This is a genomic window from Streptomyces sp. NPDC017202 (genome assembly GCF_044331705.1).
GTDB lineage: Bacteria > Actinomycetota > Actinomycetes > Streptomycetales > Streptomycetaceae > Streptomyces.
This window is the reverse complement of the sequence record NZ_JBIRNP010000005.1, coordinates 113,737-170,056: the sequence shown is the minus strand read 5'-3', so window position 1 is coordinate 170,056 and position 56,320 is coordinate 113,737. Positions and strand designations below refer to the sequence as shown.

General features: G+C 71.6%; 52 protein-coding genes (2 of these 52 running past the window's edge). 25 read left to right on the top strand and 27 right to left on the bottom strand.

Annotated elements, in window-relative coordinates; translation table 11 throughout:
- Both ACH4N1_RS13385 and ACH4N1_RS13380 read right to left on the bottom strand, forming a co-directional pair.
- On the bottom strand, positions 1-716 hold the 5' portion of the coding sequence (locus ACH4N1_RS13385) for a bifunctional class I SAM-dependent methyltransferase/NUDIX hydrolase (protein ID WP_398096913.1). It extends 505 nt beyond the left edge of the window; 716 of the gene's 1,221 nt are visible here — the first part of the coding sequence; it begins with the start codon at positions 714-716; its stop codon lies off the left edge, out of view.
- 295 nt (positions 717-1,011) lie between these two features.
- Positions 1,012-2,607, bottom strand: coding sequence for an MFS transporter (locus ACH4N1_RS13380; RefSeq protein WP_398096911.1), 1,596 nt, complete (start codon positions 2,605-2,607; stop codon positions 1,012-1,014).
- 56 nt (positions 2,608-2,663) lie between these two features.
- Here ACH4N1_RS13380 and ACH4N1_RS13375 point away from each other — a divergent pair, with 56 nt between their 5' ends.
- Complete coding sequence (locus ACH4N1_RS13375) at positions 2,664-3,170, top strand: winged helix-turn-helix transcriptional regulator (RefSeq protein WP_398096909.1); 507 nt, start codon at positions 2,664-2,666, stop codon at positions 3,168-3,170.
- A 229-nt stretch (positions 3,171-3,399) separates the two neighbouring features.
- Here ACH4N1_RS13375 and mctP read toward each other — a convergent pair whose 3' ends face one another.
- From mctP to ACH4N1_RS13360, 3 genes are all read right to left on the bottom strand, one after another.
- Positions 3,400-5,034 carry a monocarboxylate uptake permease MctP gene (mctP, locus tag ACH4N1_RS13370; protein WP_398096907.1) on the bottom strand — a complete coding sequence of 545 codons (1,635 nt, stop codon included), beginning with the start codon at positions 5,032-5,034 and terminating at the stop codon, positions 3,400-3,402.
- Complete coding sequence (locus ACH4N1_RS13365; protein WP_398096905.1) at positions 5,031-5,297, bottom strand: DUF3311 domain-containing protein; 267 nt, start codon at positions 5,295-5,297, stop codon at positions 5,031-5,033. The genes mctP and ACH4N1_RS13365 overlap by 4 nt, the downstream gene beginning before the upstream one ends.
- 201 nt (positions 5,298-5,498) lie before the next feature.
- On the bottom strand, positions 5,499-6,263 hold the full coding sequence (locus tag ACH4N1_RS13360; RefSeq protein WP_398096903.1) for a GntR family transcriptional regulator: 765 nt from the start codon (positions 6,261-6,263) through the stop codon (positions 5,499-5,501).
- 422 nt (positions 6,264-6,685) lie between these two features.
- Here ACH4N1_RS13360 and ACH4N1_RS13355 point away from each other — a divergent pair, with 422 nt between their 5' ends.
- The 4 genes from ACH4N1_RS13355 (at position 6,686) to ACH4N1_RS13340 (ending at position 11,645) form a co-directional block, all read left to right on the top strand.
- On the top strand, positions 6,686-7,969 hold the full coding sequence (locus tag ACH4N1_RS13355) for an extracellular solute-binding protein (RefSeq protein WP_398096901.1): 1,284 nt from the start codon (positions 6,686-6,688) through the stop codon (positions 7,967-7,969).
- A gap of 322 nt (positions 7,970-8,291) precedes the next feature.
- Positions 8,292-9,281: a carbohydrate ABC transporter permease gene (locus tag ACH4N1_RS13350; RefSeq protein WP_398096899.1), complete on the top strand. Its 990-nt coding sequence runs from the start codon at positions 8,292-8,294 to the stop codon at positions 9,279-9,281.
- The gene (locus tag ACH4N1_RS13345; protein ID WP_398096897.1) at positions 9,278-10,144 is read left to right on the top strand and encodes a carbohydrate ABC transporter permease; all 867 of its coding nucleotides are present in this window, start codon (positions 9,278-9,280) and stop codon (positions 10,142-10,144) included. Before ACH4N1_RS13350 ends, ACH4N1_RS13345 begins: the two co-directional genes overlap by 4 nt.
- Positions 10,145-10,151: 7 nt before the next feature.
- Positions 10,152-11,645 (top strand): glycoside hydrolase family 3 protein, encoded by a 1,494-nt coding sequence (locus ACH4N1_RS13340; protein ID WP_398096895.1) that lies wholly within the window; start codon positions 10,152-10,154, stop codon positions 11,643-11,645.
- An 86-nt stretch (positions 11,646-11,731) separates the two neighbouring features.
- Here ACH4N1_RS13340 and nagB read toward each other — a convergent pair whose 3' ends face one another.
- A complete protein-coding gene (gene nagB, locus ACH4N1_RS13335) occupies positions 11,732-12,517 on the bottom strand; it encodes a glucosamine-6-phosphate deaminase (protein WP_398096893.1) in 786 nt (261 codons plus the stop codon).
- A gap of 615 nt (positions 12,518-13,132) precedes the next feature.
- Between nagB and ACH4N1_RS13330 the strand changes: the two genes are divergently transcribed.
- A complete protein-coding gene (locus ACH4N1_RS13330; protein WP_398097113.1) occupies positions 13,133-14,599 on the top strand; it encodes a sensor histidine kinase in 1,467 nt (488 codons plus the stop codon).
- Between the two features lie 169 nt (positions 14,600-14,768).
- Here ACH4N1_RS13330 and ACH4N1_RS13325 read toward each other — a convergent pair whose 3' ends face one another.
- Together ACH4N1_RS13325 and ACH4N1_RS13320 are read right to left on the bottom strand one after the other, a co-directional pair.
- Entirely contained in the window at positions 14,769-15,026 is a 258-nt protein-coding gene (locus tag ACH4N1_RS13325; RefSeq protein WP_006142322.1) for a WhiB family transcriptional regulator, read from the bottom strand.
- Positions 15,027-15,345: 319 nt separating this feature from the next.
- Positions 15,346-16,314, bottom strand: coding sequence for a diacylglycerol/lipid kinase family protein (locus ACH4N1_RS13320; protein WP_398096891.1), 969 nt, complete (start codon positions 16,312-16,314; stop codon positions 15,346-15,348).
- Positions 16,315-16,461: 147 nt separating this feature from the next.
- On the opposite strand from ACH4N1_RS13320, the gene ACH4N1_RS13315 reads away from it, so the two are divergent.
- Positions 16,462-16,959, top strand: a complete 498-nt coding sequence (locus ACH4N1_RS13315) for a hypothetical protein (protein WP_398096889.1) — start codon at positions 16,462-16,464, stop codon at positions 16,957-16,959.
- A 30-nt stretch (positions 16,960-16,989) separates the two neighbouring features.
- Here ACH4N1_RS13315 and ACH4N1_RS13310 read toward each other — a convergent pair whose 3' ends face one another.
- From ACH4N1_RS13310 to ACH4N1_RS13300, 3 genes are all read right to left on the bottom strand, one after another.
- Positions 16,990-18,123: a SigB/SigF/SigG family RNA polymerase sigma factor gene (locus tag ACH4N1_RS13310; protein WP_398097112.1), complete on the bottom strand. Its 1,134-nt coding sequence runs from the start codon at positions 18,121-18,123 to the stop codon at positions 16,990-16,992.
- A 17-nt stretch (positions 18,124-18,140) separates the two neighbouring features.
- Entirely contained in the window at positions 18,141-18,554 is a 414-nt protein-coding gene (locus ACH4N1_RS13305) for an anti-sigma regulatory factor (protein ID WP_366057168.1), read from the bottom strand.
- Positions 18,555-18,825: 271 nt separating this feature from the next.
- Complete coding sequence (locus tag ACH4N1_RS13300) at positions 18,826-19,086, bottom strand: UBP-type zinc finger domain-containing protein (protein ID WP_366057167.1); 261 nt, start codon at positions 19,084-19,086, stop codon at positions 18,826-18,828.
- Positions 19,087-19,146: 60 nt separating this feature from the next.
- Between ACH4N1_RS13300 and ACH4N1_RS13295 the strand changes: the two genes are divergently transcribed.
- On the top strand, positions 19,147-20,745 hold the full coding sequence (locus ACH4N1_RS13295; RefSeq protein WP_398096886.1) for a Na+/H+ antiporter: 1,599 nt from the start codon (positions 19,147-19,149) through the stop codon (positions 20,743-20,745).
- A gap of 40 nt (positions 20,746-20,785) precedes the next feature.
- Here the strand turns inward: ACH4N1_RS13295 and ACH4N1_RS13290 are convergent, their stop codons facing one another.
- Positions 20,786-21,697, bottom strand: coding sequence for a 1-aminocyclopropane-1-carboxylate deaminase/D-cysteine desulfhydrase (locus ACH4N1_RS13290; protein WP_398096884.1), 912 nt, complete (start codon positions 21,695-21,697; stop codon positions 20,786-20,788).
- Between the two features lie 174 nt (positions 21,698-21,871).
- On the opposite strand from ACH4N1_RS13290, the gene ACH4N1_RS13285 reads away from it, so the two are divergent.
- The 4 genes from ACH4N1_RS13285 (at position 21,872) to ACH4N1_RS13270 (ending at position 25,688) form a co-directional block, all read left to right on the top strand.
- On the top strand, positions 21,872-23,278 hold the full coding sequence (locus tag ACH4N1_RS13285; RefSeq protein ID WP_382783855.1) for a family 2B encapsulin nanocompartment shell protein: 1,407 nt from the start codon (positions 21,872-21,874) through the stop codon (positions 23,276-23,278).
- Positions 23,279-23,387: 109 nt separating this feature from the next.
- Positions 23,388-24,512, top strand: coding sequence for a family 2 encapsulin nanocompartment cargo protein polyprenyl transferase (locus ACH4N1_RS13280; RefSeq protein ID WP_398096882.1), 1,125 nt, complete (start codon positions 23,388-23,390; stop codon positions 24,510-24,512).
- Between the two features lie 297 nt (positions 24,513-24,809).
- On the top strand, positions 24,810-25,394 hold the full coding sequence (locus ACH4N1_RS13275; protein ID WP_398096880.1) for a dihydrofolate reductase family protein: 585 nt from the start codon (positions 24,810-24,812) through the stop codon (positions 25,392-25,394).
- An 18-nt stretch (positions 25,395-25,412) separates the two neighbouring features.
- Positions 25,413-25,688, top strand: coding sequence for a hypothetical protein (locus tag ACH4N1_RS13270; RefSeq protein ID WP_398096878.1), 276 nt, complete (start codon positions 25,413-25,415; stop codon positions 25,686-25,688).
- Positions 25,689-25,766: 78 nt separating this feature from the next.
- On the opposite strand, the gene ACH4N1_RS13265 is transcribed toward ACH4N1_RS13270, so the two are convergent.
- Both ACH4N1_RS13265 and sodN read right to left on the bottom strand, forming a co-directional pair.
- The gene (locus ACH4N1_RS13265) at positions 25,767-26,519 is read right to left on the bottom strand and encodes a VOC family protein (RefSeq protein WP_398096876.1); all 753 of its coding nucleotides are present in this window, start codon (positions 26,517-26,519) and stop codon (positions 25,767-25,769) included.
- Between the two features lie 179 nt (positions 26,520-26,698).
- Positions 26,699-27,094 (bottom strand): superoxide dismutase, Ni, encoded by a 396-nt coding sequence (gene sodN / locus ACH4N1_RS13260; protein WP_356566376.1) that lies wholly within the window; start codon positions 27,092-27,094, stop codon positions 26,699-26,701.
- A 146-nt stretch (positions 27,095-27,240) separates the two neighbouring features.
- Here sodN and sodX point away from each other — a divergent pair, with 146 nt between their 5' ends.
- A complete protein-coding gene (gene sodX, locus ACH4N1_RS13255) occupies positions 27,241-27,675 on the top strand; it encodes a nickel-type superoxide dismutase maturation protease (protein ID WP_398096874.1) in 435 nt (144 codons plus the stop codon).
- Here the strand turns inward: sodX and ACH4N1_RS13250 are convergent.
- From ACH4N1_RS13250 to ACH4N1_RS13235, 4 genes are all read right to left on the bottom strand, one after another.
- Entirely contained in the window at positions 27,579-28,208 is a 630-nt protein-coding gene (locus ACH4N1_RS13250; protein ID WP_382795109.1) for a CGNR zinc finger domain-containing protein, read from the bottom strand. The genes sodX and ACH4N1_RS13250 overlap by 97 nt on opposite strands.
- A 210-nt stretch (positions 28,209-28,418) precedes the next feature.
- The gene (locus tag ACH4N1_RS13245; protein ID WP_398096871.1) at positions 28,419-29,192 is read right to left on the bottom strand and encodes an amino acid ABC transporter ATP-binding protein; all 774 of its coding nucleotides are present in this window, start codon (positions 29,190-29,192) and stop codon (positions 28,419-28,421) included.
- Complete coding sequence (locus ACH4N1_RS13240) at positions 29,189-30,127, bottom strand: amino acid ABC transporter permease (protein WP_366057155.1); 939 nt, start codon at positions 30,125-30,127, stop codon at positions 29,189-29,191. Before ACH4N1_RS13240 ends, ACH4N1_RS13245 begins: the two co-directional genes overlap by 4 nt.
- A 38-nt stretch (positions 30,128-30,165) precedes the next feature.
- Positions 30,166-31,134 (bottom strand): ABC transporter substrate-binding protein, encoded by a 969-nt coding sequence (locus ACH4N1_RS13235; RefSeq protein ID WP_398096868.1) that lies wholly within the window; start codon positions 31,132-31,134, stop codon positions 30,166-30,168.
- Between the two features lie 602 nt (positions 31,135-31,736).
- Between ACH4N1_RS13235 and ACH4N1_RS13230 the strand changes: the two genes are divergently transcribed.
- The 4 genes from ACH4N1_RS13230 to ACH4N1_RS13215 all read left to right on the top strand — a co-directional run bounded on the left by ACH4N1_RS13230 (position 31,737) and on the right by ACH4N1_RS13215 (position 35,148).
- Positions 31,737-32,969: an NADP-dependent malic enzyme gene (locus ACH4N1_RS13230; RefSeq protein WP_398096866.1), complete on the top strand. Its 1,233-nt coding sequence runs from the start codon at positions 31,737-31,739 to the stop codon at positions 32,967-32,969.
- Positions 32,970-33,248: 279 nt separating this feature from the next.
- Entirely contained in the window at positions 33,249-34,214 is a 966-nt protein-coding gene (locus tag ACH4N1_RS13225; RefSeq protein WP_398096865.1) for a zinc-binding dehydrogenase, read from the top strand.
- Between the two features lie 128 nt (positions 34,215-34,342).
- Positions 34,343-34,552, top strand: coding sequence for a helix-turn-helix domain-containing protein (locus tag ACH4N1_RS13220; protein WP_382793163.1), 210 nt, complete (start codon positions 34,343-34,345; stop codon positions 34,550-34,552).
- Positions 34,552-35,148, top strand: a complete 597-nt coding sequence (locus tag ACH4N1_RS13215; RefSeq protein WP_398096862.1) for a Clp protease N-terminal domain-containing protein — start codon at positions 34,552-34,554, stop codon at positions 35,146-35,148. Before ACH4N1_RS13220 ends, ACH4N1_RS13215 begins: the two co-directional genes overlap by 1 nt.
- Before the next feature lie 128 nt (positions 35,149-35,276).
- Here the strand turns inward: ACH4N1_RS13215 and ACH4N1_RS13210 are convergent, their stop codons facing one another.
- From ACH4N1_RS13210 to ACH4N1_RS13180, 7 genes are all read right to left on the bottom strand, one after another.
- Positions 35,277-36,407 carry a helix-turn-helix transcriptional regulator gene (locus ACH4N1_RS13210; RefSeq protein WP_398096860.1) on the bottom strand — a complete coding sequence of 377 codons (1,131 nt, stop codon included), beginning with the start codon at positions 36,405-36,407 and terminating at the stop codon, positions 35,277-35,279.
- A 1-nt stretch (position 36,408) separates the two neighbouring features.
- A complete protein-coding gene (locus ACH4N1_RS13205) occupies positions 36,409-37,344 on the bottom strand; it encodes a DUF4097 family beta strand repeat-containing protein (RefSeq protein WP_398096859.1) in 936 nt (311 codons plus the stop codon).
- 182 nt (positions 37,345-37,526) lie between these two features.
- A complete protein-coding gene (locus tag ACH4N1_RS13200) occupies positions 37,527-37,706 on the bottom strand; it encodes a DUF6104 family protein (RefSeq protein WP_073491365.1) in 180 nt (59 codons plus the stop codon).
- 244 nt (positions 37,707-37,950) lie between these two features.
- Positions 37,951-41,751: a multifunctional oxoglutarate decarboxylase/oxoglutarate dehydrogenase thiamine pyrophosphate-binding subunit/dihydrolipoyllysine-residue succinyltransferase subunit gene (locus tag ACH4N1_RS13195; RefSeq protein WP_398096858.1), complete on the bottom strand. Its 3,801-nt coding sequence runs from the start codon at positions 41,749-41,751 to the stop codon at positions 37,951-37,953.
- A gap of 312 nt (positions 41,752-42,063) precedes the next feature.
- Positions 42,064-43,167 carry a sensor histidine kinase gene (locus ACH4N1_RS13190; protein WP_398096856.1) on the bottom strand — a complete coding sequence of 368 codons (1,104 nt, stop codon included), beginning with the start codon at positions 43,165-43,167 and terminating at the stop codon, positions 42,064-42,066.
- A complete protein-coding gene (locus ACH4N1_RS13185) occupies positions 43,164-43,904 on the bottom strand; it encodes a response regulator transcription factor (RefSeq protein ID WP_398096855.1) in 741 nt (246 codons plus the stop codon). The genes ACH4N1_RS13190 and ACH4N1_RS13185 overlap by 4 nt, the downstream gene beginning before the upstream one ends.
- A 123-nt stretch (positions 43,905-44,027) precedes the next feature.
- Entirely contained in the window at positions 44,028-44,705 is a 678-nt protein-coding gene (locus tag ACH4N1_RS13180; protein ID WP_398096853.1) for a spermidine synthase, read from the bottom strand.
- 212 nt (positions 44,706-44,917) lie between these two features.
- Here ACH4N1_RS13180 and ACH4N1_RS13175 point away from each other — a divergent pair, with 212 nt between their 5' ends.
- Complete coding sequence (locus tag ACH4N1_RS13175; RefSeq protein WP_398096852.1) at positions 44,918-45,763, top strand: rhomboid-like protein; 846 nt, start codon at positions 44,918-44,920, stop codon at positions 45,761-45,763.
- A gap of 4 nt (positions 45,764-45,767) precedes the next feature.
- Here ACH4N1_RS13175 and ACH4N1_RS13170 read toward each other — a convergent pair whose 3' ends face one another.
- Positions 45,768-46,430, bottom strand: a complete 663-nt coding sequence (locus tag ACH4N1_RS13170; protein ID WP_398096850.1) for a GNAT family N-acetyltransferase — start codon at positions 46,428-46,430, stop codon at positions 45,768-45,770.
- A 176-nt stretch (positions 46,431-46,606) separates the two neighbouring features.
- Between ACH4N1_RS13170 and lon the strand changes: the two genes are divergently transcribed.
- Positions 46,607-49,030: an endopeptidase La gene (lon, locus tag ACH4N1_RS13165; RefSeq protein ID WP_398096848.1), complete on the top strand. Its 2,424-nt coding sequence runs from the start codon at positions 46,607-46,609 to the stop codon at positions 49,028-49,030.
- A gap of 376 nt (positions 49,031-49,406) precedes the next feature.
- Entirely contained in the window at positions 49,407-49,946 is a 540-nt protein-coding gene (locus ACH4N1_RS13160; RefSeq protein WP_398096847.1) for a MarR family winged helix-turn-helix transcriptional regulator, read from the top strand.
- A gap of 56 nt (positions 49,947-50,002) precedes the next feature.
- Here ACH4N1_RS13160 and ACH4N1_RS13155 read toward each other — a convergent pair whose 3' ends face one another.
- Complete coding sequence (locus ACH4N1_RS13155) at positions 50,003-50,788, bottom strand: protein phosphatase 2C domain-containing protein (protein ID WP_398096845.1); 786 nt, start codon at positions 50,786-50,788, stop codon at positions 50,003-50,005.
- A gap of 368 nt (positions 50,789-51,156) precedes the next feature.
- Between ACH4N1_RS13155 and ACH4N1_RS13150 the strand changes: the two genes are divergently transcribed.
- The 5 genes in view from ACH4N1_RS13150 to ACH4N1_RS13130 are tightly spaced (at most 13 nt apart) and all read left to right on the top strand, a layout consistent with a single transcriptional unit that may run on beyond the window.
- Complete coding sequence (locus ACH4N1_RS13150; protein ID WP_398096843.1) at positions 51,157-53,934, top strand: nitrate- and nitrite sensing domain-containing protein; 2,778 nt, start codon at positions 51,157-51,159, stop codon at positions 53,932-53,934.
- Positions 53,931-54,434, top strand: a complete 504-nt coding sequence (locus ACH4N1_RS13145) for a roadblock/LC7 domain-containing protein (RefSeq protein WP_398096841.1) — start codon at positions 53,931-53,933, stop codon at positions 54,432-54,434. The genes ACH4N1_RS13150 and ACH4N1_RS13145 overlap by 4 nt, the downstream gene beginning before the upstream one ends.
- Entirely contained in the window at positions 54,431-54,862 is a 432-nt protein-coding gene (locus ACH4N1_RS13140) for a DUF742 domain-containing protein (protein WP_382785603.1), read from the top strand. Before ACH4N1_RS13145 ends, ACH4N1_RS13140 begins: the two co-directional genes overlap by 4 nt.
- Positions 54,843-55,490, top strand: a complete 648-nt coding sequence (locus ACH4N1_RS13135) for an ATP/GTP-binding protein (protein ID WP_363090986.1) — start codon at positions 54,843-54,845, stop codon at positions 55,488-55,490. Before ACH4N1_RS13140 ends, ACH4N1_RS13135 begins: the two co-directional genes overlap by 20 nt.
- A 13-nt stretch (positions 55,491-55,503) precedes the next feature.
- Positions 55,504-56,320 carry the 5' portion of a styrene monooxygenase/indole monooxygenase family protein gene (locus ACH4N1_RS13130; RefSeq protein WP_398096839.1) on the top strand. Its footprint extends 437 nt past the window's final position, so the window shows 817 of its 1,254 coding nt (coding positions 1-817); its start codon is at positions 55,504-55,506; its stop codon lies beyond the right edge, outside the window.

The following is a 56,320-nucleotide window of genomic DNA, read 5'->3' as shown; positions in this document are numbered from 1 at the left end:
ATCCGGGCCGGCCTGCGGACCTGGAACAGCCGGTAGGAGGCCTGGTTTTCCTCCTCGGGCGCGTCCAGCACGGTGACCTCCTCGGTGCGCAGCCCGTGCCGCGCGAGCAGGTCCGTCCACAGTTGTGGGGTGAGCACCCACATGTGCCCGGTCAGTTCGCCGCCGCCGGCCAGGCGCAGGATCTCCGGGCGGGGCTCCACCTGCGAAGAAGGGCCGTTCCCGGACGAGTTGGTGTGCAGCACGGTGAAGTACAGCCGTCCGCCCGGCCGCAGGGCCGCCGCCAGGGCGGGCAGCAGCCGGTGCGGGTCGATGAAGTGGACGGCGGACAGGGAGCAGATCACGTCGTACGGCGCCGAAGCGCGCAGATGCCCGACGGCGTCGGCCTGGATCAACCGCAGGCCCGGCAGGTCGCCGTAACGCGCCCGTGCGCGGTCGATCTGAGTCGGGGAGAGGTCGACGGCGTCCACGACGGCGTGACGGGTACGGGCGAGGTGGGCGGCGTGCCGGCCCGGGCCGCAGCCCAGGTCGAGCACCCGCAGGCCCCTCAGGTCGCCGAGGACAGCGTCCCCCGGCCCTGTTCCCGCCGGGCCCCAGGCGATCTCGTCCACCTCGGGCAGGGGCGTGGCCCGGTCGAGGTGGTGCGCTCCGTAGGCGTGCCACATCGCGGCGTTGACCTGCTCGGCCTCGGCCGTACCGGGTGCGTCGGGTGCCGTCATCGCGTCCCCTCCTCGGGTCCTCGGGCTCGTCGCCGAGCCGCCTCGTCACGTCGTCCCGCTCGCCGCCGGGCGCCGTTTCGCTCTCCTGCCTGCTGCCGAGCGCCGATCTCCTTCTGCTCTCTACCCCGCCCGAGGACCTGGCGGTCACCGACGAGCCGGGTCGGCCCCCCCCGGCACTGCTCGGGCCGGCGTGTGCGCGTGGTCGGACACCGCAGCCGGCGGGCGTGGACTGATCACACCTGCCGGGCGGGCTTGCCGCGAGCCCGGTGTCGTTGCTCAGCGCGCCTTGGCCGCGTCAGGGGGTTGCCGTGTTGCGGTGCCGTACGAAGACCGCGGTGGGTACCGCGATGACGAGCAGGGTGATGCCTGCGATGAGCAGTCCGAGGTGGACGGCGTCGGTGAAGGCGCGGGCGGCGGAGTCGGTGACGGTGTGGACGAGCTGGGCGGGCAGTTCGTCCGTGCCGTCGCCGTGGACGGCGCCGGCGGTGATGCGGGCGGCGTCCGGGGCCGGCACGCCTGCGGAGACCAGCCGGTCTTCGAGGTAGCGGGGGAAGCGGGTGGTGACGATGGTGCCGAGGATGCTGGGGCCGAGGACGGAGCCGATCTGACGGAACATGTTGACCGTGGCGCTGGCCATGCCGGCCTGCAGTCGCGGAACGCTGTTGACCGCGGCGGCGGTCGAGGGCGCGGTCAACAGCGCGGATCCGATTCCCGCGATCAGCAGGCCGGGCCACAGGGCGCTGTAACCGGTGAAGGGACCGACGGCCAGCAGGGCGAGGGCTCCGGCGCCCAGGACGACGAGGCCCGCGGTCAGCATGAGGGTGAAGCCGACCTTGTGGACGAGGCGTCCGGCGAGCGCGCTGACCACGATGTAGGTGGCGAACATGGCCAGCAGGCGGACGCCGGTGGCCAGTGCGGACAGCTGCTGGACGCGTTCCATGTACAGGACGGCGAGCAACGAGATGCCGACGAAACCGAACATGGAGGCCGCGGCGACGCCCATCACCGCCGTGTACGAGGGGTTGCGGAACAGGCGCAGGTCCAGCATGGGGTCGTGGTGGCGCGCCTCGGCGGTCAGGAACAGCACGAGGGAGACGGCGAAGACGACGTATATGACGATGATGCGGCCGGAGGTGTAGCCGGAGGAGCCGCCCTCGATGATCGCGTAGGTCGCCGAGGCGGTCGCGACGGTGCCCAGGACGACTCCGGGGAGGTCCAGCCGGCGGGTCGGGTGCTTGGACTCGGTCACCAGGAACGGCGTGAGGATCACGGTGAGCGCGCCGATGACGACGTTGATCAGGTACACCGCATGCCACGTGAAGTGGCCCAGGAGCAGGCCGGCGCCGAGCGGGCCGACGGCGAGGCCGAGACCGGAGCAGCCGGCCCAGGCGCCGATCGCTTTGGTCCGCTCGTGCGGGTCGGTGAAGGAGTGGCTGACGATCGACAGGCTGGCGGGCAGGACGGCCGCGCCGCCCAGGCCCATGACCGCCTGCGCGGTGATCAGCGGCCCGGTGCTGTCGGCGACGAAGGCGAGGATGCTGCCGACGGTGAAGACCACTGCTCCGCCGAGGAAGACCGTGCGGCGGCCGATCAGGTCGGCGAGTGTGCCGGCGGACATCACCAGGCCGGCGACGGCCAGGGAGTAGGCGCTGGTCACCCAGACCAGCGTGCTCGCCGAGGGGTGCAGGTCCTGCTGGATGGCGCCGAGCGCGCCGATCGTGGACGAGACGTTGACGAACGCCATCATCACGCCGAGGCACACGGTGAGCACGCCCCGCCAGGGACGGGCGGGTATGCCGCTGTGTTCGGCGGAAGACGCGACGGGCGCCGGGGTGGCCCGGACGGGCGGGCGCGCGACACCCGCCGAGGACGGCTGACTGCTGTTTGGCATAGCCAGGAAAGTAGCACTCTGACTGCTGGAAAAACTAGTCAGACTAGAATGGAGTCATGGAACGCGTTGACCTGCAGGGCGAAGACACGGTGTTCACGCGCACGGGCGAGTTCGCCGACCGGGACGCCTTCACGGTGGCCGGCTGGTGCGCCATGGAGCGCTCTCTGGAGGTGATCGGCACCCGCTCCGCGATGATGCTGGTCAGGGAGGCGTTCTACGGCGGACGCCGCTTCGACGACCTGGTGCGGCGCACCGGCCTCGCCGAGACAGTGGCCGCCAAGCGGCTGCGCCAGCTGGTGGCCGACGGGCTCATGGAGCGAAGCCCTTATCGCGAACCTGGCGCACGCACCCGCTACGAGTACGTGCTGACCGACCGGGGCCGGGCCCTGTTTCCGCTGTTCGTCTCACTGATGCGATGGGGGCGGACCACAGAGGAAGGCGTGCACGGCGGGGTCGAACTCGCGCACGCCGGCTGCGGCGCCCCGCTCGTGCCCGCGGTGCGATGTGAGGCCGGACATGACGTGCCCATCGGGGAGACCGAGGCGCGCCTCGCCCCCCGTTAGGGCCTGTCCGGCGGATCATGCCGGAGACGCGGGGTCTGGCACGCCCTCCCCCGGAGGGGGTGCCCCCAGCGGCGTTGTCGTCGGTTGCCGACGTCCCCCGGCCTTCGGCCGGGAGGTGCCCCCACCGCGTCGACGCCCTCCTCCGCCTTGCAGCCGCACGCACCAGCCCCCGCTCACCTCGGCTGCAAGGCGCCGCCGGTTTCCTCCGACTTGACCCGCCGGACAGGCCCTAGTGCCCCGCTCCCGCCCCCGCCGTCGCCGGCGGCAGCTCCACCTGGACGCCCGGGTCGCCTGCGTCCGCCGTGTAGTCCGACGGGGACGTCTCGTCGACGCCCTCCGGGGCCTTGAGCGCCTTCAGGACGAAGGTCAGCACCACCGTCACCACCACGTTCAGCACGAACGCCGTCAGACCGATGTAGCCGATCTCGCCGATGCCGGGGATCTCCTTCGACGAGCCGCCGAAGTGCTCCTGCGTCGGGGAGGCGACGCCGTACGCCGCGAGCGTGCCGTAGACCATGCCGACGGCCCAGCCGGCCAGCAGGGCCCAGCGGTGGAACCAGCGGGTGAACAGGCCGCCCACCAGGGCCGGGAAGGTCTGGAGGATCCAGATGCCGCCCAGCAGCTGGAAGTTGATGGCGACCGTCTTGTCCATGGTGAGGACGAAGACCAGCGCGCCCACCTTCACCAGCAGCGAGACCAGCTTGGAGACACGGGTCTCCTCCTTGGGCGTGGCGTCCGGCTTGATGAAGTCCTTGTAGATGTTGCGGGTGAAGAGGTTCGCGGCCGCGATGGACATGATGGCGGCCGGCACCAGCGCGCCGATGCCGATCGCCGCGAAGGCCACACCGGCGAACCACGCCGGGAACATGTCCTCGAAGAGCTGCGGGATCGCCAACTGGCCGTTGGTGACCTTCACTCCGGCGGCGATCGCCATGAAGCCCAGCAGGGCGAGCAGGCCGAGCATGAGGGAGTACAGCGGCAGGATCGTGGTGTTGCGGCGGATCACCTCACGGCTGCGCGAGGACAGCGTCGCGGTGATCGAGTGCGGGTACATGAACAGTGCCAGTGCGGAGCCCAGAGCCAGCGTGGCGTACGTCCACTGGCCCGCCTCGGCCGGGGCGAGCGCACCGCGCGGCTTGCCGGTCGCCGGGTTGGTCTGCGCGAAGGCGTCGCCCGCCTTGGCGAAGATGTCGTCGAACCCGCCGAGCTTGATGGGGATGTAGATGATCGCCACCGCGATGACGATGTAGATCAGCGTGTCCTTCACGAACGCGATCAGCGCGGGCGCCCGCAGCCCCGACGAGTAGGTGTACGCCGCGAGCACGCCGAAGGCGATCAGCAGCGGCAGGTCCTTGACGAACCAGTTGGTGTTCTCGCCGCCGCCGACGCCCATCACGTCGAGCACGGCCTGGATGCCGACGAGCTGGAGCGCGATGTACGGCATGGTGGCCAGGATGCCGGTGACGGCCACGGCGAGGGACAGCCCCTTGGAGCCGAACCGGCCGCGCACGAAGTCCGAGGTCGTCACGTACCCGTGCCGGTGCGACACCGACCACAGGCGCGGCAGGAACGTGAAGATCAGCGGGTAGACGAGGATCGTGTACGGCACCGCGAAGAAGCCCGCCGCGCCGGCCGCGTAGATCGCCGCCGGCACCGCCACGAACGTGTAGGCCGTGTACAGGTCGCCGCCGAGCAGGAACCAGGTGACCCAGGTGCCGAACGACCGGCCGCCCAGGCCCCATTCGTCGAGGCTGTGCTCGTCGGCGGCCCTGCGCCAGCGCGCGGCCAGGAAGCCCATGACCGTGACGGCCAGGAAGAAGAAGATGAAGACGGCGAGTGCGACGCCGTTCACGCCGTCCTTCACTTCGCCGCACCCCCGCCCCGGTGCGCGCGGCCGCGCTGGTCGAGCTGCCACAGCTTGTAGGCGGTGACCGTGAGCGCGGTGGAGAGCAGCACCCACAGCATCTGGTACCAGTAGAAGAAGGGGATGCCGATGAACGCGGGGTCGGTCTTCGCGTACGAACCGACCCACAGCATCGCCACGAAGGGCGCGAACAGACACAGGCCGATGACGACGCGCAACGGCGTCACCACCGGCCCTGTGGTCACTTCTGGGGCTTCTGACATCGGGCGGCTCCGTCCCCTAGAGATCACGTGCAACGCGCACGAAATGTAGGTGACGGATAAAGGGAAGCGGAAGACCTCGTCCGGATATCGGTCCCGTCGCTCCGCCGGATGACTCGACGGCCCTAGGGTCTTTCGTTGGCATCAGGGCGGCGAGGTGCGGTGCCAGGGCCTGCGAGCCCGGCATGATCCGAACGAGAGGCCCTAGTCCACCGGCCGCTTGAGCCGTGCGACGAACTTGTACCGGTCCCCCCGGTACACCGACCGCACCCACTCCACCGGTTGGCCCTGCTTGTCCACGGAGTGGCGGGACAGCATCAGCATCGGCAGGCCGACGTCCGTGCCGAGCAGGCCCGCCTCGCGCGGGGTGGCCAGCGAGGTCTCGATGGTCTCCTCGGCCTCGGCCAGGTGGACGTCGTAGACCTCGGCGAGCGCGGTGTAGAGGGACGTGTACTTCACCAGCGACCTGCGCAGGGCCGGGAAGCGCTTGGCCGACAGGTGGGTGGTCTCGATGGCCATCGGCTCGCCGTTGGCCATGCGCAGCCGTTCGATGCGCAGCACGCGGCCGCCCGCGGTGATGTCGAGCAGCCCGGCGAGGCGGTCGTCGGCCGTGATGTAGCCGATCTCCAGCAGCTGCGAGGTGGGTTCGAGGCCCTGGGCGCGCATGTCCTCGGTGTACGAGGTGAGTTGGAGCGCCTGGGAGACCTTCGGCTTGGCGACGAAGGTGCCCTTGCCCTGGATGCGCTCCAGCCGGCCCTCGACGACCAGTTCCTGGAGCGCCTGGCGCACGGTGGTGCGCGAGGTGTCGAACTCGGCCGCCAGCGTGCGCTCGGGCGGCACCGGGGTGCCGGGCGACTGCGTCTCGGTCATGTCGAGGAGGTGCTTCTTCAGGCGGTAGTACTTGGGCACGCGCGCGGTACGGACGGTCGCCCCACCCTCGTTCTCCGCACTGCTGACGTCGGTGCTCATGGCCTGCCTTCCCGGCTCCGGGTGCCGAACCGGCCGACGCTGACGTCGGCCGCGGCTCACATCGTGGCACGGGTTCGTGGGCGGGGTATCCAGTGCGGTGACCTCGCGCGCTCCGTGATCCCCTCTGTATACCTCCGAGGCCTTCGTTGGTCTAGTCCAGCGCGCCCTCGCGCCCGGCTGGTTCGCTCCGCCGGAGAGGGCCGATCGGCCGCCCCCGAATTGAAAAGTCCCTGCATATCGCGGTCCCGTAACGGACGACTCGACCCCGGTCGAACACCCTTGACAGCCCTATTGGTCTGAGCCAAGCTCCCGGTACTGGTCTACACCATTGGTCCAGGTCCTGGCCCCACGGACGGTACGCGTTGACGCTCGACCGCGGCGGGGAGGCAGGGGGGTTTGTGGCATCCCTGAGGAGGGTTGGCGTGAAGCGCAAGCTGATAGCCGCGATCGGTATCGCGGGCATGATGGTCTCCATCGCGGCGTGCGGGGACGACAAGGACAGCGGGGGCTCGGACAAGGGCGCCGACGCCAAGGAGCTGACGGTCTGGCTGACCGTCGACGCGCAGAACAACTGGCCCGACCTGGTGAAGGCCGCGGACGCGGCGGTGCAGAAGAAGCACCCCGGCGTCAAGATCACCCACGAGTACTACGGCTGGCCCGACAAGAACGCCAAGCTCGACGCGGTGCTCGCCACCGACAAGGCCCCCGACGTGGTCGAGATGGGCAACACCGAGATGCTCGGCTACATGGTCAAGGGCGCCTTCGCCCCCCTGGACGCCGCCGCGTTCGACAACTCCTCCGCCTGGCTGGACGGCCTCAAGGCCTCGGTGACGTACGAGGACAAGACCTACGGCGTGCCGTACTACGCGGGCGGCCGCGTCGGCAACTGGCGCAAGGACCTCTTCGCCGCCGCCGGCGTCAAGGCGGCCCCGAAGACCTACGCGGAGCTGACCGCCGCCCTGGACAAGGTCCAGAAGAAGGAGGGCGACAAGTTCAGCGCCTGGTACCAGCCCACCCGCGACTGGTACGCGGCCATGTCCTTCGTCTACGACGCCGGCGGCTCCATCGCGAAGGAGGAGGGCGGCCAGTGGAAGGGCAACCTCTCCTCGCCCGAGTCCGTCAAGGGCCTCACCGAGTTCAAGAACGTCGTCGACACGTACATGCACGGCGACAAGACCAAGGACGAGTCGGACCGCTACATCGTCTACGGCCAGGGCAAGTCCGGCATGATCTTCGGCGCCGCCTGGGAGGGCGGGACCGCCGAGGCCCCCGAGAACGACAAGAGCGGCAAGCTCAAGGGCAACCTCGAGAACTTCGTGATGCCCGGCCCGTCCGGCAAGAACCTCCCCGTCTTCCTGGGCGGCTCCGACCTCGCCGTCCCGGTCAAGTCGGACGCGCGGGAACTGGCCGCCGAGTGGATCAACGCGTTCACCGGTCCCGCCGGCCAGAAGGGCCTGATGGCCAAGGGCAACCTGCCCAACAACAAGACCGACCTCGCGACCCTGAAGAACGACCCCAAGACGGTCGTCCCGGCCACCGCGGCCGAGTCCAACTGGTTCGTCCCGATGGCGCCCGGCTGGGGCCAGGTCGAGAAGGCCCAGGTCCTCCAGACCATGCTGCAGAGCATCGGCACCGGCAAGAAGACCGTCGAGGAGGCCGCCAAGGAGGCGGACGCCGCGATCGACAAGGTCATCAACACCAAGTGACGACCCACGGGGCTCCGCCGCGGCGGAGCCCCGCCGTCCGCACGACCTGCGCGGCGTCCACCCCGCACGCCTGACGGGGCCCGGCCCCCGTGGCCCCGCGGGGGCTTTGCCGCCGTCCGGCTCACGGGCCCCGCAGCCCGTCCGGCCCGCGGGCCCTGCCCCGCCTTCGACCCGCGAGGGCCCCGCCGCCGTCCGGCCCGCGGGGCCCCGCCTCCCGTCCGACCCGCGGGGCCCCGGCCGCCGTACACCTGCGGGGGCTGGCCGCCGTACACCCACGGGGCCCGGCCTCCGTACGACCTGAGGGACCGCTGAGGAGCGCGCGATGAGTGCCGCAGACACGACCACCCCCGCCAAGGTGCCGCCACCGCGGCCCGCACCGCCGCCGCCGTCCGCGCCACGGCGGCCCCGCGTCAAGGGGACCTCCGCCGGCGCCGGCACCCCCTGGCTGCTGCTCGCCCCCTGCCTGCTGGTCCTCCTGCTGGTGATGGGCTATCCGCTCGTCCGCCTGGTCACCCTCTCCTTCCAGAAGTTCGGGCAGTCCCAGCTGTGGGGCTTCCAGCCGGCCGAGTCGGTCGGGTTCGACAACTTCACCAAGGTGCTGGGCGACGGCGAGTTCTGGGCGGTCGTCGTGCGCACGATCGTCTTCGCGGCCGGCTGCGTCGTCTTCACGATGGTCGTCGGCATGCTGATCGCGCTGCTGCTCCAGCGGGTGTCCGGCTGGGTGAAGACGCTCATCAACATCGCGCTGGTGGCCAGCTGGGGCATGCCGATCATCGTCGCCACCACGGTCTTCAAGTGGCTGTTCGACGCGGACTACGGCATCCTCAACGCGGTCCTGAGCAGGCTGCCCGGTGTCGACCTGATCGGCCACAACTGGTTCGCGAGCGGGCCGCAGGGCCTGGCCGTGATCATGCTGCTGGTGATCTGGGGAGCCGTCCCGTTCGTCGTGATCACCCTCAGCGCCGGTCTCACCCAGGTCCCCAAGGAGCTGGAGGAGGCCGCCCGCCTCGACGGCGCCGGCGCCTGGGGCGTCTTCCGGTACGTCACCCTGCCCATCCTCAAGCCGATCATCGTGATGCTCACGACCCTGTCGGTCATCTGGGACATGGGCGTCTTCCCGCAGGTCTTCGTGATGCGCAACGGCCATCCCGAGGCCGAGTTCCAGCTGCTGACGACGTACTCCTACGACCGCGCCTTCGTCGTCAACGACTACGGCCAGGGCTCGGCGATCGCCCTGATCACCGTGCTCCTGCTGCTCGGCGTGGTCGCCGTGTACATGCGCCAGATGCTGAAGATCGGAGAGGTCGAATGAGCGCCATCGCCACCGCGAAGAGCGGCTCCGGCGGCGGCCCGGGCCGCCGCCGGTCCAAGCTCGGCTGGAACCTCCTCGGCCTCCTGGTCTTCGTCGTCGCCGGCTTCCCCGTCTACTGGATGCTCAACACCGCGTTCAAGCCGGCGAAGGACGCCATCGACCCGGACCCGAGCCTGCTGCCCACCTCGCTGACCCTCTCCAACTTCGGCCGGGCGATGGACATCGCCGACTTCTGGGGCCCGGTCGCCCGCAGCCTTCTCGTCTCGCTCGCGGTCGTCGCGATCGGCGTCGTCGTCGGCATGCTGGCCGCCCTCGCCATCTCCCGGTTCGCCTTCCGCGGCCGCAAGATCGTGATCGTCGGCATCCTCGCGGTCCAGATGGTCCCGCTGGTCGCCATGATCATCCCGGTCTTCCTGCTCCTGAACGACCTGGGCCAGTACGACCGGCTGACCGGCCTGATCATCACCTACCTGACCTTCATCCTGCCCTTCACCGTGTGGACCCTGCGCGGCTTCATCGTCAACATCCCGAAGGAGCTGGAGGAGGCCGCGATGGTCGACGGCTGCTCCCGCACCGGCGCCTTCGTCCGCGTCGTCTTCCCGCTGCTCGCCCCCGGCATGGTCGCCACCTCGGTCTACGGCTTCATCCAGGCGTGGAACGAGTACCTCTACGCCCTGATGCTGCTCAGCCAGAAGAACCAGACCGCCACCGTCTGGCTGAGCAACTTCTCCACCAAGCACGGCACCGAGTACGCCCCGATGATGGCCGGCGCCACCATGATGGCCGTGCCGATCGTCGTGCTGTTCCTCCTCGTCCAGCGCAAGATGGCCGCGGGTCTCACCGCGGGCGCCGTGAAGGGATAACGCCCCGATGACGACATTCGCCAGCGGCACCGACACTCTGACGCGCGACGCCCTGACGGTCCTCCAGCCCGGCTTCGCGGGCACCAGCGCCCCCGACTGGCTGCTGCGCCGGCTCGGCGAGGGCCTGGCCGCGGTCGGCCTGTTCGGCCGCAACATCGCCTCCCCCGAACAGCTCGCCGCCCTGACCTCGCAGTTGCGTGCCGAACGCGACGACGTGCTCGTCGCGATCGACGAGGAGGGCGGCGACGTCACCCGCCTCGAGGTGCGGACCGGCTCCAGCTTCCCCGGCAACCACGCCCTGGGCGCGGTGGACGACGTGGACCTGACCAGGCAGGTCGCCTTCGAGCTGGGCCGCCGCCTCGCGGCCTGCGGGGTCGACCTCAACTGGGCCCCCTCGGCCGACGTGAACTCCAACCCGGACAACCCGGTGATCGGCGTACGGTCCTTCGGCGCCGACCCCGCCCTGGTCGCCCGGCACACCGCGGCCTACGTCACCGGCCTGCAGGCGGCCGGCGTCGCCGCCTGCACCAAGCACTTCCCCGGCCACGGGGACACGGCCGTCGACTCCCACCTCGCCCTGCCCCGCATCGACGTGGACCCGGCCGTGCTGGCCGAGCGCGAACTGGCCCCGTTCCGCGCCGCCATCGCGGCCGGCAGCCGGGCCGTGATGAGCGCGCACATCCTGGTCCCGGCCCTGGACCCGGACCACCCGGCCACCCTGTCCCGCCGCATCCTGACGGACCTGCTGCGCGGCGAACTCGGCTATGACGGCCTGATCGTCACCGACGGCATGGAGATGCGGGCGATCGCCGGCACCTACGGCATCGAGCGCGGCAGCGTCCTGGCCGTCGCGGCCGGCGCCGACGCCATCTGCGTGGGCGGCGGCCTCGCCGACGACGAGACGGTACGACGCCTGCGCGACGCCCTCGTCGCCGCGGTCCGCACGGGCGACCTCCCGGAGGAACGCCTCGCCGACGCGGCCGAACGGGTCCGCGCCCTGGCCCGCTGGACCGCCTCCGCCGCGGCCTCCCCGTCCGCCGACCGGGCCGGCGCGCACACCGACATCGGCCTCGTCGCCGCCCGCCGCGCCCTGCGCCGCACCGCCGCCGGCCCCTTCACCCCGCTCACCGACGCCCCGTACGTGGCCGCCCTCACCCCGGTCGCCAACATCGCCGTCGGCGACGAGACGCCCTGGGGCATGGCCGCGGAGCTCTCCCGGCTCCTGCCCGGCACCGAGACGGGCGGCTTCGCCGGCGAGGACGCGGGACACGCGGCACTGATCGCGGCCGGGGAGCGGCGGATCGTGGCCGTGGTCCGCGACGAGCACCGTCACCCCTGGATGACGGCGGCCCTGGACACCCTCCTCGCCGCCCGCCCCGACACGATCGTCGTCGAGATGGGCGTCCCCCAGTCCCCGGCCCGCGGCGCCCTCCACCTCGCCACCCACGGCGCGGCCCGGGTCTGCGGGCGGGCGGCGGCGGAGGTCATCGCGGGCGGATGACGGCCCCTGCGACAGAACAGGCGCCGGATCCCTTTCGGGGGATCCGGCGCCTGTGGCGTCGTGCGGGGCGCTGCGGCGACGGAGTTTCAGATTCCCTGCCACCCGGGCTTGTGGGCGTAGGTGTGACGGAAGTAGTCCGCGAGCTTCAGCTTGGAGGCGGCACCCTCGTCGACGACGACGGTCGCGTGCGGGTGCAGCTGGAGCGCCGAGGCGGGACAGACGGCCGCCACCGGCCCCTCGACGGTCGCGGCGACGGCGTCCGCCTTGCCCTCGCCCGTGGCGAGCAGCACCAGGTGCCGTGCCTCCAGGATGGTCCCGATGCCCTGCGTGATGACGTGGTGCGGGACCTGTTCGACGTCCCCGTCGAAGAACCGCGCGTTGTCGACGCGGGTCTGTTCGGTGAGCGTCTTGATCCGCGTCCGGGAGGCCAGCGAGGAACAGGGCTCGTTGAACCCGATGTGCCCGTCGGTCCCGATCCCGAGCAGCTGGAGGTCGACCCCGCCGGCCGCGGCCAGCCCCCGGTCGTAGGCCTCGCACGCGGCCTGTACGTCCTCGGCGGCGCCGTCCGGCCCGAGGAAGGCGTCCATGCCGATGCCGAGCGGCTCCAGCACCTCCCGGCGCAGCACCGAGCGGTAGGACTCGGGGTGTTCGGCGGGCAGGCCGACGTATTCGTCGAGCTGGGCGACGCGCGCCCGCGAGGTGTCGACGCCGCCGGACCGCACCCGGGCCGTCAACGCCTGGTAGACGGGCAGCGGGGTGGAACCGGTGGCCACTCCGAGCAGGGCGTCGGGCTTGCGCCGCAGCAGCTGTGCGATGGCCTCGGCGACGAGTTCGCCGCCCGACCTGGCGTCCGCAACGATGACAACTTCCACGCTGGCCTGCCGTTCTGGAGAGGGGCTCGACGGGGCCCGGAAGGGCCTATGTGGTTTAGACCAATCTAACAGAATCGGGTATCCCCGCCCAGGTGGCGGCGGGGCCGGAGGCGGCGGGAGGGGTGGCCGGGAGGGGGTGGGCACGGCGGGGCGGGGCGGTGGGAACGGCCGAGGGGGCGGTGGAGGCCGGCCGCGCCCCGGGCGGTCCGGAAACCGCCCCGTCATCCGGCTCCGCACAGGGGCCCGCACAGGCTAGGCTGCCTCATGGATGCCAGGGCGTCCGAACATCCGCCCCGGCTGACGAACCCACAGGCTCCCGCACATGGACAGTCGAAGTGGTCTAGTCCACAATGGTGGGGCTGTACAGCAGACTTCCGCCTTCCCCGCACAGGAAGGCGGACCGAGGACCCGGAGCTCTCTGCCCTGACTGCCCCGGATCCTCACCCTCGGCCGACGGGACCGCACACCCCGCGGCCGGCATTGCTCCGGGCTGCGGTGCCGGGAGGGCTGAGGGTCCCTCTCAGGCGCCGCGGCCCGCGGGTGTCTCCAGGCGTGCGCCGTCGGCGTTTTTAGGCCCCGGACATACCCCCAGGTACGCTCACAGACGTGCCCTCCATGAACGAACTCGTACGCCAGCACACCGCACTCGGCGACTCCGACCTCGAGTGGCTGCACCTGCTGGTCTCGGAGTGGCAGCTGCTCTCCGACCTGTCCTTCGCCGACCTGGTCCTGTGGGTCCCCACGCGCGACGGCACCCGCTACGTCTCCGTCGCCCAGATGCGCCCCAACACCGGACCCACCTCCTACCAGGACGACATGGTCGGCCACCTCGTCCCGCGCGGCCGCCGCCCCCTGCTGGACGCTGCCCTCGACGAGGGCCGGATCGTGCGTGAGGGCGACCCGGAATGGCGCGAGGAGGTCCCCGTCCGGGTCGAGTCCATCCCCGTGCGGCGCGAGGGCCGGGTGCTCGGCGTGATCGCCCGCAACACCAACCTGCTCACCGTGCGCACCCCGAGCCGCCTGGAGCTGACCTACCTCCAGAGCGCCTCCGACCTGGCGCAGATGATCGCGGCCGGCTCCTTCCCGTTCCCCGACCAGCAGATGGACATGGACGCGGCCCCGCGCGTCGGCGACGGCCTGATCCGCCTCGACGCCGACGGCGTCGTCCAGTACGCCTCCCCGAACGCGCTCTCGGCCTACCACCGCATGGGCCTCGCCTCCGACCTGGTCGGCCACAACCTCGGCCTGACCACCGCCGAACTCGCCCCCACCCGGGGCCCGGTGGACGAGGCGCTCGCCAAGGTCGCCAGCGGCTGGGCGCCGCGCGAGTTCGAGGTCGAGGCGCACGACGGCGTCATCCAGTTCCGGGCCATCCCGCTCAAGCCCAAGGGCACCCGCATCGGCTCGCTGGTCCTGTGCCGGGACGTCACCGAACTGCGTCGCCGCGAGCGTGAGTTGATCACCAAGGACGCGACCATCCGGGAGATCCACCACCGGGTGAAGAACAACCTCCAGACCGTGGCCGCCCTGCTCCGGCTCCAGGCCCGCCGGATCGAGTCCGAGCGGGGCAGGGAGGCCCTGGAGGAGGCGGTCCGGCGCGTCGGCTCGATCGCCATCGTCCATGAGACGCTGTCTCAGAACCTGGACGAGCGCGTGGAGTTCGACGAGATCGCCGACCGCGTCCTGGCGATGGTCGCGGAGATCTCGCCGGGCAAGGTGACCGGCCGGCGCACCGGGCGCTTCGGCATCCTCGACGCGGAGGTCGCCACCCCGCTGTCCATGGTGCTCACCGAGATCCTGCAGAACGCGCTGGAGCACGGCTTCCGGGAGGGCGACACCGGCACGGTCGAGGTCTCGGCGGTCCGCGGCGGCACCACGAAGGAGGGCCGCCTGCTGGTCACGGTCCAGGACGACGGCGTCGGCCTGCCCGAAGGATTCGACCCGCACACCTCGGGCAACCTCGGCCTCCAGATCGTACGGACGCTGGTGGAGGGGGAGTTGGGGGGATCCTTCGACATGGTTCCGGCGCCGGAGCGCGGTACGCAGGTGATCCTGGACATTCCGGTGCGGGCGCAGAAGTGACTCCCGGCCGGGCACAGCAAGAAGCCCCGGACCGTTCAAGGGTCCGGGGCTCGAATGCTCGTTGCCAGCGGGTGCTGCGCATCGGGGGTACTGCGCGCTGCGGCTCGGGGGCGGGAGATGCGTACACGCTGTACGCGCCGCCAAGCTCAGGCTTGCGGGGCGGGTGTCGTCAGGCGGAGGCCTGACGGGCCCGGTTGCGGGCGGCGCGGCGCTTCATCGCGCGGCGCTCGTCCTCGCTGAGGCCACCCCAGACGCCGGAGTCCTGACCGGACTCGAGCGCCCACTGCAGACACTGATCCATAACGGGGCAGCGACGGCAGACGGCCTTGGCTTCCTCGATCTGCAGCAGCGCAGGACCGGTGTTGCCGATGGGGAAGAAGAGCTCGGGGTCTTCCTCGCGGCAAACGGCGTTGTGACGCCAGTCCATGGCTGCTACCTCTCCTTGGTATTACATGCACGTTGCTTGTGAATGTGAACGCTTTCACGAATCCCTCAACAAGTGAAGGGCCATCAGCCAGGTTCCCTGGCGCGGTCCTGTGGATTGAAGAGGGGTTCCGGTGATCAGTGGAGGCCGGTCCTGCGGGCCGTCCCGATCGCCACGTAGAGACTCGCAAACCTCAGCGGCGGATACAACCCCTTCCGGAAAGTTTTTTTTGATTCCTCGGTGTCGACTAGGTCACAGCCGTACTTCCATGGGGTGGACCCTGGTCTAAACGTTCGAGTGAAAGGACTTCAGCCCTTTCTGCTCACACAATCACACGCAGTGCACGGCGTACGCCTGTGAACGTCACGCTGGTACGCAGCCCCAGGTGGTCACCGTCCATCTGGAGGGGCAGCGGGACCTTCGAATGCAAGGTGAACTGGTCCAGATCGTGCAAGGGCACGGCATGCTTGCCATGGGGTCCCCGCTCGGGGGACGAAGTGAGCAACTGGGTCCCATACCGGACAACCGAGGCCGTCGACAGACGACTGAGACCGAGTACGTCGAGCCCGGTATCGAACGAGGCCTTAGGTGATGCGTACACCGGGCGATTGCCCAGATAGGTCCACGGAGCCGTGTTGCACACGATGGACAGCACCAAATCGGTCACCGGGTCCGCGCCCGGCCGCTCCAGCGTGATCGAACCGTGCCGGCGCTGCGGCTCGCCGAGGAGCTGGCGCACGGCCTGGCGGACGTAGAGCGCGTGGGTGGACCTCCGGCCGCGCTCACGCTGCTGTTCGACCCGGCCGACGACCCCGGCGTCGAAACCGAGACCGGCGTTGAAGGTGAACCAGCGCGCCGGCACCGCCTCGTCCTCCGTGCCCGGCGTACCGGAGGTGAGCCCCAGTCCGACCGTGCGCTCCCTGCCCTCGCGCAGGGCGTCCAGCAGGGCGCCGGTCGCCTCGACGGGATCGTTGGGCAGGCCGAGGGCGCGGGCGAAGACATTGGTGGAACCGCCGGGGACCACGGCGATGCCGGGCAGGTTCTCGGGGTCGGGGCCGGCGTGCAGCAGCCCGTTGACCACCTCGTTGATGGTGCCGTCGCCACCGAGGGCGACGACCATGTCTATGTCGTCGCTCTGGGCGGCCTGCCGCCCCAGGTCCCGCGCGTGCCCGCGGTACTCGGTGGTGACCGCCTCCAGCTTCATCTCGCTGGCGAGCGCGTGGATGAGGACGTCACGCGTCCGTGCACTGGTGGTGGTTGCCGCCGGATTGACCACGAGAAGTGCACGCATGCAGGGCAGCGTACCTACTGGGTGGTACCGAGGTACAAGGCCGAACGGGGATCGGCCCGCACCCACGGCGTGAGCCGTGACACGGCGGGGGCGCGGGGCCGGAGGGGGAACAGGGACGGGCCGGGGAGCGGAGGCTACCCTTCTGGGGTGAGCAGCGAGCAGAACCCCGCCACCCCGAAAGTCCCGAAGACCACGGAGAACGCCGGGAACGCGGAAGGCACGGAACCCGCGGGCCCCCGCCCGCGCCGTCTGACGTACGCCGCCGCGCTCGTCGCCCTGGAGGGGCTGGCGCTGGTCGTCGGCGGGCTCTGGATCCTCGTCCTCGGCATCACCGGTGACCCCGACGACCGGCAGCAGGCCGTCACCGGCGGGGTGACGCTGATGGTCCTCGCCCTGCTGCCCCTGCTCGCCGCCCGCGGGCTGCTGGGCTGCCGGAGCTGGAGCCGCGGGCCCGCCGTCATCACCCAGATCATGGCACTGCCCGTCGCCTACAACCTGCTCCAGGCCGACAGCATGGCGATCCCGGCGGGCATCGCGCTGGCCGCCGCCGCCGTCGCCGCGCTGGTCCTGATCGTCAACGGCGAGACGACCCGGGCCCTCGGCATCCGGGGGCCCGGCGACGCCGGCGGCGGAGAGAAGAAGTAGCGGCCGCGACGGACCCCTGCCGCGGCAGGGTCACTCCTCGACGAGCAGCTTCTCCCGCAGCTGGGCCAGCGTGCGCGCCAGCAGGCGGGAGACGTGCATCTGGGAGATGCCGACCTCCTGCGCGATCTGCGACTGCGTCATGTTGCCGAAGAAACGCAGCAGCAGGATCCGCTTCTCGCGCGGCGGCAGATCCTCCAGGAGCGGCTTGAGGGACTCGCGGTACTCGACGCCCTCCAGCGCCTCGTCCTCGGCGCCGAGGGTGTCGGCGACCGCCGGGGACTCGTCGTCGGTGTCGGGGACGTCGAGGGACAGGGTGGAGTAGGCGTTGGCCGACTCCAGGCCCTCCAGGACCTCCTCCTCCGAGATCGCCAATCTCTCGGCCAGCTCGTGCACGGTCGGCGAGCGGCCGTGCAGCTGGGACAGCTCCGCCGTGGCCGTCGTCAGCGACAGCCGCAGCTCCTGCAGCCGGCGCGGCACCCGCACCGCCCAGCCCTTGTCACGGAAGTGCCGCTTGATCTCACCGACGACCGTCGGCGTCGCGTACGTCGAGAACTCCACGCCGCGGTCCGGGTCGAAGCGGTCGACCGACTTGATCAGGCCGATGGTGGCGACCTGGGTGAGGTCGTCCAGCGGCTCCCCGCGGTTGCGGAAGCGGCGCGCGAGGTGCTCGACGAGCGGCAGGTGCATGCGGACCAGCTGGTTGCGCAGCTCCGCGTACTCCGGGCTGCCCTCCTTCAGCCCGCGCAGCTCGACGAACTTCGCGCGTGCCCCGCTGCGGTCCTGGGGCTCGCGTGCCGGGGGCACCGGCTGCTGGGGAGCGAGCCGGTGCGGCGCGGGCTGCTGAGGCTCGTGCCGCGTGCCCGGCACGCCGCCGTGTTCGTGGTCTCGCTCGTGCTCGCTCATCGTCCCGCCCGTCGCCCTCTGTCGAGCCTCATCCTCGGCCCGGCCTGGGGTGCCCCCGATCCGCCTCTCCCGAGGCGGCTCCTGCTCGGCACTTTCCGGGAAGCCGGTCCCCGCGGAGGCCGGGTCGTCCTCCGGATGCGGCCGGGCCTGCTCGGGAATGCCGTCGATGCCGTCCGCCATGCGTCGGGAACCGCCCGCCGAGACCGCCGTCCCGGCGCTCTCGGCCGACAGCTCCCGTGTGCCGCGCTCTTCGTCCCGCACCGGCCCGTCCCCGTTCGTCACGCCGGCCCGGGTCCCGCGCCGCGCTGTTTGTAGAGGCTGATCGAAACGGTCTTGTCCTCGTCCACGGCGGAAGAGACCTTGCCCGCGAGGGCGGACAGCACGGTCCACGCGAACGTGTCGCGCGCGGGAGCGTGCCCGTCGGTGGTCGGCGCCGAGACGGTGACCTCCAGCGAGTCGTCGATCAGGCGGAAGACACAACTGAGCACCGAACCGGGCACGGCCTGCTGGAGCAGGATCGCGCAGGCCTCGTCCACCGCGATGCGCAGGTCCTCGATCTCGTCCAGGGTGAAGTCCAAACGGGCCGCGAGGCCGGCCGTGGCCGTCCGCAGCACCGACAGGTAGGCACCCGCAGCCGGCAGCCGGACTTCCACGAAGTCCTGGGTCGCGGGCTCGCCTGCGATCTGGGACACCCTCACCTCCAAGGTGGTACAAGCTTTCCGGGGGCCGAGGGTCGCCCCCCGGGATAACGCGTGTGTGGTGCAGCGGTGACGCTACCGCGCCCTCGTCCGTCCTGTCCCCGGGACCCCGACCCCCCACCGTCACTCACAGTAAAGCTGTGAATACGCTCCGTGTCTAGGGGTCCGCCGGCCCAAAAGAGAAGAGGGCGCGCCGGGTTGACGTACCCAGGCGTCAGATGCCCGAACCGTACCCGGTCGACGGACGGACCGTCCCCGGCACGGCTCAGACGAGGACGTGGTCGACGAAGCACCAGCGCCAGTTCTCACCGGGTTCGAAGGTCCGCATGATCGGATGACCCGATTCCTTGTGATGCTCCGTGGCGTGCCGGCCCGGCGAGGAGTCGCAGCAGCCCACGTGGCCGCACGTCATGCAGAGCCGTAGCTGCACCGGGTCGGTGCCGTCCCGCAGGCACTCCGGACACGTCTCGCCGCGCGGGACGGGTTCGGGGTGCGGCAGCGCTTCGGCGTGCGTGCACTGTTTCATGATTGCCAGATTACGACGGTCGTACGGACGGCCGCGCGGAAAAACGAGGGTGGGCGGGACATGGACGTGATGCCACTGCTGTTGCTGGTGGCGGGCAGTGCGGCGGTCGCCGCGGCGGCCCGGCGCACACCGGTGCCGGCGCCGCTGCTGCTCGTCGCCGTCGGCCTGGCCGTGTCGTACGTCCCCGGGGTGCCGGACTACACCCTCGACCCCGACATCGTGCTGCCGCTCCTGCTGCCCCCGCTGCTGTACACCTCCGCCACCGACAGCTCCTACCTCGACCTCCGTGCCCAGCTGCGGCCCGTGGCCCTGCTGTCGGTCGGGTACGTCCTCTTCGCGACGCTCGCCGTCGGGTGGGCGGCCTATCTGATGGTCCCCGGACTGCCGCTGACCGCGGCGCTGGTGCTGGGCGCGGTGGTGGCACCGCCGGACGCGGTCGCGGCGACGGCGGTGGCACGCAGGGTGGGCCTGCCGTCGAAGGTGACCACGATCCTCCAGGGCGAGTCCCTGCTGAACGACGCGACCGCGATCACCGCCTACAAAGTGGCCCTCGCGGTCGTCGTCGGCGAGGGCGCGTCCTGGGCCGGCGGGATCGAGGAGTTCCTGGTCGCGGCGGTCGGCGGCACCGCCGTCGGCCTGATCCTGATGGCCCCGCTGCACTGGCTGCGCACCCACCTGAAGGAACCGCTCCTCCAGAACACCCTCTCCCTGCTCATCCCGTTCGTCGCGTACGCGGCAGCCGAGCAGTTCCACGCCTCCGGCGTCATCGCCGTCGTCGTCGTCGCCCTCTACCTCGGCCACCGCGCGTGGGAGGTCGACTTCGCCACCCGGCTCCAGGAGGAGGCGGTGTGGAAGATGGTCGCCTTCGTGCTGGAGTCGGCGGTCTTCGCCCTCATCGGCCTGCAGCTCCAGATCGTCCTCAGGGGCCTCGGCGACTACGAGGGCCCGGACGCCGTCCTGTACGCGGTCGCCCTCTTCCTCGTGGTCGTCGCGGTCCGCTTCCTGTGGGTGTACCCGGCGACCTTCCTGCCCCGGCTGCTGTCGGCACGCGTCCGCGCGCGCGAGGAGAACCCGACCTGGCGGGGGCCGATCGTCATCGGCTGGGCCGGCATGCGCGGCGTGGTCTCGCTGGCCATCGCCTTCTCCATCCCCGTCACCGTGGACCACGGCGAGGCGCCCTTCCCGCACCGCAACCTGATCCTCTTCCTGACCTTCACCACGGTCATCGGCACCCTGGTCGTGCAGGGGCTGACCCTGCCCCCGCTGATCCGCCTGCTGAAGTTCCCCGCCCCCGATCCGCAGGCCGCGACCCTCGCCGAGGCCAACGCGCAGGCCCAGGCCTCCCGGATCGCCGAGCAGCGGCTGGAGGAACTGCTGTCCGACGAACGCAACGCCCTGCCCCCGCCCCTCGCCGACCGCCTGCGCACCGTCCTCGAACGCCGCCGCAACGCCGTCTGGGAACGCCTCGGCCAGGTCAACCCGGTCACCGGAGAGACCGTCGACGACACCTATCGTCGGCTGTCCCGCGAGGTGATCAGCGCCGAGCGGGAGGTCTTCGTGCGGCTGCGCGACGGCCGCCACATCGACGACGAGATGCTGCGGACGCTGCTGCGCAGGCTGGACCTGGAGGAGGCCGCCGCCTACCGGGAGGCGGGTTGAGCCCTTCCGTCCGGTCCGGAGCGTGGGGCGGGCGGGCCGGTCAGGAGGTGAACGGTGCCCCCGTCACGACCGCCGCGAGCCGTGTCCCGCGCGGGAAGGCGCCCTCCTCGGCAAGGACGACAAGTCCGTACAGCGACTTGGCGACATAGAGGCGCTCGACCGGCAGGCCGTGCCGCTCCTCGAAGTCCCGCGCGAAGTCCTCGAGCGCGGGCGTGGTGCGGGCGTACCCGCCGAAGTGGAAGCGCTCGTCCAGCCGCCAGTCGCCCACCGGGCCGCCGAACGCCTCCTGCTGCAGGGCCCGTATCGCGTCGTGGAGGAAGCCGCCCTTGAGGACCGGTATGCCGAGGGCCCGCCGGCCGGGGCCCAGGCCTGCGGCGAGGCCCGCGAGGGTGCCGCCGGTGCCGCAGGCGAGGGCCACGACATCGGCGTGGGCGCGCAGTTCCTCGCCGAGGGCCCGGCAGCCGCGGACGGCCGGCGCGTTGCTGCCGCCCTCGGGCACCACGTACGCGTCCTCGGCGCCCGCCGCGCGCAGGACCGCCGCCAGCGCGGCGGGGTCGGCCTTGCGGCGGTAGGTCGCACGGTCGACGAAGTGCAGCCGCATTCCGTCGGCCGCGCAGCGGGCCAGCGAGGGGTTCAGCGGGCGGCCGGCCAGCTCGTCGCCGCGCACCATCCCGACCGTGGGCAGGCCCAGCAGCCGGCCGGCTGCGGCCGTCGCCCGCAGGTGGTTGGAGTACGCGCCCCCGAACGTGACGACCGGCCGCCCGGCCGCCACCGCCAGGTTCGGCACGAGCTTGCGCCACTTGTTGCCGATCAGCTCCGGGTGGATCAGGTCGTCCCGCTTGAGGAGCAGCCGTACGCCGTGCCGGGCGAACCGGTCGTCGGCCACCTCCTCCAACGGCGAGGGCAGCCGGGGGCGCAGGGCGGCGGAGTCGAACGGAAGAGGCCTGGTCACCCCGTCATTGTCGAACACCGTTCGTGCGGAAACCCGCCGTGCCCACACCGCCGATGATCCATTCCCGCTCTTTCGGGTAATGGCACGAACACTTTGAGTGATGGAAGGCTTGCCCGCGAGAACAGTGCGTCGGCGCAGTACGGCTCCGGCGCATCACCGGGAGGGCAATTCTCTATGTCGGTAGGCGAAGAAGTCCGCGCTGAGCAGGGCAAGCCGCAGCAGAGCCTTGGCACCGCGGCTGCGCGGAACCTGGCCACCACCACCAAGTCCGTACCGCAGATGCAGGAGATCAGCTCTCGCTGGCTGCTGCGGAATCTGCCCTGGGTCGACGTGCAGGGCGGCGCGTACCGGGTGAACCGGCGTCTGACGTACGCCGTCGGTGACGGTCGCGTCACCTTCGTCAAGACCGGAGACCGTGTCGAGGTCATCCCCGCGGAGCTGGGCGAACTGCCCGCGCTGCGGTCCTACGAGGACGAGGACGTGCTCTCGGAGCTGGCCTCCCGCTGCCGGCAGCGGGAGTACGCGCCGGGCGAGGTCGTCGTCTCCTTCGGCAGCCGGACCGACAAGGTCTACCTCCTCGCGCACGGCAGGGTCGAGAAGGTCGGCACCGGTCCCTACGGCGACGACCAGGTCCTCGGAGTCCTCGCCGACGGCGCGTACTTCGGCGACCAGGCACTGCTCGACCCGGACGCCATCTGGGAGTACACCGCCCGCGCGGACACCGCCTGCACCGTGCTGATCCTGTCCCGCCAGGACTTCGAGCAGGTCGCCGAGCGCGCCGGCTCACTGGCCGAGCACCTGCGGAGCCTGCGCTCGATCCCCGCGCAACCGACCAACCGCTACGGCGAGAAGGCCGTCGACCTGGCCGCGGGGCACGCCGGCGAGCCGGACATCCCCCACACCTTCGTGGACTACGAGGCCCGGCCGCGCGAGTACGAACTGAGCATCGCCCAGACCGTCCTGCGCATCCACTCGCGCGTGGCCGACCTGTACAACCAGCCGATGAACCAGACCGAGCAGCAGCTGCGCCTGACGGTCGAGGCGTTGAAGGAGCGTCAGGAGCACGAACTGGTCAACAACCGCGAGTTCGGACTGCTCCACAACTGCGAGTACGACCAGCGGATCCAGCCGCACGACGGCGTGCCGGGCCCGGACGACCTCGACGAGCTGCTCAGCCGCCGCCGCGGCACCAAGATGCTTCTCGCCCACCCGCGCGCGATCGCCGCGATCGGCCGCGAACTCAACAAGCGGGGGCTCGTCCCCGAGACCATCGACGTCGCCGGCAACCGGATCCCCACCTGGCGGGGGGTGCCGATCTACCCGTGCAACAAGATCCCCGTGACCGAGGCCCGCACCAGCTCGATCATCGCGATGCGCCTCGGCGAGCAGGACCAGGGCGTCATCGGCCTGCGCCAGTCCGGCATCCCGGACGAGATCGAGCCGAGCCTGTCCGTGCGGTTCATGGGCATCAACGAACAAGCCGTCATCAAGTACCTGGTCACGGCCTACTACTCGGCGGCGGTGCTGGTTCCGGACGCGCTGGGCGTGCTGGAGAACGTCGAGATCGGTCGCTGGCGGTGACCTCACCCGTACGGACGCCGTGTCCCCGCCCGGCCGGGCGGGGACACCCGGGGGGTCCGCGTCCGGCCGCGCATCCGCAGCCGTGCGCGGACCCGGCGAGGGGGACCCGATGACCGAGTACGTGACGCGGACCAGGCCGCACCCCGGCGCGGCACGGGAGAGGGCAGGAGGCGTCCCGGGCCGGACCGGCAGCGGCCCCGGAGCGCTCGACGGGCACGAGGCGGCCGTGCTCCTGGAGGAGACCCGGGGTTCCGTCGACCCCGCGCTCCGTGCGGCGATCGACTCGCTGCCCGGCTCGATGCGGCGGATCTCGCTCTACCACTTCGGCTGGGAACACGCCGACGGCACACCGGCCGCGGGCAACGCGGGCAAGGCGATCCGGCCCGCGCTGGTGCTCGCCGCGGCCACCGCGCTCGGCGGCCCGGCGGCCAGGACGGCGGCTCTCCCGGCGGCCGCCGCCGTCGAACTGATCCACAACTTCACGCTGCTGCACGACGACGTGATGGACCGCGACACCACCCGTCGGCACCGTCCCACCGCCTGGACGGTGTTCGGCGACGCCGACGCCGTCCTCGCCGGGGACGCGCTCCAGGCGCTCGCCCTCGGGATGCTCGCCGCACACCCGCATCCGGCGTCCTCGGCCGCCGCCGCCCGGCTCGCGGACTGCGTGATCGAGCTGTGCGCCGGCCAGCACTCGGACACCGCCCTGGAGAAGCGGGGCCCGGCCGAGGTCACCCTCGACGAGGTGCTCGCCATGGCCGAGGCCAAGACCGGGGCCCTGCTCGGCTGCGCCTGCGCCCTCGGCGCGCTGTACGCGGGAGCGGCCGAGGAGGACGTCGAGGCGCTGGACGCGTTCGGCCGTCAGGCCGGGCTCGCCTTCCAGCTCATCGACGACGTGATCGGCATATGGGGGGACCCGCGGCACACCGGCAAGCCGGCCGGCGCCGACCTGGTCGCCCGCAAGAAGTCCCTGCCGGTGATCGCCGCGCTCGGCTCCGGCACCCCGGCCGCCGCGGAACTGGCGGAGCTGTACGCGTCCCCCCGCGAGCAGGGGGACGACGTGGAGCGCATGACACTGGCCGTCGAGCAGGCCGGCGGCCGGGAATGGGCCCAGGAGCAGGCGGCGGACCGCATGGCCCGGGCGATGTCCGAGCTGGCCCGCGCCGTCCCGGACCCGGAAGCGGCGGGCGGCCTGCTGTCCCTGGCGGAGTTCGTGACGCGCCGCAGCATGTGAGGAGGGCCGGCCCGCCACCGAGGCGGTCCTCGCCTCTCGCGGTCCCCGGGCCTGCGGGACCGTACGGCTCCTGACTCCGTACGGTCCCGAGAGGCCCGGCCCGGCGGGCCCCGCGCATCCCCACGGCGCGCGGGACCCGCCTCTTCGCGTGCGGGCCCCGCTCAGGACTCCCGGGCATGCGGAATTCCTTCTCCCACTTGCCGCGGTCGCCGATCCGGCCCGGAAAACACTTGTCATCACTACAGATGAAGTACTACAACTGGAGTTGTTCTATTCGGACCACGGAAAGAGACCGGTTTGCGCAAGCTCACCTACTACGTCGCCTGCTCCATCGACGGCTTCATCGGAGACCCGCAGGGCGACGCGTCGTCGATGTTCGCCTTCCTGGACGAGGAGTTCCTCGCCTACCTCGCCTCCACCTATCCGGACACCATCGCCGCCCAGGGCCGTGAGCAGATGGGCCTCGAAGGTGCCGAGAACCCGAACTTCGACACCGTGATCCAGGGCCGGGCCAGCTACCAGATCGCCCTCGACGCGGGCATCACCAGCCCGTACGGCCACCTGCGCGAGTTCGTCGCCTCCCGCACCCTCGGCCCCTCACCCGACCCGAACGTCGAGATCATCGCCGAGGACCTGGTCGCCCGGGTGCGCCGGCTCAAGGCCGAGGACGGCGAGCTGGGCATCTGGCTCTGCGGCGGCTCACGCATCGCGGGCGCACTGCTCGACGAGATCGACGAACTCGTCATCAAGACCTACCCGCAGGTCTACGGCTCCGGCATGCCGATGTTCGGCGCCGACTTCTCCGTGACCGACTTCGGCCTGGAGTCCGTGCGCACCTTCTCCAACGGAGTCCTCGTCCGCAGATACGCGCGGAAGCGGTGATCGGCCTACCCTGAGGACATGGACAGGGAAAAGCACGTCTGTCCCGACTGCGGGCAGACCGTGGACACGGTGGTCCGGCGCCACAAGACGCTGGGCGCATGGGTACCGCGCTGGGTGGCGGGCCCGTGCCACAACCCCGACTGCGAGTCGTTCCTCGAACCCGGCGCCGCACGGCACGGCCACTCCGAGCCCGTCGACCAGCACGGCCACTCCGAGCCCGTCGACCAGCACGGCCGCCCCGAGTCCGCGGAGCACGCCGCCGAGCCCGGCGCCCGCGCCGCGCCCGCCTCCTGACGCCTGTCCGGCAGGCCTTCCCCCGGTGGCCCGCCGGGGAGGGGCGGAGGGCGCCGAGGGTCGCGGATCCCGTGGCGCCTATCCGCGCGGCAGCCCGCCCGTCTCCGCGTCGCGGCCGGTCAGGCAGTACAGGCCGCCCGCCGGGTCGCGCAGCACGGTCCAGTGGGGGTGGCCGGCGACGAACCGCGCGCCCAGCCGCTCGTGCCGGGCCCGCACCGTCTCGACGTCCTGGCCGCACGCGAGGTCGAGGTGGGCGGAGACGGGCCGCTCCTCACCGAGGAGCTGGAGCAGGATCCGCACGGGCAGTCCGGGCGGCGGCGCCACCACGTGGAACTCCGGCAGTGAGCCCGGCCGGGACGTCCAGTCGGGCAGGAGGCCGCTCCAGAAGGCGACTTCGGCGTCGTACGCGGACGGCGGGATGTCGATGCTGACCTGGTCCGGGCGGCCGGCGGCCACCACGGGCGGGCGTACGGACTCGCCGTGCCAGGGGACCGCACAGAACAACTGGCCTGCGGGGGAGCGCAGTACGGCCCAGCCCTCGTGGGCGGCGACCGTGCGCGCGCCCGCGTCCAGGGCCGCCGCGACGAAGGCCTCCACGTCCTCGACGCAGAGGTCGAGATGCGCCCCGCCCGCCCCGTCACCGACCGCCTGCGCCTTCACACAGGCATCGGCCCCCTCCGGCAGGAGGGTGACGAACTCGCCCTTGTCCCCACGGGGCTCGGACAGGACCGTGCCGGTGACGGCGGTCCAGAACGCGCAGGCCCGCTCGAAGCGCTCGGCGGGCCGGTCGAGGAAGGCGTACGTCCAGCGGACGCGGGTGCGGGAGCTCATGCGGCGATCGTAGGCCGGTGCGCGCGCGGGACCGACCCGGTTCCCGGGCACCCGCGAGGACGCGCGGTCGTCCGCCCGGGCATGCCGGAGGGGCCCGGTCGTGTGCCGACCGGGCCCCTCCGGGAAGTCCCTCGTCCCGCGGTGGTGCACCGACCGCCGGTGTCGGGAACGGCCGGGTGTCAGGCCTTCTTGGTCTCCCAGAAGATCCTGTCGATCTCGGCGATGAGTTCCAGCGCCTTCTCGCCCGTCTTCGGGTCGGTCGACGCCTTCGCGGCCGACAGGGCCTTGAGGGTGTCGTTGACCAGCTGGTGCAGCTGGGGGTACTTCTCGAAGTGCGGGGGCTTGAAGTAGTCGCTCCACAGCACGGAGACGTGGTGCTTCGCGAGCTCGGCGCGCTGCTCCTTGATGACGGTGGCGCGCGCCTGGAAGTGCGGGTCGTCGTTGGCGGCCATCTTCTCCTGCACGGCCTTCACCGACTCCGCCTCGATGCGGGCCTGGGCCGGGTCGTACACACCGCAGGGCAGGTCGCAGTGCGCGCTGACCGTGACCTTGGGGGCAAACAGGCGGGAAAGCATGGAGCGTTCCTTCCTCGTGATCGTCTTCTCAGGTGGGACATTACTCCCTGGGGGAGCGGTTTTCGCGAGTGCCCCCGTGGGCTTAGGACAAAAGTCCGGGGTCAGACTGAGACTGGTGGAGGAACGGACCAGGGGAGGTGCCGGCGATGCCGGAGCCGTCGCAGGACGCCGAGCGCGGGAGGGCCGCCGCGCCGTTCGGGCTGGCCGAGGTGACCGGCCCGTCCATGGTTCCCACGCTGCACCACGGCGATCAGCTGGTGGTGCGGTACGGGGCCCGGGTGCGGCCGGGGGACGTGATCGTGCTGCGGCACCCCTTCCAGCAGGACCTGCTCGTCGTCAAACGGGCCGTGGAGCGCCGCGACGGCGGCTGGTGGGTGCTCGGGGACAACGCGTTCGCCGGCGGTGACAGCACCGACTACGGCACCGTGCCCGACGAGCTGATCCTCGGGAGGGTGCGGTTCCGCTACCGGCCGCGGAAGGCGGATCAGCGTTCGCCGCTGGCGGCGCTGCGCTGGGCGCTGTCCGCGGCCAGGCCCGTGCTCGCCGACCGGTCGGCCTCCAGGCGCTTGCGGGCGCGGTAGGCGGCCACGTTGGCCCGGGTCGCGCAGCGGTCGGAACAGTAGCGCCGGGAGCGGTTCGTGGAGGTGTCCAGGTAGGCGTTGCGGCACGGGCTCGCCTCGCACAGGCCCAGCCGGTCGACGCCGTACTCCGTCAGGTGGAAGGCCAGGCCCATCGCGGCGATGGCCGCGAAGCCGGCGGTCGCGTTCGACGGGTGGTCGGCGAGATGCATGTGCCACAGCGGGCGGTCGTCGTCGTCGCGGTGGTCGTGCCCGGAGATCTGCGGGCTGACCGGGAACTCCAGCAGGAGGGAGTTCAGCAGGTCGACGGCGAGGGTCTCGTCACCGCGGTCGGCCGCCTCGAAGACCGCGCGCAGCCGGGCCCGGACCGAGCGGAACCGGGTGACGTCCGCGTCGGTGGCGCGCCGGGCCGCCGACGCGTTGCCGCCGAACAGGCCGCGGACGGCCTCGACCGAGGTCAGCGAGTCCTTGCCCCGGGCCGGCTCCTCGCTGTTGACGAGGCGGACGGCGTAGTCCGAGTAATAGGCCAGTTCCACGTGAAGTCCTTACGGATGGGCTCTGTGGTCGTCGGTGCGGTCGGGTAACGGCTGACTGCGCTCCCAGGGTATTACGCGGACGACGCCGGAGCGGGCTCCCGGCTCCACGGCCACTCGTTCTCGGGCACTCCGCCGCCGACGCCGACGTGACGCGAGGGGCGGTACGGGGATCCGTCCCCGTACCGCCCCTCGGCCGTGCGTCGCGTCCGGTCAGAGGACCTTGGACAGGAACGCCTGGGTCCGCTCGTGCTGCGGGTTGGTCAGGACCTCGCGCGGGTCGCCGTACTCGACCACCACACCGCCGTCCATGAAGACCAGGCTGTCGCCGACCTCGCGGGCGAAGCCCATCTCGTGCGTGACGACGACCATCGTCATGCCGGACTCCGCCAGGTCGCGCATGACGTCCAGGACGTCGCCGACCAGCTCCGGGTCCAGCGCCGAGGTCGGCTCGTCGAACAGCATCAGCTTCGGGTCCATGGCCAGGGCGCGGGCGATCGCGACGCGCTGCTGCTGACCGCCGGAGAGCTGCGAGGGGTAGTTGCCGGCCTTGTCGCCGAGGCCGACCCGCTCCAGCAGCTGCATGGCGCGCTCCCTGGCCTGGCCCCTGTTCTGGCGCTTGACCTGGACCGGGGCCTCCATGACGTTCTCGACCGCGGTCATGTGAGGGAAGAGGTTGAACCGCTGGAACACCATGCCGATGTCCCGGCGCTTCAGCGCGACCTCGCTGTCCTTCAGCTCGTAGAGCTTGTCGCCCTTCTGGCGGTAGCCGACCAGCTCGCCGTCGACGTACAGGCGTCCGGCGTTGACCTTCTCCAGGTGGTTGATGCACCGCAGGAAGGTCGACTTGCCGGAGCCGGACGGGCCGATCAGGCAGAACACCTCACCGGAGTTCACCTGGAGGTCGATGCCCTTGAGGACCTCGACGGGGCCGAAGGACTTGTGGACGCCCTCGGCTTTCACCATGGGGTGGGAAGGCTGCGTCATGCCGGGACTCCCTTCGAGCGGCGCGTCGGCAGGACGGCGGCCCGGACGCGCTGGAGCGGCGTCGGCGGCAGGCTGCGGCTCGAACCACGGGCGTAGTACCGCTCGACGTAGTACTGCCCGACGCTCAGGATCGAGGTCATGATCAGGTACCAGGCGGCGGCGAGGAAGTACATCTCCACCGTGGAGCCGGCGTTCTGACCGATGTCCTGGGCCTCCTTGAAGAGGTCGGCGAACTGCACCGCCGAGACGAGCGAGGTCGTCTTCAGCATGTTGATGACCTCGTTGCCCGTCGGCGGCACGATCACCCGCATCGCCTGCGGGATGACGATCCGGCGGAGCGTCTTGGTGTGGCTCATGCCGAGCGCCTGCGACGCCTCGGTCTGTCCTTCGTCGACCGAGAGCAGGCCGGCGCGGCAGATCTCGGCCATGTAGGCGGCCTCGTTGAGGCCCAGGCCGAGGAGCGCCGTCAGCAGCGGCGTCATGAACGACGACCAGTAGTCCTTGTAGATCGGACCCAGGTTGATGTACTCGAAGACCAGGCCCAGGTTGAACCAGACGAACAGCTGGACCAGGACCGGGGTGCCGCGGAAGAACCAGATGTAGAACCAGGCGACCGACGAGGTCACGGGGTTCTTCGACAGGCGCATCACGGCGAGCAGGATGCCGCCGACGATGCCGATCACCATGGACAGCACGGTGAGCAGCAGGGTGTTCCAGACGCCGTGGAGGATGCGGTCGTCGAAGAAGTAGTCGGGGATCGCGCCCCAGTTGATGTTGCCCTGCGCGAAGGCGTAGACGACCGAGCCGAGCAGGGCCAGCGCGACGACCGCCGAAACGTACCGCCCCGGGTGCCGGACCGGGATGGCCTTGATGGCCTCCGGCCCGGCGGGGGGCGTCGCGTCGGGACCGTCCGTCTTGTTGACGTCAACAGTCACGGGTGGAGCCTTTCAGAGCCGAGTCGAACGGTGTCGGTTCAGGAACCGCCGTTGATCTTGGACTCGGTGACCGCGCCGTCCGCGACACCCCACTTCTCGACGATCTTCTTGTACTCGCCGCTGTCGATGATCGCCTGGACGGCCGCCTGGAGCGCGTCACGCAGCTCGGTGTTGTCCTTGGCGACGGCGATGCCGTACGGGCCGGCCTCGACCTGGTCGCCGACGATCTCGAAGTACTTGCCGCCCCCGGCGTTCTTCACGGAGTAGGCGGCGATGGGGAAGTCCGCGGAGACGACGTCGGCACCCTTGGAACGCATCCGGGTCTCGGCCTCGGGGTTGGTGGCGAAGTCCTCGATCTTGAGCGCCGCCTTGCCGTCCTTCTTGCACTTCTCCGCCTGGTCCTTGGCGAGGTCGTGGGAGAAGGTGTTGCGCTGCACGGCCATCGTCTTCCCGCACAGGTCGTCCCAGGTCTTGATGCCCTGGCTGTCGCCCTTGTTGGTGTAGAGGGAGACGCCCGCGGTGAAGTAGTCGACGAAGTCGACGCCCGCGCCGACCTTCTTGCCGGTGTCGGAGTCGACGCCTTCCTGGCGGTCCTTGGTGTCGGTCATGGCCGACATGGCGATGTCGTAGCGCTTGGACGCCAGGCCACCGATGAGGGTGTCGAACGTGGCGTTCTGGAACTCGAACTTCACGCCGAGCTGCTCGCCCATGGCGGCCGCGATGTCGGGGTCGATGCCGGCCACCTTGCCGGAGCTGTCCTTGAACTCGACCGGCGCGTACGCGATGTCGGAACCGACCTTGATGACGCCCTTGTCACGGATGGCCTGGGGCAGCTTGCCGGCCAGCGGGGCCGTGCTGGTCGAGGCGGTGTCGCTGCTTCCGGAGCCGTTGTCCTTGGTCTGGTCGCCGCACGCGGTGAGCAGCAGGGCGCCCGTGACCGCGAGGGTTCCGACCGCGGCGAGCCGGGTGCGCGCGGCGGTGGTAGGGCGGATGGAGCGTGCGGTCATGGTGAGTGCCTCCGGCGGATGGATGGAGATGCCGATGGGTCGACGAGAACACACACCTTCGGGTGTCGCGACCTCGTGTGATGACGGCATCTTGCCATTCGGACTACGCCATTCAGGGGGCCAGCCATGTCAAAATCGGATAACGGGCGACACCCGAATCTGACCAGTCCGGTACATCACGACCTGACCAGGCCGGACCATCTGCGGGCATCTCCGCTTCCGGCCGGAAGATCTTCGGCCCATCTCGCCATGTGGACGAACACGCTCCGTCGACGGCCGGGAAGTCACTTCTTGTCAAGGGTTTGGCCGAGACTTGTCCGCGCTTCACGCATGAGTCATGTCACTGGGATATGACGGTGCAGGTGAGGAGGCGGAGTCCTGCCGGCAGCGGCATGTGACCTTGCACCGAATGGACTCGTCGTCGGTGGTGTCCGTCCGGTAAGAAGGTTCTTTACACCCCTCATCCGGGGCTCAGGGCGCGTGTGCGGCGCGCCCGACGCGCAGTGCCCGTACGTATCACCGCTGGGTCCTGCGCGGTGCCCGCCCACTTCTCAACCAGGAGTGGCCACCCTCATCCATGAAGACCTAAGGGGTAAGACACAGTGGCAGCGGAGATCGTCAATCCTCGCAGCGAGAGCGAGACGGACCATACGGGCCAGGAGGGCGGTGCGGAGCCTCTCGACTCGTTCGACCCGGCGTTCGCACTGCACCGAGGCGGGAAGATGGCCGTGCAGGCCACCGTTCCGATCCGTGACAAGGACGACCTGTCCCTCGCCTACACGCCCGGCGTCGCGCGGGTGTGCACCGCGATCGCGGAACAGCCGGACCTGGTGAACGACTACACGTGGAAGTCGTCCGTCGTCGCCGTCGTGACCGACGGCACGGCCGTGCTCGGCCTCGGGGACATCGGGCCGGAGGCCTCCCTTCCGGTGATGGAGGGCAAGGCCATCCTCTTCAAGCAGTTCGGCGGGGTCGACGCGGTGCCGATCGCGCTCGCCTGCACGGACGTGGACGAGATCGTCGAGACCGTGGTGCGCCTCGCGCCCTCGTTCGGCGGAGTGAACCTGGAGGACATCTCGGCACCGCGGTGCTTCGAGATCGAGCGCCGGCTCCAGGAGCGGCTCGACATCCCGGTCTTCCACGACGACCAGCACGGTACGGCGGTCGTGACGCTGGCGGCGCTGCGGAACGCGGCCCGGCTGAGCGGACGCTCCATCGCGGACCTGCGGGCCGTCATCTCGGGCGCCGGCGCGGCCGGCGTCGCCATCGCCCGGATGCTGATCGAGGCCGGCATCGGAGACGTCGCGGTCACCGACCGCAAGGGCGTCGTCTCCGCGGACCGCGAGGACCTGACCGACGTCAAGCGCGAGCTGGCCGGGTTCACCAACAAGGCCGGCATCACCGGCTCCCTCGGGGACGCGCTGTCCGGCGCGGACGTCTTCATCGGCGTCTCCGGCGGTACGGTCCCGGAGGACGCGGTCGCCTCGATGGCGAAGGGCGCCTTCGTGTTCGCGATGGCCAACCCCACCCCGGAGATCCACCCCGAGGTCGCCCACAAGTACGCGGCGGTCGTCGCGACCGGGCGGTCGGACTTCCCGAACCAGATCAACAACGTGCTGGCGTTCCCGGGGATCTTCGCCGGCGCCCTCCAGGTGCGGGCGTCCCGGATCACCGAGGGCATGAAGATCGCGGCGGCCGAGGCGCTGGCGGGTGTCGTCGGCGACGATCTCGCGGCGGACTACGTCATTCCCTCGCCGTTCGACGAGCGGGTCGCTCCGGCGGTCACCGCGGCGGTCGCCGCGGCCGCCCGTGCCGAAGGGGTCGCCCGCCGCTGACGTACGGCTGAGACGGCCCCGCCCGTTCCTCGGGCGGGGCCGTTTTCACCCGTCCGGGCGCCCGATCGGGTGGATCGAGGAGGGAGCCCCACCCCCGGTGACGGGGGTGGGGGCGGTGACGGCGGTCGTGCGGCGGCCGCGGGTCACGAGGGCCGGTCGCGCGTCTCCCCGCCCCTCCGGGGGGCGTCCGCCCACATCCGTGAGCCGGTCGCGCAAGAGGGCGTGTCTCACAGTGCCCCCCGGTTTCGCCGGGAGCCGCGGGACCCTATCGTCGGGGGCATGTTCGCCGTCTACGCCGCTCGAATCGACCGCGACCAGCCGCTTTCCGGACTGGAGTTGGGGGAGCGACCGGCCCCCGACGCCCGCCCCGGCTGGAGCACCGTCACCGTCCGGGCCGCCTCCCTCAACCATCACGACCTCTGGTCCCTGCGGGGCGTCGGCCTCCCGGAGGACAAGCTGCCGATGATCCTCGGCTGCGACGCCGCCGGCGTCGACGAGGACGGCAACGAGGTCGTGCTGCACTCCGTCATCGGCCAGACCGGCCACGGGGTCGGCCCCCGGGAGCCCCGGTCCATCCTCACCGAGCACTACCAGGGCACCTTCGCCGAGCGGGTCGCCGTGCCGACCTGGAACATCCTGCCCAAGCCGAAGGAACTGTCCTTCGAGGAGGCCGCCTGTCTGCCCACCGCCTGGCTGACGGCCTACCGCATGCTGTTCACCAACGCCGGGGTGCGGCCCGGTGACTCGGTGCTCGTGCAGGGCGCCGGGGGCGGGGTGGCCACGGCCGCGATCGTGCTCGGCAAGGCGGCCGGACTGCGGGTCTTCGCGACCAGCCGGGACGAGGCCAAGCGGAAGCGGGCCCTGGAACTGGGGGCCGTCGAGGCCGTCGAGCCGGGCGCGCGGCTGCCGCAGCGCGTGGACGCCGTCATCGAGACCGTCGGCGCCGCCACCTGGTCCCACTCGGTGAAGTCGCTGCGGCCCGGCGGCACCCTCGTCATCTCCGGAGCGACCAGCGGCGACCGCCCCTCCCATGCCGAACTGACCCGGATCTTCTTCCTGGAGCTGAAGGTCGTCGGCTCCACGATGGGCACGAAGGACGAACTGGAGGACCTGCTCGCCTTCTGCGCCACGACCGGCGTCCGGCCCGTCATCGACGAGGTGCTCCCGCTGGACCGGGCTCGGGAGGGCTTCGAACGGCTCGCGTCCGGCGACCAGTTCGGCAAGATCGTCCTCACCAACTCCTGACGCCTCCCCGCACTCCTGGCGGTTCCTCGCGCTCCTGACGGCGGGTCCGGATTCCGGGCCCGCCTTTCGCGCATCCCGCGTGTCAACTTGGGTTGACGTGTGAGCGACTGTCAACTTAAGTTGACGTCATGACCGAAGCAACGGATCTCGCCGAGCGTGCGGGCGACCGTGATCCACGGGTCGGGCTGCGCGCCGTCGCCGCGCTGCGCCGGCTGCTGGAGCGGTTGGAGGCGGTGCAGGTGCGCAGTGCGCGCCATCAGGGGTGGTCGTGGCAGGAGATCGCCGCGGAACTCGGGGTCAGCAGGCAGGCCGTGCACAAGAAGTACGGGAGGCAGTGATGTTCGAGCGGTTCACGAAGGACGCCCGGGAGGTGGTGCGCGGCGCGGTCGCGCTCTGCCGGAACGCCGGCGGAGGGACCGTGGGCCCCGAGCATCTGCTCCTCGCCCTGCTGGACCGTGAGGCGAGCCGCGGCTCCTTCGCGCTGGCCGCGCTCGGTCTTCCGGCGGAGGGCCGAGAACCGGTCCGTGAGGCGCTGGACGAGGCGCGCCGACGCGCGGGCCTCTCCCGGGCGGACGCCGACGCCCTCGCCGGCCTCGGCATCGACGTGTCGGAGATCGTCTCCCGGGTCGAGGAGGTGCACGGGGTCGGGGCGATGTCCGGGGACCGGCGGGACACGGGACGGCGTACCGGACGTTCCGGTCTCGGACGTCCTGGCTCCGGACGCCCCGGCTTCGGGCGGGAGGCCAAGAGCGTCCTGGAGGAGTCCCTGCGCATCGCCCTGGCCCACCGCGACCGGCACATCGGCGACGAGCACCTCCTGCTCGCCCTGACCGCCCGCCCCGGACCGCCCGCCGAGGTCCTCGCCGACCACGGCGTCACCCACGTCTCCCTGACCCGCGTCCTGTACGCCGGCGGAGAGGCCCGGGCCGGCTGAAGCCGCGGGGCGCGGGAGGGGGGAACGGCGGATGACGGACGGCGGGCCATGGGTGGGCGGTGGTGGGCGGTGCCCGGTGACTGACGTGCCGGGTGCCCGCGCTCAGCCGGTGTGCCGGGTGCCCGCGCTCACTCCTTGCCCGTCCGCAGCATCGCCCCGATGTGGGCCGCCGCCGTCGACAGATGACGACGGGCCTCGCGGAGCTGGTCGGCGGTGACGCCGTGGTCGCGGGCCGCGTCGCGGATGTCGTCGCGGAAGCGGTCCAGGAGCCGGTCCAGGTCACGGGCCGGGTCGTCGCCGGGTGCCTCGTGGGCCCAGGACGGCTCGAAGCCGGCCGGGAAGTCCGCGGGGGTCTCGGTGTAGACCGGGCCCTCGGCCGCGGCACCCGCACCTTCCGCCGGCTTCTCCGGTCCCGCAGTGGTCTTCGGCCCCTCGGTCTCCGCGGCTCGCCCGGGGCTCCCGGCGCCGCCCCGGCCGAAGCCGAAGTCCTTGCCGAACCCCTTCCCGAAGTCCTTCCCGAACTCACCGAACTCCTTGGCCAGTTCTGCCAGCCCCTCTCGGACGCCCGTCGGCCAGTCGCCCCGCGCGAAGTGGTCCTGGACCTGATCCTGGACCCGTCGCGCTATGCGCTGGACCTCCTCCTGAGCCTGGGCCACGGCCCGGTCCTGGGCCTCCTTGGCCTGGCGGCGGGCCCGCTGGGCCTCCTCGCGGGCCCGCCGGCTCTCGTCCTTGGCCCGGCGGGCCTGTTCCTTCCACTCCTGCTTGGCGCGCCGCATCTCCTCCTTGGCGACCCGCCACGATTCCCTGTCCCCGTACTCCCCGTACTCCCCGTACTCCCCGGCGCCCGCCCCGGTGTCCGCCCCGGTGTCCTGACGGGCCTCGGAGGCCGCCGCCCGCATCTCGCGCCGCAGCTCGCCCGCCGCTCCGCGCACGTCGGCCCTGATCTCCGCGGCGAGTTCGGCGACCGACTCGCGGATCTCCAGCTCCAGGTCGGCGAGTTCACCGCTGCGGTCGGCCAGTTCGGCCCGGCCCGCGTCGGTGATGGCGTACACCTTGCGGCCGCCCTCGCTGGTGTGGGTGACCAGGCCCTCGGCCTCCAGCTTCGCCAGCCGGGGGTACACGGTGCCCGCCGACGGCGCGTACAGCCCCTGGAAGCGTTCCTCCAGGAGGCGGATCACCTCGTAGCCGTGGCGCGGAGCCTCGTCCAGGAGCTTGAGCAGGTAGAGGCGGAGGCGGCCGTGGGCGAAGACGGGAGGCATGTCAGAGCACCTTCTTGTCGGTCGTGCTGTCGTCCGGGCCGGACGCTGAACCGTCCCCGGACGGGGGACAGTCTCCCGGACCGGCGGACTCGCCGTCGCCCGGAGCCGACCCGGCCTCCCAGGGCCCGTCCTCCACCGGAGGCCGCCGCAGCAGGGCGATCGAGCCGGAGACCGTCGTGGCCTTGAGGCGGCCGCTGCCCGTGCCGAGACGGCCGGTGATCCGCTTGGCGCCCCACTGGCCGCTGACCCGGAGGTCCTCGAAGGCGTTGGAGACCGAGCCGCTCGCGGTGTTCGCCTCCACCTGCGCGTCCGCCGGGTGGGGCAGCCGTATGGCGATCTCGCCCGAGACGCTGGTCAGGCTGATGTCGGTGGGGCGGCCCGCCGGGTCGAGATCGACGATCATCGAGCCGCTCACGGAGTCGGCCTTCACGGAGGAGCCCGCCTCGACGACGGTCAGGTCCCCGGAGACGGAGTGGAAGCGCAGGTCGCCGGTGAGGGCCTGCGCCTCCACGTTCCCCGAGACGGTGTCCGTGCGGACCGGCCCCGCCAGGCCGACGAGGGTCGTGTCCCCGGAGACGCCCCGCACCTCGGCGCGGCCGTCGATGCCGGAGACCACCGCGCCGGCGCTCACCACGCCCACCTCCACCCGGGTGCCGGCCGGGACGGCGAGCGAGACGACGGCACTGCGCCGCCGGCCCTTGCGGTCGAGCCATTTGAGGAAGCCCTTCCAGGGCAGGTCCTCGTACGCCACCGTCAGCGCTCCGTCCCGGTGGGTCACGACGAGAGGGGGCCCCTCGATGTGGGAGACCTCCAGGCGGGCGGAACCCTCGTCGGCGCCCACCACGTTGACCGTTCCGTCGACGATGCGGACGTGCAGCTCACTCACCGGCTCGTCGAAGGAGAGCTTCCTCGGCTCGGCGACGGACCACTCGGACATGGTGATGACCTCCTCGACGACACGACACGCCATATCGCGTCTTACGTGAAACACGATATATCGCGGACCTCGGAAGTCAAGACGCCCTTTCCGGCGACCGGCCGCCTCCCGCAGTCGCCGGGCACGCAAAAGGGGCGCCCCGCAGGGCGCCCCCACACACGACCGGCGTGCCGTCGGTGGACCTACTCGTCGTCCTCGTCGTCCAGCCGGGCCAGCCACGTGGCCAGCCGCTCCACCGGGACCTCGAAGTCCGGGTTCAGGTCGACGAACGTCCGCAGCTGCTCGGCGAGCCACTCGAAGGTGACCTCCTCCGCGCCGCGCCTCTTCTCCAGCTCTTCGATGCCACGGTCCGTGAAGTACATGAGTCAAGGATAAGCGGGCGCGAACAGCCGTACCGCACCCCACGGGACAGCCGTACCGCACCCCGCGGGACAGCCGTACCGCACCCCGCGGGACAGCCGTACCGCACCCCGCGGGACAGCCGTACCGCACCCCGCGGGACAGTCGGGCCGCTCCCGCGGGACAGTCGGGCCGCACCCCACGAAACGGCGGGGCCGCACCCCGTGAAGAGGTGCGGCCCCGCCGCTGTCCGGTGGTCGAGGACGCCTACGCCTCGAACACCTCACGCACCAGCTGTTCCTGCTCGGCCTGGTGGCGCTTGGCCGAGCCGACCGCCGGGGACGAGCCGTGCGGCCGCGAGATGCGGCGCAGGCGCTCGCCGTGCGGCACGTCCGCGCCGACGGCCAGGTCCAGGTGGTCGATCAGGTTCAGGGCGATGAACGGCCAGGCACCCTGGTTGGCCGGCTCCTCCTGGGCCCACAGGTACTTCTCGGCGTTCGGGTACTTGGCGATCTCCGCCTGGAGCTCGGCACCCGGCAGCGGGTACAGGCGCTCGATGCGGATGATCGCGGTGTCCGTGATGCCGCGCTTCTGACGCTCGGCGTCCAGGTCGTAGTAGACCTTGCCGGCGCAGAAGACGACCTTCCTCACGGCGGCCGGGTCCACCGAGGCGTCGCCGATGACCGGGCGGAACTGGCCCGTCGTGAACTCCTCCGCCTTCGACGCGGCGGCCTTGAGGCGCAGCATCGACTTCGGGGTGAAGACGACCAGCGGCTTGTGGTGCGGGTTGTGCACCTGCCACCGCAGGAGGTGGAAGTAGTTCGACGGCAGGGTCGGCATGGCGACCGTCATGTTGTTCTGGGCGCACATCTGGAGGAAGCGCTCCGGGCGGGCGGACGAGTGATCCGGGCCCTGGCCCTCGTAGCCGTGCGGCAGGAGCAGGGTGACGCCGGACGTCTGGCCCCACTTCTGCTCCGCCGACGAGATGAACTCGTCCACGACCGTCTGGGCGCCGTTGACGAAGTCGCCGAACTGCGCCTCCCACAGCACGAGCGCGTCGGGGCGGGCCAGCGAGTAGCCGTACTCGAAGCCCATCGCCGCGTACTCGGACAGCAGGGAGTTGTAGACGTTCAGGCGCGCCTGCTCGTCCGAGAGGTACATCAGCGGCGTGAACTCCTCGCCGGTCTCCCGGTCGATGATCACGGCGTGCCGCTGGCCGAACGTGCCGCGCTGGGAGTCCTGGCCGGCCAGGCGGACCGGGACGCCCTCCAGGAGGAGGGAGCCGACGGCGAGCGTCTCGCCCATGCCCCAGTCGATCGTGCCGTCCTCGACCATCGAGGCCCGGCGCTGGAGCTGCGGCAGCAGACGCGGGTGGGCGGTGATGTGGTCGGGGATGTTGACCTGGGACTCGGCGATGCGCTTGACGACCTCCGCCGAGATCGCGGTGTCCACCGCGACCGGGAAGCCGTCCTGCGGGTCGGGGGAGCTGCCGGGGGCGGGCTGCGCGGTGGCCTCGCGGACCTCCGTGAAGACCTTCTCCAGCTGGCCCTGGTAGTCCTGCAGCGCCTGCTCGGCCTCTTCCAGGGTGATGTCGCCGCGACCGATGAGGGACTCGGTGTACAGCTTGCGCACCGAGCGCTTCTTGTCGATCAGGTCGTACATCAGCGGCTGGGTGAAGGCCGGGTTGTCCGACTCGTTGTGACCGCGGCGGCGGTAGCAGATGAGGTCGATCACCACGTCCTTGTTGAAGGCCTGGCGGAACTCGAAGGCGAGCCGCGCGACGCGGACCACGGCCTCCGGGTCGTCGCCGTTCACGTGGAAGATCGGGGCCTCGATCATGCGGGCCACGTCCGTCGCGTACATGGAGGAACGCGAGGACTCGGGGGCCGCGGTGAAGCCGACCTGGTTGTTGATGACGATGTGGACCGTGCCGCCGGTGCGGTAGCCGCGCAGCTGCGACATGTTCAGGGTCTCGGCCACCACGCCCTGGCCGGCGAAGGCCGCGTCACCGTGCAGGGCCACCGGCAGGACGGTGAAGTCCGTGCCGCCCTTGTTGACGATGTCCTGCTTGGCGCGCGCGACGCCCTCCAGGACCGGGTCCACCGCCTCCAGGTGCGAGGGGTTGGCGACCAGCGAGACCTTGATCTGCTCGCCGTCCAGGCCGGTGAAGGTGCCCTCGGCGCCCAGGTGGTACTTCACGTCGCCGGAGCCGTGCATCGACTTCGGGTCGAGGTTGCCCTCGAACTCGCGGAAGATCTGGGCGTACGACTTGCCGACGATGTTCGCCAGCACGTTCAGCCGGCCGCGGTGGGCCATGCCGATGACGACCTCGTCGAGGCGCGACTCGGCGGCCGAGTCGAGCACCGCGTCGAGCAGCGGGATGACGGACTCGCCGCCCTCCAGGGAGAAGCGCTTCTGGCCGACGTACTTCGTCTGCAGGAAGGTCTCGAAGGCCTCCGCCGCGTTCAGGCGGCGCAGGATGCGCAGCTGCTCCTCGCGCTCCGGCTTGGTGTGCGAGCGCTCGATGCGGTCCTGGATCCACCTGCGCTGCTTGGGGTCCTGGATGTGCATGAACTCGACGCCGGTGGTGCGGCAGTACGAGTCGCGCAGCACGCCGAGGATGTCGCGCAGCTTCATGAGGGACTTGCCCGCGAAGCCGCCGACGGCGAACTCGCGCTCCAGGTCCCACAGGGTGAGCCCGTGCTCGGTGATGTCGAGGTCGGGGTGCTTGCGCTGGCGGTACTCCAGCGGGTCGGTGTCGGCCATGACGTGGCCGCGGACCCGGTAGGAGTGGATCAGTTCGAAGACGCGGGCGGCCTTGGTGACGTCGTCGTCGTGGCTGGCGTCGATGTCCTTGAGCCAGCGGACCGGCTCGTAGGGGATGCGCAGCGCCTCGAAGATGTCGTCGTAGAAGCCCTGCTCGCCGAGGAGGAGGTTCGCGACGATCCGCAGGAACTCGCCGGACGCGGCGCCCTGGATGACCCGGTGGTCGTAGGTCGACGTGAGCGTCATGACCTTCGAGATGCCGAGCTTGTTCAGGGTGTCCTGGCTGGTGCCCTGGAACTCCGCCGGGTAGTCCATGGAGCCGACGCCCATGATGACCGACTGGCCGGGCATCAGGCGCGGGACGGAGTGGACGGTGCCGAGGCCGCCGGGGTTGGTCAGGGAGACCGTGACGCCGGTGAAGTCGTCCATCGTCAGCTTGCCGTCGCGGGCGCGGCGGACGATGTCCTCGTAGGCCTGCCAGAACTCGAAGAAGTTCAGCGTCTCGGCCTTCTTGATGCCGGCGACGACGAGCTGGCGGTCGCCGTTGGGCTTCACCAGGTCGATGGCGAGACCGAAGTTGACGTGCGGCGGCTTGACGAGGGTGGGCTTCCCGTCCTTCTCCGCGTAGTGCCAGTTCATCGACGGCATGGCCTTGATGGCCTGCACCATCGCGAAGCCGATCAGGTGCGTGAAGGAGATCTTCCCGCCCCGGGCGCGCTTGAGGTGGTTGTTGATGACGATGCGGTTGTCGAACAGCAGCTTCACCGGGACCGCGCGCACGGACGTGGCCGTGGGCAGTTCCAGCGAGGCGTTCATGTTCTTGGCGACCGCGGCGGACGGGCCGCGCAGCGTCACGAACTCGGGGCCGTCGGGGGAGGCGGCGGGCGCGGCCTTGGCGGCCGGCTTCGCGGCCGGGGCCGCGGCCTTCACGGGCGCCGGAGCCGCGGCGGGCTTCGGGGCGGCCGGCGCCGGCGCGGGAGCCGGGGCGGCGGGCGCGGCCTGGGCAGGTGCAGCAGGTGCAGCAGGTGCAGCAGGTGCGGTGGGCGCCGCGGGCGTGGGGGAGGTCGCTGCGGCCCCCGCGGCCGCAGTGCCCGCCGGAGCCGACGGCGCGGCCGCGCCCGGCTTGTAGTCGGCGAAGAAGTCCCACCAGGCACGGTCTACCGAGTTCGGGTCCTGGAGGTACTGCTGATAGATCTCGTCGACGAGCCACTCGTTCGCTCCGAACGCGGCAGCGGGATTCTTGCCCGCATGGTCTGCGTCGGTCGAGATGCTCGATGCGTTACTGGGGGACTGTGGCGACACGGCGGCAACCGCCCTCTTCCGCTTCACAAGGTGATGGACAGCGGGAATAAAGGCTACGCCTCCCAGCGGGTGAAGGTCAGGCCGGGCCACCGCATCGTCGCGTAAGTCACATCGCAAGGGCTGTTTCGGGGGTGGAAATGGCGGGAAACAAACGCGGTTGCGTGCGAAAACGGGTGCGTTGACGCAGGTCGACGCCGGTCGCGCACGCTCGGCGTGCGGACCTGGGCCGACCTGGGCCGGCGGGGTGCCTGATCCCACGGGTCCGATCGTGCGAACACCTGTGGATCTTGTGGCCCCGCCGCAGACTTTACGTCAACTTGAGACGGAGGAGTCTCCCGGAAGAGTGATAAGAATCCGGCAACCCCGCTCGGATTCGGCCACTCCGATCCGGCCGCCGTGCAGATCGACCGCCCAGCGGGCGATCGCCAGTCCCAGTCCGGTGCCGCCGTCGCTGCCCGGACCGTGCGGACGGCGGACGGCGCCCCGGTTGAACCGCTCGAACACGCGGTGCCACTCCGAACGCGGGATGCCGGGGCCCTCGTCCAGGACCTCCAGCTCCAGCGACTCCGGCAGCGGCCCGCGCCGTGCCCTGACCGTCACCCGTCCGTGCGGTGGGCTGTGCTTGACCGCGTTGTCTATGAGGTTGGCGACGACCTGGTGGATGCGCTCCGGGTCCGCGTGCGCGGTCAGCTCCGGAGGGGTCACGTCCAGGTGCAGGTGGACGTCCGTGCGCGTGTGGCTGCCGCCCGAGCCCATCGTGGCGCGCGCCGAGGCGACCATGTTGGCCTCCTTCAGCACCCCCGACAGGTACGGCCACACCTCGAAGCGCCGCTTGCGCAGCGGTACGACGCCGTTGTCCAGGCGGGACAGGTCCAGCAGGGTCTCCACCAGCCGCCCGAGCCGCTCGGTCTGTTTCAGCGCCGTGCGCATGGTCTCGGGGTCGGCCTCGGCGATCCCGTCGACCACGTTCTCCAGGACGGCGCGCAGACCCGCGATGGGGGTGCGCAGCTCGTGCGAGACGTTGGCCACCAGCTCCTTGCGCTGACGGTCCTGCGCCTCCAGCTCGTCCGCCATGACGTTGATCGTCCGGGCCAGGTCGCCCAGCTCGTCACGGCGCTTCTCGCTCACCCGGCGGGTGTAGTCGCCGTGCGAGATGGACCGGGCCACGGTGTTCATCTCGTCCAGCGGCAAGGTGAGCGAGTGCGCCACGAACTGCGTGATCAGCAGGGTCGCGATCATCGAGAAGACCATGATGAAGCGCAGCTCGGTCTCGGTGCGCATGGCGATCATCATCAGCCCGGTGGTGATCAGCACCGAGATGACGACCAGCGCCCCCAGCTTGGTCTTGATCGAGAACGGGCGCACACCGCCCCAGGGCTCCCCGGGGCTTCTCGGTCCGTCCGGCCCGCGGCTCATGGCGTCGGGGTCTCCAGCGCGTAGCCCACGCCGTGCACCGTGCGGATCCGCTCGGCCCCGATCTTCCGCCGCAGCGCCTTGATGTGGCTGTCGACGGTGCGGGTGCCCGAGGCGTCCGCCCAGTCCCACACCTCCGCCAGGAGCTGCTCACGGGAGAGCACCGCGCGCGGGGTGTTCGCCAGGCACACCAGCAGGTCGAACTCGGTGGGCGTGAGGTGCACGTCCTCCGAGCGCACCCGGACCCGGCGCTGCGCGTGGTCGATCTCCAGCTCGCCGAGCCGCAGTATCCCGCTGCGCGGCGTCGAGGCCGCGACCGCGGCGCGCTCCACGCGGCGCAGCAGGACGTGCACGCGCGCGGCCAGCTCCCGCATGGAGAACGGCTTGGTCATGTAGTCGTCGGCGCCGACGCCGAGCCCGACCAGCATGTCGGTCTCGTCGTCGCGCGCGGTGAGCATCAGTACCGGCACCGGGCGGGCGGCCTGCACGCGACGGCAGACCTCCAGACCGTCGAAGCCGGGCAGCATGATGTCGAGGATCAGCAGATCGGGCTGCCAGGCCTCCGCGGTGTCGACGGCCGCCGGGCCGTCACCCGCCGTTTGCACGAGGAATCCCTCGGCGCGCAGGCGGGCCGCGATGGCGTCGACGATCGTGGGGTCGTCCTCGACCACCAGGACCCGGCGCTGCGCACCGGGTGTCGCCGTCGCCGTGCCGTTGTGCGCGGTGTGTGTCTGCTCCATCGCCCGCCCCTGAAGTGTGCTTTCCGGAATCAGTGGGGTGATTCCTTTTCTGCGCATGACTGCGGTTGACGCCTTCATCACCTGCGTCAGGGCAGCAGCGTACGGGGAGTCACCACGGCTTTGCTATCCAGGCCGGACGGCGAGGTGCACGACGTCCGGCACGCCTCGGGCAACCGGGATCTCTTCGGTACGCACCTGTTGGAACCCGGCATTCCCCAAGGTTCCCTCGAATTTGGGAGACGGCTGGGCGGACCATACCGCGAGCACCCCGCCGGGCCTCAACACCCTTGCGCAGCTTGCGAGTCCGGCCGGCGAGTAGAGACCGTCGTTGCCCTCCGTGACGGTCCAGTCGGGCCCGTTGTCGATGTCGAGGCACAGGGCGTCGAACGTGTCGGATGTCTCATTGACGTGGTCGAGGAGATCGGCTTCCACGACGGCGGTGCGCGGGTCGGCGAGGGCGGCGCGCGAGACGGTGCCGAGCGGGCCGTCGAGGTGCCAGTCGATGACGGCGCGTTCGCGCTCGACGACGGTGATCCGGCCCCACCGGGGGTCGGCGGCGGCGTGTGCGAGCGAGAATCCGACGCCCAGACCGCCGATCAGCACGTCCGGTGCGGGGCGGCCGTCCAGCGCGGTGAGCGCGGCGTCCATCAGGAGGCGTTCCGAGCGCCCGTCGGAGGTGTCCATCAGGAAGCAGCCGTTGGCGATGATCTGGAGCAGCTCCCCGTGGCGGCGCAGGACGACCTCGCCGTAGGGGCCCTCACGACGGTCCAGGACTTCGGGGGAGTCGTAGGAGATGGGCATCGGACCATCTTGGCACCGGCCCTGACGGTTGGTTGAGGAATATCGGGCGGAGGGGCGTTCGAACGGAGGTGATCGGGGTAGGCGCGGTTGACGTCGGCCGGTACCGCCGATGTCCGAGAGGTTGCCGTGAACCGGCCGGCACGTGGCGCCGGTCACAGACAGGGGCGTCCCGGAGGGCGAAGGGTGCGGGGGAACGGAAGGAGCGCCTCACGGTGGAACGCACGCCGACCGGTACGGCGGCATCGTCCGGCCCGTCCGGCCCGCCGACGCGCCTCCCCGACGCCCGCGGCCTTCTGGACGGCGTCCCCCGCCAGCGGGCGGCGGCCGGGCCCGGCGGGCGCGGTCCGTCCGCGCCCCGGCTCCCGGGCCCGGCGCCCGACCGGACCCGCCCGCGGCCGTGGCACCTGCTGCCCACCCCCGCCGGCACCCCCTTCACCTTCTTCTATGCCCTCGTCCTCGCCGTCACGTCGTACGCCGCCGCGCACGCCGACCCCGCACTCGTACGGGTCCTGCACGAGAACTCCAGCACCGACGTCGCGCACCTGCTGCGGGCCCCGGTGCCGGTGCTGGTGGCCAGCGCGCTGTGGGTGGCCGGTGGGATCGCGTCGCCGTTCGTGCCCGGCTTCCTGGTGGTCCTCACCGCGCTGGAGCGGCGCGTGGGAGGCGTCCGTACGGCCGGCGTCTTCCTGCTCGGGCACGTCCTGGCCACCCTGGCGACCGAGGTCCCCGTGGGCCTGGCCGTCCTGGTGGGTCACCTTCCGGACAGCTCGCTGCACCGCCTCGACTACGGCATCAGCTTCGGCGTCGCGGCGAGCGTCGGCGCGTTGGCCGGCCTGCTGGGCCCCTGGCCGGGCCGGCTGCTGCTCGCGGTGTCCGGCGGGATGCTCCTGAAGGACCTGCTCGCCCTCACGGACCCGCTGAGCAACTGGGGCCACCTGATCGCGCTGGGGATCGGTGTCGCGACCTGGCCGTGGGTGCGGCGCCCGGGGAGCGGCCCGCGTGAGAGGCAGGGGGCGGCGGTGCCCGGCGCCCGTGCCACGCGCGCGTGGTGCGACTGATCGGCTAGCCGGTGGCCCCGCCGGTTCCCGTGAACTTCGCGCTGGTCAGCGGCGCTGTCACCGTCCACCCCAGTGACTCGTAGAGGGCCCGGCCGGCCGGGGTTCCCGCCAGGACGCCCGTCTCCGCGCCGTCCGCGGCCGCCTGCTCCGCCAGGAGGCGCACGACGAGGCCGCCCAGGCCGCGGCGCCGGTGCCCGGGTGCGGTCTCGATCTGGTCGACCACCGCCGTGGCGCCGGTCGGGGCGACCTGGCCGCGGGCCGCGAAGGAGCCGTCGGGGGCGGTGACCAGGAGGCGGGTGACGCCGCCGCGCGTCCAGCGGCGCAGGCGGTGGCCGTCGGGCACGCGCGGGTGCCCCGTCCGGGTCGGCAGCGGCACGGTCATCAGCCAACCGGGCTCCGGATCCACCCACCAGCCCGCCCCGAGCCGGCCCCCGACCAGCGCCGGGTCCTGGAACACCTTCAGCCACACGCCGGTTCCCCGCACGCCGTCCGCGACCTCGCGCACGGTCTCCTCCTCGACGGCGTCGCCGACCGCCGCGAGGACGTGCCGCGACACGTGCGCCGGCTGTCCCACGTCCACGGTGAACCCCCACGGCTCCCGCACCGGCGGAGCCGCCCCGCGCGACACGACCCAGCCGTCCACCCATGCCCGTACGACGCCGTCCACGAAGTCTCCCGTAATAGTCTCTCGCGCTCTTTAGCTATTACCGAGACCTTATGCCGTCGCTCGTCGGCGACGGCAGGCGTGATCGCTGACAGCGAACGGCGGCCGGGGTGGGGAACATTCGGAGACTCACGTGCATTGAGTCGGCATAACTCAACTTGACTGCCTAAGGGGAGATCATGGCTGCTGAGTCCGCAGCGTTCACACCGCTCACCCTGCCCGTGCTGCCGCTCGACGACGAGGTCGTGCTGCCCGGGATGGTGGTTCCGCTCGACCTCAACGACAACGACGTACGCGCCGCGGTCGAGGCCGCGCAGGCCGCCGCCCGGTCCGAGCCCGGCAAGCCCAGGGTCCTCCTGGTGCCGCGCATCGACGGGTCGTACGCGGGCACCGGCGTGCTGGGCACGGTCGAGCAGGTCGGCCGGCTGGCCGACGGCGACCCGGGCGCCCTGATCCGCGGCCGCGGCCGGGTGAGGATCGGCGCCGGCACCACCGGCCCCGGGGCGGCGCTGTGGGTCGAGGGGACGAGGATCGACGAGAGCGCACCCGATCCGCTGCCCGGCCACGTCGCCGAGCTGGTCAAGGAGTACAAGGCGCTCGCCACCGCTTGGCTGCGCAAGCGCGGCGCCTGGCAGGTCGTCGACCGGGTCCAGGCCATCGACGACGTCTCCGCCCTCGCCGACAACTCCGGCTACTCGCCGTTCCTGACCACCGAGCAGAAGGTGGAGCTGCTGGAGACCGCCGACCCGGTCGCCCGGCTGAAGCTCGCCACCCGCCAGCTGCGCGACCACCTCGCCGAGCAGGACGTCGCCGAGACCATCGCCAAGGACGTCCAGGAAGGCGTCGACAAGCAGCAGCGGGAGTTCCTGCTCCGCCGGCAGCTGGAAGCCGTCCGCAAGGAACTGCGCGAGCTGAACGGCGAGCAGGAGGGCGAGGAGTCCGACGACTACCGCGCCCGCGTGGAGGCCGCCGACCTGCCCGAGAAGGTGCGCGAGGCCGCCCTCAAGGAGGTCGGCAAGCTGGAGCGGTCCAGCGACCAGTCCCCCGAGGGCTCCTGGATCCGCACCTGGCTGGACACCGTCCTGGAACTGCCGTGGCACGAGCGGACCGAGGACGTCTACGACATCCGGGGCGCCAAGGCGATCCTCGACGCCGAGCACGCCGGCCTGGAGGACGTCAAGGAACGGATCACCGAGTACCTCGCGGTGCGCAAGCGCCGCAGCGACCGGGGCCTCGGGGTCGTCGGCGGCCGGCGCGGCGGCGCCGTGCTCGCGCTCGTCGGCCCGCCCGGCGTCGGCAAGACCAGCCTCGGCGAGTCCGTGGCCCACGCCATGGGCCGCAAGTTCGTCCGCGTCGCCCTCGGCGGCGTGCGCGACGAGGCCGAGATCCGCGGCCACCGCCGTACGTACGTCGGCGCGCTGCCCGGCCGGATCGTGCGCGCGATCAAGGAGGCCGGGTCCATGAATCCGGTGGTCCTGCTCGACGAGATCGACAAGGTGGGATCGGACTTCCGCGGCGACCCGGCGGCGGCCCTGCTGGAGGTGCTCGACCCGGCGCAGAACCACACCTTCCGGGACCACTACCTGGAGGTGGAACTGGACCTGAGCGACGTCGTCTTCCTGGCCACCGCCAACGTCCTGGAGGCCATCCCGGAGGCGCTCCTCGACCGCATGGAGCTGGTCCGCCTCGACGGCTACACCGAGGACGAGAAGGTCGTCATCGCCCGTGACCACCTGCTCCCGCGCCAGCTGGAGCGGGCGGGGCTCGCCGCGGACGAGGTGACCCTCGAGGAGGGCGCGCTGCGCAAGCTGGCCGGCGAGTACACGCGCGAGGCCGGCGTGCGCACCCTGGAGCGGTCCGTCGCCCGGCTGCTGCGCAAGGTCGCGGCCCAGCACGAACTGGGCGAGCGGGAACTGCCGCTCACCGTCCGCGAGGAGGACCTGCGCGAGCTGATCGGCCGGCCGCACCACGTGCCCGAGTCCGCCCAGGACCCGGCCGAGCGGCGCACCGCGGTGCCGGGTGTCGCCACCGGGCTCGCGGTCACCGGCGCCGGCGGCGACGTCCTCTTCGTCGAGGCGTCCCTGGCCGACCCGGAGACGGGCGCCGCGGGTCTGACCCTGACCGGTCAGCTCGGCGACGTGATGAAGGAGTCGGCGCAGATCGCGCTGAGCTTCCTGCGCTCGCACGGCGCCGAACTGGAACTGCCGGTCGCCGACCTGAAGGACCGGGGCGTGCACATCCACTTCCCGGCGGGCGCGGTGCCCAAGGACGGCCCGAGCGCGGGCGTCACGATGACGACGGCCCTGGCGTCGCTGCTGAGCGGACGGCTCGTGCGCACCGACGTGGCGATGACCGGCGAGGTCTCCCTCACCGGCCGCGTCCTGCCCATCGGCGGGGTGAAGCAGAAGCTGCTCGCCGCGCACCGGGCGGGTGTGACGACCGTCGTCATCCCCAAGCGCAACGAGCCCGACCTGGACGACGTCCCCGCGGAGGTGCTGGACAAGCTCGACGTCCACGCCGTCACCGACGTCCGCCAGGTCCTGGAGCTGGCGCTGGCCCCGGCGACGAACGGGGCCGCGCCGGAGGTTCCGGTCGCCGCGTGACGCCGGTCCCCGCCGCGGGCCCGGCCCGCGGCCGGAACCGGACGAGGGAAGGCCCGGGTTTCGTGAGGGAGGCCCGGGCCTTCACCGCGCGCGGGCCCGGCGGCCGTACGCGGCCCGGCTGCCGTACGGGGCCCGGCTGCCGGCGGGGGCGGCGAGCCGGTCCGGCGCCCGGTCGGAACGACAGGGGCCGCCGGCCGGTGGGGGAGCGCGGCGGCCGGCGCCGGCCGCCGGAAGAAGCCGCGAAAGCGGGCCCGGAGCGCGGAACGGGGGTCGGAGGACGCCGAAGGTCCAGGCCTGCGAAATACTGGGAGAGCTGCGGCAACGGCGGGAACGGGCGAGAGCTTCCGGCGCGGGAAACCTGATCAGGAGTGCTGACGTGCACGAGGACGGAAACGGCGACGGACGCGGGAACGCGCCCGGGACGTCGCCGAGCGGTGCGCCCGAGGCGTCGCCGGGTGACGCCCCGCACGCGTCGCCGGGCGGTGTGGACCGGGAGTTCCTCTCCCTGGAGCGGGAGCTGACGGTGCTGCTGCGCCGCGCCCGCGCCAACCAGGGCGAGATGGCCCGCGAGGTCCACCCCGACCTGGAACCCGCCGCCTACGGCCTCCTCGTCCGGCTGGAGGAGCTGGGCCGGCAGCGCGCGACCGAGCTGGCCGCCTACATCGGCGTCGGCAAGGCCACCATGTCCCGCCAGCTGCGCGCCCTCGAAGAGCTGGGACTGGTCGCCCGCGAGCCCGATCCGGCCGACGGACGGGCCTGGCTGGTCGCCCTGACCGAGGAGGGCCGGACCCGGGTCGGCCGCGTCCGTGAGGCCCGCCGCGCACGGTACGTCAGCCAGCTCGCCCACTGGGACCGCGGCGCCGTCGCCGAACTCGCCCGCCTGCTGCACGAGTTGAACCAGGGCATGGCCAAGTAGACGACCCGCGGCGAAAGCTCCGCGAGGGCCTGCGCGGGCCTGTGTGTTGGGGGGGATCAGAACTCCACATAGACGGCTGTGGCGTCGTCGTGCGCCTTGGCCCGGCCCAGGAACACCCGCTCCGTGTCCGCCCGTTCCAGCTCGCGCACCCGCTCCACCACCGCCTGTGCGCCCTGCTCGGCGACGCGGGCGAACAGGTCCGCCCAGTCGCCCTCCCGGAACGTCTCCACCCAGCGGGTGACCCCGTCGCTCAGGGCGGCCAGGGCCGCCACGCCCCCGCGCGGGACGGAACCGGTCACCGCGCGGGCGGCCACCGACGGATCCGCGGCGGCCGTGAAGAAGCCGCCCTCCCGGTTGCGGGCGCGCGCGTCGCAGATCTCCGCGCTGGCCAGCAGGGCCCGCGGCACCCGGTCGAGGCGGTCGTCGCGGACCGCCGTGACCGTGCCGTCGGGAGAGGCCAGCAGAAGGACCGCGTCGCACAGCACCAGGTAGTCGACCCGCTCCGGCGACCAGCGCGCCACGGCCACGGTCGCCTGCGGGGTGCGCGGGTGAGAAAGGTCACAGGTTCCGGCGTGCGCCTCGGCGGTACGCGCGAGGGCCCGGCTCAGCGCCTCCGTCAGGGGAACATCCGGGAGGGAAAGGGTCAGTTCGGTCAGGGCGCCGCCCAGCCGTGCGGTGAACCAGGGGACCGAATGCAGACAGCCCGAGCTGCCCGCGGGCGGCGTCACCCCGTCCAGGACGACCAGCGCACCGCCCTGTCCGGAGGCGGGAAGGCCGACACTCGCGAAGTCCTCGTTGGGCCGGCCGCGATCGCCGGGCTCCGACACAAGTTCCGTACGCATCCGGCCAGTCTGCACGACCCCTTCACGCTCTCTCCGAAAGGCCGGCGATGCCCGCCGAGTCGACGCGCCCGCGCAGGTCAGACGCCTGTTTTGGGCGGTAATGAAGCACTCCGGGAAGGCGTGGCGGCGAATACTGCCAAAGGCTGCCGCTCACGTCCAACCGGCCCGCCGGGCACCGCCGTCGCACACGCCGGGGGAACTTGCCCGCCAACTCCCCTCCGATGTTCACTCCTTCGGGTGGCGGGGCATGCGATGCGCGACCCCTGCCCACCGGCACTGGGAGGGTCGGGAACCGTACCGGACAGGACACGCCACTTGACGGTGTGTCATCCGGCCCATGGGTACACGAGTCAGGAATGCGAGCACCGGTGCAGAAGACGCGGCCTCGGCGCCCAGGCAGCAACACGGCCTCCGAGGGGGGCGCGGAGCGCACCCCCGTCGGCAAGGGCCGCCCCACCCACGTACGCAACCGGCTGATCGTCGCGGTGGCGGTCGTCGCCGCCGCCATCGCCGGAGCGGGCGCGCCCGCCGTCCTCGACGCCTCCGGGCGGTTGAAGGACTCCCAGGACCTGGTCACCCTGGCCGAGCAGACCCAGGACGCGCTCGCGCTCGCCCAGGCACTCGCCGACGAACGCGACGAGGTCACCGTCTACGTCGCGGCCGGCCGGACCAAGTCCAAGGCGCCCTCTCCGGAGGGCAGCGCCCGCGTGGACCAGCAGGTGCGCGAGCTGACCGCCGACACCGACACGCCCGCCGCGCTCCGCAAGGACCTCGACGGCATCGCGACCGTGCGCCAGGAGGCCCTCACCGGCCGGAGCACCGCGCTCCAGGCCCACCAGGCCTACTCCGAGACGATCACCGCGCTGCACGGCCTGGCCGAGCTGCTCGCCGAGCACATGCCGCCCCGCGCGGGCTCCGGCGCGTACGCCCTCGCCGAACTGGACACCGCCGTCCAGCAGGCCGCCGCGACCCGCGGCCTGCTGCTCGCCGCACTGAACGTGCCCACGTCCACCGAGAGCGTCTACGACCCCGTCACCGGCGGGACCTCCACCGAGAAGGTCTCCTCCGACGCCGACACGGAGCGGCGCGACGCCCTGACGGCCGCCGCCCAGCAGGCCCGCCTGCGCTCCGACGCGTCCGTGACCGCCTTCCGGGAGAACGCGCCCGAACAGGCCGTCGAGTCCTACGACTCCACCGTCACCGGCACGGACGTCGAGACCGCGGAGAAGTACCTCGCGTCCCTCACCGACCAGCCGGAACTGAGCGACGACGACCTCGGGACCAGCACCAAGAAGCTCGACGCGGCGCTCGCCGCGCGCGTCGAGCTGATGCGCGGCGCCGAGTCCGCCCTCTACGACCGCCGCACCAAGGACCTCGCCCAGCTGCGCGACGACGACGTCACCGCGCTGGAGCTCCGCATCGCCCTGCTCGGCGCGCTGATCCTGCTGGCCGTCGGCATCGCCACCGCCATGGCCCGCAGCCTCACCCGCCCGCTGGCCGTCCTGCGCATCGGGTCCGCCCGGCTGGCCGGCGCCGAGAACCCGGCCGTCGAGGAGCCCCTCCGGTTCACCGGCCGCAACGACGAGTTCGCCCAGGTCGTCCGCTCCGTCAACGCCCTGCACGAGCACGCCGTCGCCCTCCACGAGCGCGTCACCACCCTGGAGTCCGACCGCAAGCACCTGGTCGGACAGCGCCAGCGGATGGCCGACGCCCGTGAGGAGCTGCGCGCCGAACTCGCCGACTCCGCCGCCCAGCTGGAGCGGCTGCGCGGCAGCATCGGCGGCACCTTCGTCAACCTCTCGCTGCGCACGCTGGGCCTCGTCGAACGGCAGCTCGCGGTCATCGAGGGCCTGGAGGAGCGCGAGCAGGACCCCGACCGGCTGGCCACCCTCTTCAAGCTCGACCACTTCGCCACCGTCATGCGCCGGCACAGCGAGAACCTCCTGGTCCTCGCCGGCACGGAACACGTCCAGCAGCACGCCGGCCCCATCCCGCTGGTCGACGTCGTCCGCGCCGCCGTCAGCGAGATCGAGCGCTACGAGCGCGTCCGCATCTCCGCGCTGCCGCCGCACGCGCACGTGGCCGGCTTCGCCGCCGACGACCTGAGCCACCTGCTGGCCGAACTCATGGAGAACGCCACCTCGTCCTCCCCGCCGGACCTGCCCGTCGAGGTCTCCGGCTGGCTCCTGGAGAGCGGCGAGGTCATGCTCTCCGTCCAGGACGAGGGCATAGGCATGACCGAGGAGCGCCTGGCCCGCCTCAACACCCGCCTCGCCGAGTTCGCCCCGGACTCGCCGTACGAGCAGGAGGGCGAGGAGGGCCTCGGCCTCGGCCTGTACGTCGTGGCGCGGCTCGCCCACCGGCACGGGGTGCGCGTGCAGCTGCGCGAGCAGAAGAAGGGCGGGATCGCGGCCGTCGTCGTCCTCCCGACCCCCCTGCTCGCCGCCTCGCCGGCCGCCGCGGTCCCCGCGCCGGCCCCGGGTTCCGCACCGCACGCCTTCGCCCTGCCCGGCGCCGACGCGGAGGCCAACTCCAACGTCCTGCCCGGCCGTCCGAAGTCCGGCGGCGACCCGCTGGTCGAGGCCGCCGAGCGGGCCGTACGGGCCGCGGAACCGGAGACCCCGGCCGAGACGACGATGGAACTCCTCATCCCGGCGGACAGGGACGCGGACGCGGAGGAGACGGCGGACGGGGAGGAGACGGCGGACGCGCACGCGGAAGCCGGACGGGAGACGGACACGGCGGCCACCGAACCGGCCGTCACCGAACCCGCAACCCCCGGACCGGAAGCCGGTTCCGCCCCCGAGCCGGAACCCGCACCCGGGGCCGCCGAAGACGCCGACGAGGCGGAGCACACCCGGACCCCCGACGCCTCGGAAGACGTCGTCACCGACAAGGGTCTCCCGAAGCGCACTCCCAAACTGACCTCATCCACCCCGGCCCCCCGCCAGCGGAGCGGGTCCGTGGACGCCGACGCTCTCCGCCGCCGCCTCGGTGGCTTCCGCCGGGGGGCGGAGGCCGGATACCGCGACGTGGAGGCGGAGATCGCCGAACGGACGGCCCAGAACAAGGTCCCGTCGTCCCAGGAAGCACACGCACACGCCGCAGAAGACACGGGGGGCACAGTCGAGGAGGCAAGCAGTTGACCGCGTCCAGTACCTTCGGACTGAGCAGTGAAGCCCGCAACCTGCACTGGCTGCTGACGAACCTCGTGGAGGAGGTGCCAGGCATCCAGTCCGTCGCCGTCGTGTCCTCCGACGGGCTGCTCCTGCTCTCCTCCGACCCAGGCCGCCACGACGCGGCGCGCGAGTCCCTGGGAGCCAAGTCCACCGGCCCGCGCGGTTCCGCCGCCGACCTGGCCACCATCGTGTCCGGCATCGGCAGCCTCACCATCGGCGCCGCCAAGCTCATCGGGTTCGGCGGGGTCAAGCACACGATGATCGCCATGGACGAGGGCAGCCTCTTCGTGATGTCGATCAGCGACGGCTCGCTGCTCGGCGTGCACGGCTCCGCCGACTGCGACATGAACGTGGTGGCCTACCACATGGCCCTGTTCGTGGGCCGCGCCGGACACGTCCTGACCCCCGAACTCCGCAGTGAACTGCGCCGATCCCTGGAGTCGGAGACGACGGGGAGCGGCCGATGAGCACGGCGCCGCAGAACCGCAGGCAGCAGCTCCCCGTCCGGGGCGGCGACCGCAGGCCGGCCCGCGTCCGCCCCTACTCGCTGACCGGCGGGCGTACCCGCTTCGGTCACGTCCTCCTCGTCGAGACGTTCGTGGCGACCACGGCCGAACTCGAGGCGCCCGAGGAACGCAAGGAACTGACGAACGGCTCCCTCACCACCCGGGTCATGCCGGAGATGCGGGCCATCGTCGAACTGTGCCGCCGGATGCGCACGGTGGCCGAGATCGCCGCGCTGCTGAGGATGCCGCTCGGCGTGGTCCGGGTGCTCCTCAGCGACCTCGCGGACCAGGGAAAGATCCGTGTGTACGGCACCGGGACCGGTCACGGTACGGGCCGTCCCGACCGCGCTCTGCTGGAAAGGGTGCTGAGTGGACTCCGTCGTCTCTGACGCCGACACCCCCTTCGGTGTGTCCCCGCTCCTCGACGAACCGGACGAGGAACTGAAGTCCTGGCAGACGGACCGCACCCGGGCCCCCGTCGCCACGAAGATCGTGGTGGCCGGCGGCTTCGGCGCCGGCAAGACCACCCTCGTCGGCACCGTCTCCGAGATCACGCCTCTCACGACCGAGGCGCTGATGACCGAGGCCAGCGAGGAGACCGACGACCTCACCGGCACCCCGGACAAGGTCACCACCACGGTGGCCATGGACTACGGCCGCATCACGCTCGACGACGACCTGGTGCTCTACCTGTTCGGCACGCCGGGCCAGCAGCGGTTCTGGTTCATGTGGGACGACCTGGTGCGCGGCGCGATCGGCGCCGTCGTCCTCGCCGACACGCGCCGGCTGAAGGACTGCTTCCCCGCGCTCGACTACTTCGAGAGCTGCGGGCTGCCGTACGTCGTGGCCGTCAACCACTTCGACGACAGCGAGCTGTTCGAGCCGGAGGACGTACGGGAGGCGCTGACCGTCCCGAAGCACATACCTGTCATGATCATGGATGCGCGTCGCCGGATCTCCGTGATCGAGACCCTCCTGGCCCTGGTGGGCCACGCGCTCGACGAAACCCCCGAGTAGGAGACAGCCCCGCATGCGGAAGATACTCGTCGTCGGAGCCGGCCAGTCCGGTCTCCAGCTCGCCCTCGGCCTCCAGTCGCACGGGTACGAGGTCACCCTGATGTCCAACCGGACCGCGGACGAGATCCGCGCCGGCCGGGTGATGTCGACGCAGTGCATGTTCCACACGGCTCTCCAGCACGAGCGCGACCTCCAGCTGAACTTCTGGGAGCAGCAGGCCCCGAAGATCGAGGGACTCGGCGTCTCGGTGGCGGCCCCCGGCTCGTACGACCCGGGCCCCACCCAGCGCGCCGTCGACTGGGTGGGCAGGCTCGACGGGTACGCGCAGTCCGTCGACCAGCGCGTGAAGATGGCCGGCTGGATGGAGACGTTCGCGCAGCGCGGCGGCCAGCTGGTGATCCACGGCGCGGCGGTCTCCGACCTCGACTATTTCTCCCGCGCCTACGACCTCGTCCTCGTCTCCGCGGGCAAGGGCGAGCTGGTGCACATGTTCGGCCGCGACGCGTCCCGTTCCCCGTACAGCGAGCCGCAGCGCGCGCTGGCGGTGGCCTACGTGCACGGCCTGGCCCCGCGTCCGGAGCACCCGGACATGGAGGCGGTCCGCTGCAACCTGGTGCCCGGCGTCGGCGAGATGTTCATCATGCCGACCCTCACCACCTCGGGCCGCGCCGACATCCTGTTCTGGGAGGGAGTGCCCGGCGGCCCGCTGGACGTCTTCAAGGGCGTCAAGGACCCGTCGGAGCACCTCGCCCTGACCCTGGAGCTCATGGAGAAGTTCCTCCCCTGGGAGTACGCGCGGGCCACCAAGGTCGAGCTGACCGACGCCGGCG

Excerpts from the sequence above, each read along its gene's own strand:
- ACH4N1_RS13380 (WP_398096911.1), bottom strand. The coding sequence starts at position 2,607 with ATGCCAAACAGCAGTCAGCCGTCCTCGGCGGGTGTCGCGCGCCCGCCC.
- ACH4N1_RS13375 (WP_398096909.1), top strand. The coding sequence starts at position 2,664 with ATGGAACGCGTTGACCTGCAGGGCGAAGACACGGTGTTCACGCGCACG.
- ACH4N1_RS13365 (WP_398096905.1), bottom strand. The coding sequence starts at position 5,297 with ATGTCAGAAGCCCCAGAAGTGACCACAGGGCCGGTGGTGACGCCGTTG.
- ACH4N1_RS13360 (WP_398096903.1), bottom strand. The coding sequence starts at position 6,263 with ATGAGCACCGACGTCAGCAGTGCGGAGAACGAGGGTGGGGCGACCGTC.
- ACH4N1_RS13350 (WP_398096899.1), top strand. The coding sequence starts at position 8,292 with ATGAGTGCCGCAGACACGACCACCCCCGCCAAGGTGCCGCCACCGCGG.
- ACH4N1_RS13345 (WP_398096897.1), top strand. The coding sequence starts at position 9,278 with ATGAGCGCCATCGCCACCGCGAAGAGCGGCTCCGGCGGCGGCCCGGGC.
- ACH4N1_RS13340 (WP_398096895.1), top strand. The coding sequence starts at position 10,152 with ATGACGACATTCGCCAGCGGCACCGACACTCTGACGCGCGACGCCCTG.
- ACH4N1_RS13330 (WP_398097113.1), top strand. The coding sequence starts at position 13,133 with ATGAACGAACTCGTACGCCAGCACACCGCACTCGGCGACTCCGACCTC.
- ACH4N1_RS13325 (WP_006142322.1), bottom strand. The coding sequence starts at position 15,026 with ATGGACTGGCGTCACAACGCCGTTTGCCGCGAGGAAGACCCCGAGCTC.
- ACH4N1_RS13320 (WP_398096891.1), bottom strand. The coding sequence starts at position 16,314 with ATGCGTGCACTTCTCGTGGTCAATCCGGCGGCAACCACCACCAGTGCA.
- ACH4N1_RS13300 (WP_366057167.1), bottom strand. The coding sequence starts at position 19,086 with ATGAAACAGTGCACGCACGCCGAAGCGCTGCCGCACCCCGAACCCGTC.
- ACH4N1_RS13295 (WP_398096886.1), top strand. The coding sequence starts at position 19,147 with ATGGACGTGATGCCACTGCTGTTGCTGGTGGCGGGCAGTGCGGCGGTC.
- ACH4N1_RS13285 (WP_382783855.1), top strand. The coding sequence starts at position 21,872 with ATGTCGGTAGGCGAAGAAGTCCGCGCTGAGCAGGGCAAGCCGCAGCAG.
- ACH4N1_RS13280 (WP_398096882.1), top strand. The coding sequence starts at position 23,388 with ATGACCGAGTACGTGACGCGGACCAGGCCGCACCCCGGCGCGGCACGG.
- ACH4N1_RS13270 (WP_398096878.1), top strand. The coding sequence starts at position 25,413 with ATGGACAGGGAAAAGCACGTCTGTCCCGACTGCGGGCAGACCGTGGAC.
- ACH4N1_RS13265 (WP_398096876.1), bottom strand. The coding sequence starts at position 26,519 with ATGAGCTCCCGCACCCGCGTCCGCTGGACGTACGCCTTCCTCGACCGG.
- sodN (WP_356566376.1), bottom strand. The coding sequence starts at position 27,094 with ATGCTTTCCCGCCTGTTTGCCCCCAAGGTCACGGTCAGCGCGCACTGC.
- sodX (WP_398096874.1), top strand. The coding sequence starts at position 27,241 with ATGCCGGAGCCGTCGCAGGACGCCGAGCGCGGGAGGGCCGCCGCGCCG.
- ACH4N1_RS13245 (WP_398096871.1), bottom strand. The coding sequence starts at position 29,192 with ATGACGCAGCCTTCCCACCCCATGGTGAAAGCCGAGGGCGTCCACAAG.
- ACH4N1_RS13235 (WP_398096868.1), bottom strand. The coding sequence starts at position 31,134 with ATGACCGCACGCTCCATCCGCCCTACCACCGCCGCGCGCACCCGGCTC.
- ACH4N1_RS13225 (WP_398096865.1), top strand. The coding sequence starts at position 33,249 with ATGTTCGCCGTCTACGCCGCTCGAATCGACCGCGACCAGCCGCTTTCC.
- ACH4N1_RS13220 (WP_382793163.1), top strand. The coding sequence starts at position 34,343 with ATGACCGAAGCAACGGATCTCGCCGAGCGTGCGGGCGACCGTGATCCA.
- ACH4N1_RS13215 (WP_398096862.1), top strand. The coding sequence starts at position 34,552 with ATGTTCGAGCGGTTCACGAAGGACGCCCGGGAGGTGGTGCGCGGCGCG.
- ACH4N1_RS13210 (WP_398096860.1), bottom strand. The coding sequence starts at position 36,407 with ATGCCTCCCGTCTTCGCCCACGGCCGCCTCCGCCTCTACCTGCTCAAG.
- ACH4N1_RS13205 (WP_398096859.1), bottom strand. The coding sequence starts at position 37,344 with ATGTCCGAGTGGTCCGTCGCCGAGCCGAGGAAGCTCTCCTTCGACGAG.
- ACH4N1_RS13200 (WP_073491365.1), bottom strand. The coding sequence starts at position 37,706 with ATGTACTTCACGGACCGTGGCATCGAAGAGCTGGAGAAGAGGCGCGGC.
- ACH4N1_RS13190 (WP_398096856.1), bottom strand. The coding sequence starts at position 43,167 with ATGAGCCGCGGGCCGGACGGACCGAGAAGCCCCGGGGAGCCCTGGGGC.
- ACH4N1_RS13185 (WP_398096855.1), bottom strand. The coding sequence starts at position 43,904 with ATGGAGCAGACACACACCGCGCACAACGGCACGGCGACGGCGACACCC.
- ACH4N1_RS13180 (WP_398096853.1), bottom strand. The coding sequence starts at position 44,705 with ATGCCCATCTCCTACGACTCCCCCGAAGTCCTGGACCGTCGTGAGGGC.
- lon (WP_398096848.1), top strand. The coding sequence starts at position 46,607 with ATGGCTGCTGAGTCCGCAGCGTTCACACCGCTCACCCTGCCCGTGCTG.
- ACH4N1_RS13155 (WP_398096845.1), bottom strand. The coding sequence starts at position 50,788 with ATGCGTACGGAACTTGTGTCGGAGCCCGGCGATCGCGGCCGGCCCAAC.
- ACH4N1_RS13140 (WP_382785603.1), top strand. The coding sequence starts at position 54,431 with ATGAGCACGGCGCCGCAGAACCGCAGGCAGCAGCTCCCCGTCCGGGGC.